51 protein-coding genes (2 of these 51 cut by a window edge) are annotated in these 57671 nt (G+C 32.1%); 18 read left to right on the top strand and 33 right to left on the bottom strand.

The features are described 5' to 3' along the window. The 3 genes from ASE40_RS00275 to argS all read right to left on the bottom strand — a co-directional run. A protein-coding gene (locus tag ASE40_RS00275) for a SusC/RagA family TonB-linked outer membrane protein (protein WP_057114822.1) crosses the window boundary here: on the bottom strand, window positions 1-1593 show its 5' portion. Its footprint begins 1473 nt before the window's first position; only the first 1593 of its 3066 coding nucleotides appear in the window; it begins with the start codon at window positions 1591-1593; its stop codon lies off the left edge, out of view. 460 nt (window positions 1594-2053) lie between these two features. Further along, complete coding sequence (locus ASE40_RS00280) at window positions 2054-2764, bottom strand: hypothetical protein (protein ID WP_057114823.1); 711 nt, start codon at window positions 2762-2764, stop codon at window positions 2054-2056. 311 nt (window positions 2765-3075) lie between these two features. After that, window positions 3076-4854, bottom strand: coding sequence for an arginine--tRNA ligase (gene argS / locus ASE40_RS00290; RefSeq protein WP_057114825.1), 1779 nt, complete (start codon window positions 4852-4854; stop codon window positions 3076-3078). A gap of 332 nt (window positions 4855-5186) precedes the next feature. Here argS and ASE40_RS00295 point away from each other — a divergent pair, with 332 nt between their 5' ends. Beyond that, window positions 5187-7604, top strand: coding sequence for a TonB-dependent receptor domain-containing protein (locus ASE40_RS00295; RefSeq protein WP_057114979.1), 2418 nt, complete (start codon window positions 5187-5189; stop codon window positions 7602-7604). A gap of 111 nt (window positions 7605-7715) precedes the next feature. Here ASE40_RS00295 and ASE40_RS00300 read toward each other — a convergent pair whose 3' ends face one another. From ASE40_RS00300 to ASE40_RS00315, 3 genes are all read right to left on the bottom strand, one after another. Continuing rightward, entirely contained in the window at window positions 7716-8387 is a 672-nt protein-coding gene (locus ASE40_RS00300) for a copper homeostasis protein CutC (RefSeq protein WP_057114826.1), read from the bottom strand. A gap of 105 nt (window positions 8388-8492) precedes the next feature. Beyond that, complete coding sequence (locus ASE40_RS00305; protein WP_057114827.1) at window positions 8493-8816, bottom strand: GIY-YIG nuclease family protein; 324 nt, start codon at window positions 8814-8816, stop codon at window positions 8493-8495. Window positions 8817-9286: 470 nt separating this feature from the next. Then, window positions 9287-10294, bottom strand: coding sequence for a 3-oxoacyl-ACP synthase III family protein (locus ASE40_RS00315; protein WP_057114829.1), 1008 nt, complete (start codon window positions 10292-10294; stop codon window positions 9287-9289). A 263-nt stretch (window positions 10295-10557) separates the two neighbouring features. Here ASE40_RS00315 and ASE40_RS00320 point away from each other — a divergent pair, with 263 nt between their 5' ends. Further along, entirely contained in the window at window positions 10558-12969 is a 2412-nt protein-coding gene (locus tag ASE40_RS00320; protein WP_057114830.1) for an alpha/beta hydrolase family protein, read from the top strand. 274 nt (window positions 12970-13243) lie between these two features. Here the strand turns inward: ASE40_RS00320 and ASE40_RS00325 are convergent, their stop codons facing one another. The 3 genes from ASE40_RS00325 to ASE40_RS00335 form a co-directional block, all read right to left on the bottom strand. Next, a complete protein-coding gene (locus ASE40_RS00325) occupies window positions 13244-14194 on the bottom strand; it encodes an ABC transporter ATP-binding protein (protein WP_057114831.1) in 951 nt (316 codons plus the stop codon). Between the two features lie 106 nt (window positions 14195-14300). After that, window positions 14301-14996: an OmpA family protein gene (locus ASE40_RS00330; protein WP_057114832.1), complete on the bottom strand. Its 696-nt coding sequence runs from the start codon at window positions 14994-14996 to the stop codon at window positions 14301-14303. A gap of 19 nt (window positions 14997-15015) precedes the next feature. Beyond that, entirely contained in the window at window positions 15016-15519 is a 504-nt protein-coding gene (locus ASE40_RS00335; protein ID WP_057114980.1) for a lipocalin family protein, read from the bottom strand. Between the two features lie 202 nt (window positions 15520-15721). Here ASE40_RS00335 and htpG point away from each other — a divergent pair, with 202 nt between their 5' ends. The 4 genes from htpG (at window position 15722) to ASE40_RS00355 (ending at window position 20883) form a co-directional block, all read left to right on the top strand. After that, a complete protein-coding gene (gene htpG / locus ASE40_RS00340) occupies window positions 15722-17605 on the top strand; it encodes a molecular chaperone HtpG (protein ID WP_057114833.1) in 1884 nt (627 codons plus the stop codon). 167 nt (window positions 17606-17772) lie between these two features. Then, window positions 17773-19032 carry a patatin-like phospholipase family protein gene (locus tag ASE40_RS00345; RefSeq protein ID WP_057114834.1) on the top strand — a complete coding sequence of 420 codons (1260 nt, stop codon included), beginning with the start codon at window positions 17773-17775 and terminating at the stop codon, window positions 19030-19032. 153 nt (window positions 19033-19185) lie between these two features. After that, a complete protein-coding gene (locus tag ASE40_RS00350) occupies window positions 19186-20019 on the top strand; it encodes a hypothetical protein (protein ID WP_057114835.1) in 834 nt (277 codons plus the stop codon). 135 nt (window positions 20020-20154) lie between these two features. Next, complete coding sequence (locus ASE40_RS00355) at window positions 20155-20883, top strand: DUF4369 domain-containing protein (protein ID WP_057114981.1); 729 nt, start codon at window positions 20155-20157, stop codon at window positions 20881-20883. Between the two features lie 81 nt (window positions 20884-20964). On the opposite strand, the gene ASE40_RS00360 is transcribed toward ASE40_RS00355, so the two are convergent. The 6 genes from ASE40_RS00360 to idi all read right to left on the bottom strand — a co-directional run bounded on the left by ASE40_RS00360 (window position 20965) and on the right by idi (window position 24697). Continuing rightward, window positions 20965-21423 (bottom strand): DUF5362 family protein, encoded by a 459-nt coding sequence (locus ASE40_RS00360; protein ID WP_057114836.1) that lies wholly within the window; start codon window positions 21421-21423, stop codon window positions 20965-20967. A 501-nt stretch (window positions 21424-21924) separates the two neighbouring features. Next, window positions 21925-22191, bottom strand: coding sequence for a hypothetical protein (locus tag ASE40_RS00365; RefSeq protein WP_012022371.1), 267 nt, complete (start codon window positions 22189-22191; stop codon window positions 21925-21927). Window positions 22192-22248: 57 nt separating this feature from the next. After that, window positions 22249-23217 (bottom strand): type I phosphomannose isomerase catalytic subunit, encoded by a 969-nt coding sequence (locus ASE40_RS00370; protein WP_057114837.1) that lies wholly within the window; start codon window positions 23215-23217, stop codon window positions 22249-22251. 56 nt (window positions 23218-23273) lie between these two features. Then, complete coding sequence (locus ASE40_RS00375; RefSeq protein WP_057114838.1) at window positions 23274-23732, bottom strand: peroxiredoxin; 459 nt, start codon at window positions 23730-23732, stop codon at window positions 23274-23276. 3 nt (window positions 23733-23735) lie between these two features. Next, the gene (locus tag ASE40_RS00380; RefSeq protein WP_057114839.1) at window positions 23736-24146 is read right to left on the bottom strand and encodes a 6-carboxytetrahydropterin synthase; all 411 of its coding nucleotides are present in this window, start codon (window positions 24144-24146) and stop codon (window positions 23736-23738) included. 23 nt (window positions 24147-24169) lie between these two features. Next, window positions 24170-24697, bottom strand: coding sequence for an isopentenyl-diphosphate Delta-isomerase (gene idi / locus ASE40_RS00385; RefSeq protein WP_057114840.1), 528 nt, complete (start codon window positions 24695-24697; stop codon window positions 24170-24172). Window positions 24698-25025: 328 nt separating this feature from the next. Here idi and msrB point away from each other — a divergent pair, with 328 nt between their 5' ends. Together msrB and msrA are read left to right on the top strand one after the other, a co-directional pair. After that, window positions 25026-25577 carry a peptide-methionine (R)-S-oxide reductase MsrB gene (gene msrB, locus ASE40_RS00390; RefSeq protein WP_057114841.1) on the top strand — a complete coding sequence of 184 codons (552 nt, stop codon included), beginning with the start codon at window positions 25026-25028 and terminating at the stop codon, window positions 25575-25577. Between the two features lie 6 nt (window positions 25578-25583). Then, window positions 25584-26192: a peptide-methionine (S)-S-oxide reductase MsrA gene (msrA, locus tag ASE40_RS00395; protein ID WP_057114842.1), complete on the top strand. Its 609-nt coding sequence runs from the start codon at window positions 25584-25586 to the stop codon at window positions 26190-26192. Window positions 26193-26255: 63 nt separating this feature from the next. On the opposite strand, the gene ASE40_RS00400 is transcribed toward msrA, so the two are convergent. Continuing rightward, entirely contained in the window at window positions 26256-26690 is a 435-nt protein-coding gene (locus ASE40_RS00400) for an META domain-containing protein (protein WP_057114843.1), read from the bottom strand. 260 nt (window positions 26691-26950) lie between these two features. On the opposite strand from ASE40_RS00400, the gene ASE40_RS00405 reads away from it, so the two are divergent. Together ASE40_RS00405 and ASE40_RS00410 are read left to right on the top strand one after the other, a co-directional pair. Further along, the gene (locus ASE40_RS00405) at window positions 26951-28357 is read left to right on the top strand and encodes an aminopeptidase P N-terminal domain-containing protein (RefSeq protein WP_057114982.1); all 1407 of its coding nucleotides are present in this window, start codon (window positions 26951-26953) and stop codon (window positions 28355-28357) included. A 142-nt stretch (window positions 28358-28499) separates the two neighbouring features. Continuing rightward, entirely contained in the window at window positions 28500-29459 is a 960-nt protein-coding gene (locus ASE40_RS00410; protein ID WP_057114844.1) for a quinone oxidoreductase family protein, read from the top strand. A 77-nt stretch (window positions 29460-29536) separates the two neighbouring features. On the opposite strand, the gene ASE40_RS00415 is transcribed toward ASE40_RS00410, so the two are convergent. The 3 genes from ASE40_RS00415 to ASE40_RS00425 all read right to left on the bottom strand — a co-directional run bounded on the left by ASE40_RS00415 (window position 29537) and on the right by ASE40_RS00425 (window position 32992). Beyond that, window positions 29537-30625: a hypothetical protein gene (locus tag ASE40_RS00415; RefSeq protein ID WP_057114845.1), complete on the bottom strand. Its 1089-nt coding sequence runs from the start codon at window positions 30623-30625 to the stop codon at window positions 29537-29539. A gap of 30 nt (window positions 30626-30655) precedes the next feature. Next, window positions 30656-31357: an SMI1/KNR4 family protein gene (locus ASE40_RS00420; protein WP_057114846.1), complete on the bottom strand. Its 702-nt coding sequence runs from the start codon at window positions 31355-31357 to the stop codon at window positions 30656-30658. Window positions 31358-31432: 75 nt separating this feature from the next. Then, window positions 31433-32992, bottom strand: a complete 1560-nt coding sequence (locus ASE40_RS00425) for an NAD(P)/FAD-dependent oxidoreductase (RefSeq protein ID WP_057114847.1) — start codon at window positions 32990-32992, stop codon at window positions 31433-31435. A 100-nt stretch (window positions 32993-33092) separates the two neighbouring features. Here ASE40_RS00425 and ASE40_RS00430 point away from each other — a divergent pair, with 100 nt between their 5' ends. Both ASE40_RS00430 and ASE40_RS00435 read left to right on the top strand, forming a co-directional pair. After that, the gene (locus ASE40_RS00430) at window positions 33093-34325 is read left to right on the top strand and encodes a PD-(D/E)XK nuclease family protein (protein ID WP_057114848.1); all 1233 of its coding nucleotides are present in this window, start codon (window positions 33093-33095) and stop codon (window positions 34323-34325) included. A gap of 71 nt (window positions 34326-34396) precedes the next feature. Next, on the top strand, window positions 34397-34636 hold the full coding sequence (locus ASE40_RS00435) for a hypothetical protein (protein WP_057114849.1): 240 nt from the start codon (window positions 34397-34399) through the stop codon (window positions 34634-34636). A 76-nt stretch (window positions 34637-34712) separates the two neighbouring features. Here the strand turns inward: ASE40_RS00435 and recQ are convergent, their stop codons facing one another. Beyond that, window positions 34713-36908: a DNA helicase RecQ gene (recQ, locus tag ASE40_RS00440; protein WP_057114850.1), complete on the bottom strand. Its 2196-nt coding sequence runs from the start codon at window positions 36906-36908 to the stop codon at window positions 34713-34715. 86 nt (window positions 36909-36994) lie between these two features. Here recQ and ASE40_RS00445 point away from each other — a divergent pair, with 86 nt between their 5' ends. The 4 genes from ASE40_RS00445 (at window position 36995) to lptB (ending at window position 40090) form a co-directional block, all read left to right on the top strand. Next, window positions 36995-37960: an SIS domain-containing protein gene (locus ASE40_RS00445; protein WP_057114983.1), complete on the top strand. Its 966-nt coding sequence runs from the start codon at window positions 36995-36997 to the stop codon at window positions 37958-37960. Then, complete coding sequence (gene tatC / locus ASE40_RS00450) at window positions 37960-38778, top strand: twin-arginine translocase subunit TatC (RefSeq protein WP_057114851.1); 819 nt, start codon at window positions 37960-37962, stop codon at window positions 38776-38778. Before ASE40_RS00445 ends, tatC begins: the two co-directional genes overlap by 1 nt. Continuing rightward, the gene (locus ASE40_RS00455; protein WP_057114852.1) at window positions 38771-39121 is read left to right on the top strand and encodes a carboxymuconolactone decarboxylase family protein; all 351 of its coding nucleotides are present in this window, start codon (window positions 38771-38773) and stop codon (window positions 39119-39121) included. Before tatC ends, ASE40_RS00455 begins: the two co-directional genes overlap by 8 nt. A gap of 228 nt (window positions 39122-39349) precedes the next feature. Next, window positions 39350-40090, top strand: a complete 741-nt coding sequence (gene lptB, locus ASE40_RS00460; protein WP_029272155.1) for an LPS export ABC transporter ATP-binding protein — start codon at window positions 39350-39352, stop codon at window positions 40088-40090. 72 nt (window positions 40091-40162) lie between these two features. On the opposite strand, the gene ASE40_RS00465 is transcribed toward lptB, so the two are convergent. Beyond that, a complete protein-coding gene (locus ASE40_RS00465) occupies window positions 40163-41017 on the bottom strand; it encodes a glycoside hydrolase family 25 protein (RefSeq protein ID WP_057114853.1) in 855 nt (284 codons plus the stop codon). Window positions 41018-41027: 10 nt separating this feature from the next. Further along, window positions 41028-41738: a CDP-alcohol phosphatidyltransferase family protein gene (locus tag ASE40_RS00470; RefSeq protein ID WP_057114854.1), complete on the bottom strand. Its 711-nt coding sequence runs from the start codon at window positions 41736-41738 to the stop codon at window positions 41028-41030. Window positions 41739-42012: 274 nt separating this feature from the next. Here ASE40_RS00470 and ASE40_RS00475 point away from each other — a divergent pair, with 274 nt between their 5' ends. Together ASE40_RS00475 and ASE40_RS00480 are read left to right on the top strand one after the other, a co-directional pair. After that, window positions 42013-42996, top strand: coding sequence for a PorV/PorQ family protein (locus ASE40_RS00475; protein ID WP_057114855.1), 984 nt, complete (start codon window positions 42013-42015; stop codon window positions 42994-42996). A 34-nt stretch (window positions 42997-43030) separates the two neighbouring features. After that, on the top strand, window positions 43031-44167 hold the full coding sequence (locus ASE40_RS00480; protein ID WP_057114856.1) for a DUF4105 domain-containing protein: 1137 nt from the start codon (window positions 43031-43033) through the stop codon (window positions 44165-44167). Window positions 44168-44170: 3 nt separating this feature from the next. On the opposite strand, the gene ASE40_RS00485 is transcribed toward ASE40_RS00480, so the two are convergent. The 11 genes in view from ASE40_RS00485 to ASE40_RS00535 are tightly spaced (at most 59 nt apart) and all read right to left on the bottom strand, a layout consistent with a single transcriptional unit that may run on beyond the window. Continuing rightward, complete coding sequence (locus tag ASE40_RS00485) at window positions 44171-45565, bottom strand: sugar transferase (RefSeq protein WP_057114857.1); 1395 nt, start codon at window positions 45563-45565, stop codon at window positions 44171-44173. Window positions 45566-45624: 59 nt separating this feature from the next. Continuing rightward, complete coding sequence (locus ASE40_RS00490) at window positions 45625-46974, bottom strand: O-antigen ligase family protein (RefSeq protein WP_057114858.1); 1350 nt, start codon at window positions 46972-46974, stop codon at window positions 45625-45627. Window positions 46975-46991: 17 nt separating this feature from the next. Further along, window positions 46992-48080 (bottom strand): glycosyltransferase family 4 protein, encoded by a 1089-nt coding sequence (locus tag ASE40_RS00495; protein ID WP_057114859.1) that lies wholly within the window; start codon window positions 48078-48080, stop codon window positions 46992-46994. Continuing rightward, on the bottom strand, window positions 48077-49198 hold the full coding sequence (locus tag ASE40_RS00500) for a glycosyltransferase family 4 protein (RefSeq protein ID WP_057114860.1): 1122 nt from the start codon (window positions 49196-49198) through the stop codon (window positions 48077-48079). The genes ASE40_RS00495 and ASE40_RS00500 overlap by 4 nt, the downstream gene beginning before the upstream one ends. A gap of 9 nt (window positions 49199-49207) precedes the next feature. Continuing rightward, entirely contained in the window at window positions 49208-50203 is a 996-nt protein-coding gene (locus ASE40_RS00505; protein WP_057114861.1) for a glycosyltransferase family 2 protein, read from the bottom strand. Next, window positions 50200-51744, bottom strand: a complete 1545-nt coding sequence (locus tag ASE40_RS00510; protein WP_057114862.1) for a glycosyltransferase family 2 protein — start codon at window positions 51742-51744, stop codon at window positions 50200-50202. The genes ASE40_RS00505 and ASE40_RS00510 overlap by 4 nt, the downstream gene beginning before the upstream one ends. Window positions 51745-51748: 4 nt before the next feature. Then, a complete protein-coding gene (locus tag ASE40_RS00515) occupies window positions 51749-52915 on the bottom strand; it encodes a glycosyltransferase family 4 protein (protein ID WP_057114863.1) in 1167 nt (388 codons plus the stop codon). Next, window positions 52912-54234 carry an alpha-1,2-fucosyltransferase gene (locus tag ASE40_RS00520; RefSeq protein WP_057114864.1) on the bottom strand — a complete coding sequence of 441 codons (1323 nt, stop codon included), beginning with the start codon at window positions 54232-54234 and terminating at the stop codon, window positions 52912-52914. The genes ASE40_RS00515 and ASE40_RS00520 overlap by 4 nt, the downstream gene beginning before the upstream one ends. 27 nt (window positions 54235-54261) lie before the next feature. Next, the gene (locus ASE40_RS00525; RefSeq protein WP_057114865.1) at window positions 54262-55143 is read right to left on the bottom strand and encodes a hypothetical protein; all 882 of its coding nucleotides are present in this window, start codon (window positions 55141-55143) and stop codon (window positions 54262-54264) included. Then, a complete protein-coding gene (locus ASE40_RS00530; protein ID WP_057114866.1) occupies window positions 55143-56576 on the bottom strand; it encodes an MBOAT family O-acyltransferase in 1434 nt (477 codons plus the stop codon). The genes ASE40_RS00525 and ASE40_RS00530 overlap by 1 nt, the downstream gene beginning before the upstream one ends. Window positions 56577-56582: 6 nt before the next feature. Next, window positions 56583-57671, bottom strand: the 3' portion of a protein-coding gene (locus ASE40_RS00535) for a hypothetical protein (protein ID WP_057114867.1). The gene runs 309 nt beyond the window's last position; 1089 of the gene's 1398 nt are visible here — the last part of the coding sequence; its start codon lies off the right edge, out of view; the stop codon is at window positions 56583-56585.

The raw sequence follows: 57671 nt of genomic DNA on the forward strand, positions 1-57671 counted from the left end.
GGCAGTATAATTTATCTTTAGCCATTCTGATTTTAAAGGCAATAATCCTGTTGCTATAAAATCACCATAAAATTGTTTGTTATTAATATTATTGAAAGCAACTTCTCCCATACCAGCAAGATTATCTCCATTAGATGAAATAGCATAAACTTGTTTTCGATAATCAGAATAAGTATCTATACCTCCTTTTGCAGTAAGGGACAACCAAGCTGCTGGCGAATAAGTAAGGTACATATTTCCAAAAACACGATTTACATCACTTGTCGCGGGATTTTCATTAACTGTAAAATATGGATTATCATACGAGTTATAATAGTTCATATTATTACCCTCTCCATCTTTATAGTTTCTTAGATCATAATTTGAAGGAGAACGAAGCAAACTTAACATTACACCAGAAGAGTTACTTCCATTTTGGGCTAATGTATTGGTTGTATGAGTATATTGCAAGCTACCACCTGTTTTCCATTTTTCATTTAATTTTAGATCTCCAACAACTCTTAAAGTATTTCTTTTTAATCCTGTTTCAGGAATCATACCTGTTTGTGTAACATTACCATATGATGCTCTATAAGTGGCTTTTTCATTACCACCATAAAAAGATATATTGTTTGTAAAGGTTAATCCTTCCTGAAAGAAATTCTTAACATTGTTATACATCGGAATATTTAATGACTCTGCTGAAGGTCCCCAGCTTTGAGGAGTGTTTGGATTTACAGCAGTCGCTGTGGCACTTGTACCTTGAACATATTTATTTTGTCTAGCAGGCAATTGACTAACATGATCAATCGCCAATGCAGTTGAGTAATCGATTCCTAAACTTTTTCCGCTTTTACCTTTTTTTGTTGTATAGATAATAACTCCGTTACCTGCTCTCTCACCGTATAATGCAGCAGCCGCTGGACCTTTAAGTACTGATACACTTTCGATATCATCAGGATTAATATCCAGTGCACGATTAGAGTTATTAATACCAGACAAGTTTGCATTAAATGGATTATCACCAGCACTAGTTTGACTTGTTGTATTGTCAATAGGAATACCATCAACAACAATCAGAGGATCTGAATTTCCTTTAATGGTATTTACTCCTCTAATGATTATTTTACTAGAAGCACCTGGCGTTCCACCAGTACCTATAACCTGAACACCAGCAGCTTTTCCAGCCAGCGCCTGCAAAACATTTTGTTCTCCAGACTTAGTTATTTCATCCGAAGTAATTTTTGAAACTGCATAACCCAATTTTTTTTCTTCTTTTTTAACTCCCAGTGCAGTTACAACAACCTCTTCTAATTGTTCTCCACCATCCTGCATTTTGACATTTACAGTAGACGAATTGCCAACTGTAATAGATTGGTCTTTCATACCCATGTACGAAAACACAATAACATCTCCTGTCTTGGCTTTAATTTTATACTTTCCATCAAAATCGGTTTGAACTCCATTGCTAGTTCCTTTTACAACAACATTCGCACCTGGAATTGGTCCGCTTCCATCCGATACAATTCCTGAAACTGCTTTTTCCTGTGCAAAAAATAATTGAACAGTGAACAAGAATACAAGAATTGCAAATCCTTTAATCTTTCTTTTCATTATAGTTAATTTGAATTAAGGGGCGCAACTTATAAAATTAATTTAATTTTAACAAGAATTTATTTCTTTTTAACAAGTAAAAATTAAAAGTTATTCTTACAATTAATCAGATAAGAATAAAAAAACCGTCTAAAATTAATTAGACGGTAATCCTTATTATTTCTCACTAAAAGGGTTACTAATTCAAAATAGTTAAAAATGAATATAAGGAGGTATTGTAATTTATTGTCTGTAAAAATTGAAAGCAGTTGAGTGAAAGCTTCAAAAATTATCTTTTTTTCGAGCGCAAAATTAACACGAAAAATCATTAATTCATATACCTAATCTTTATTGAGATAGAAAAATGTCTTATTCTGATACTTTTGATTTTTTAGGGGTTGTTTTAAAAACAAAAAGCCGATAGTTTTAACTATCGGCTTTTTTTGAATTTTAAATTTAAAGATGAATCTTTCAAACAATATTATTTTGCTTCTGCACACTCAGAATATGAGATGGCATGCTTTGTCAAGTCTGTCCATTTTGGCTCAGGATTTGCAGCAATTACTTTCTCACAACCTCCCCATAATGGCACAAATTCTTTTTTATATTCTTTTTTCTTAAGCAAAAATGCCGGTGAATCTTTTTTGGCAACATAATAAGATTTAGCATCTCCTCCAATAAACTTTACACCGCCAACTCCTAAAGAAGCAGTCTCTTTTGCGTGCGGATCACAGTAGATTTTAAATTCTTTACTAAATCCAGGGTTTAAAAGCTGCATTAATAATTTTGAATTTTTCTTTTTGATTTTTACATCAGCAGTTTCAAAATATGCATAACCTTCTTTTATATATTCTTGGTTCAATTTATCATCGCTCCACTTTTGATAATCTGAAATAAAGTCTAGTTTTTTAGTCAGGTTATCCAATCCGCTTGGCGGCAAATACATAAACTTAATATCTTCTGGTTTTAGTTTGTGTTTTTTTCCTGCTGCGTCTTGCAATTTAATGTATTCAATTAATCCTTTGTCTCTGTCGATATCACGAATAGTTCCGCTAATTTCAGTTCCGTCAGCCAAAGTAATGTAAGCTGTTTTGTTGTGTGAAAATCCATAAGATGGAGCAATTAAATCTTGTGCGTTCATTGCTGTAAAAGCAAAAAAGAGCATCATTAATAGTAAAGGTTTTTTAATCATGTTTTTGGGTTTAAAATTTTGCCTACTCTTACGATTTTCAGCTTCCTCGATTATTTTTTTTAACAGTAAAAATGAAAAAAAGCTTATATTCGTTAGCTTTATCAACTATAATTATCAATAAATTTCTTACTGTAAACATAATTATAAAAACCATATATCCAAATGATATTTTCTGTTTTTTACACGAAAATTCATTCACCAAAATTCTTAACCTTTTGGTAATAATAACTTTGATTTTCTCTAAACTTTACCGCAAAAAAAAAGAGCCGATAACTGAATAGTTATCGGCTCTTTTAAATATTTATAAATAATTACATTCTCTCCGGCACTTCGATTCCTAATAAATGGAATGCAGATTTTATTACCTCAGCTACCTTTTGAGAAAGCTGAACTCTGAATATTTTTTTAGTTAAATCTACTTCTCCTAAAATATGAACAGATTGATAGAACGAATTATATTCTTTTACTAAATCGTAAGTATAATTAGCAATCAAAGCTGGACTATGATTTTGAGCCGCATTTTGAATTACTTCTGGGAAAAGTTCGATTTGTTTTACCAATTCTTTTTCTTTTTCATGAAGTTCTTCTATTTCAGTTTTAGCTGTAAAATCAAAATCTGCTTTACGAATTATTGACTGAATTCTCGCGTATGTATATTGAATAAACGGCCCTGTATTTCCAGCAAAATCAACAGACTCTTCTGGATTAAACAAAATACGTTTTTTAGGATCTACTTTTAAAATGTAATATTTCAAAGCACCTAAACCAATTGTTTTGTACAATTTCGCTTTTTCTTCGTCAGAATAGCTGTCTAGTTTTCCTAAATCTTCAGAAATTTGTTTTGCTGTATCTGTCATGTCCTGCATTAAATCATCTGCATCTACAACAGTTCCTTCACGGCTTTTCATTTTTCCAGAAGGTAAATCAACCATTCCGTATGATAAATGATATAAGCTTGAAGCCCAGTCAAAACCTAATTTTTTCAAGATTAAGAACAATACTTTAAAATGGTAATCTTGTTCGTTACCAACGGTATAAACCATTCCGCCAACATCTGGCATATCTTTTACACGCTGAATTGCCGTTCCAATATCCTGTGTCATATAAACAGCAGTTCCGTCAGAACGTAATACAATTTTACGGTCAAGACCTTCATCTGTCAAATCAATCCAAACTGAACCATCTGGATCTTTTTCGAAAACACCTTTATCTAAACCAACTTGAACAACATCTTTTCCTAATAAATAAGTGTTGCTTTCGTAGTAATATTTATCAAAATTAACTCCAAGATTGGTATAAGTAGTTGCAAAACCTTCATAAACCCATTCGTTCATTTTTTTCCAAAGCGCAATAACTTCTTCATCTCCAGCTTCCCATTTCTTAAGCATATCTTGCGCTTCTATAATAATCGGCGCTTGTTTTTTAGCTTCTTCTTCTGTTTTACCAGTTTCAATTAAACCGTTAATTTCAGATTTATATGCTTTATCAAATTCTACGTAATATTTACCAACCAATTTATCTCCTTTTAAACCAGAAGATCCTGGAGTTTCTCCGTTTCCGAATTTTTCCCAAGCCAGCATTGACTTACAAATATGAATTCCCCTATCGTTGATAATTTGAGTTTTGTATACTTTTTTGCCAGATGCTTTTAAAATTTCGGCAACAGAATATCCTAACAAGTTGTTACGAACATGACCTAAGTGCAGTGGTTTATTGGTATTTGGTGAAGAATATTCTACCATCACGGCTTTCTCTGCAGGGTTTGGAGTTACATACCCAAATTGCTTGTTATCTTTTATTCCGTTAAAGAAATTTAGATAATAACTATCTGAAATTACAATATTCAAAAAACCTGAAACTACGTTAAAGCGCGCCACTTCAGAAACATTTTCAACTAAATAATTTCCAATTTTATTTCCTAATTCGGCTGGATTACTTTTAATCACTTTTAGCAGCGGAAAAATCACCATTGTAATATCGCCTTCAAACTCTTTTCTAGTAGTTTGAAACTCAATTTTATCAATCGTAACATCAAATAATGCTTGTATTGCTTTTTGTATAGAAGGTGTAAGAATTTGTGGTAATGACATGTAAACTTATTTTAAAGTGAGCAAAGATACTGCTTATTCATCAATTAGAGAAAATCAAAAACATATAAAATTCAGGAAAAGAGTTTGAATTTGATAAAAAACCTGCATTTTCAATTGTTAAAATTATCAAAAAATCAAAAGCATAATCTCCTACAAAACAGGGCATGAGATTTTTTTTGTGTTTTTTTTCACAATTTCTTGTAACATATCCAACACAAAAGAGTCTTAATAGAGACTTCAAATTTATTTTGAAACATCAAAAAGAAAAAAAAAGAAAAAAACTAACAAACAAAATCATCATCAATCAAATCAAAATAATCAACAAGGAAATCATGAAATTAAAATTCTTTCTGTTTGCGTTATTGGGGGTAATCGCAACAGCACAAGCTCAGAATACGGGAAGTATTTCTGGAAAAATTACCGAAAAGTCAAACAGTGCACCAATTTCTTATGCAACTGTTTCAATTAAAGAAAATGGAAAAGTAGTGTCTGGAGTTAATACAGATGACAATGGGGACTTTGCATTTAAAAATGTTGCTTTGAAAAGCTATACAATCGAAATTCAATACATCGGATTTAGAAAATATATTGGATCTGTTATTTTAAGCGAAAACAAAAAAGCTGCGACTGTAAATGTTTCTCTTGAAGAAGAGGCAACACAGCTTAAAGGCGTAAATATTGTTGCTGAACGTTCTACAATCGAACAAAAAATCGATAGAAAAGTGGTTAATGTTGGTAAAGATTTAACAACAGCAGGAGCTTCTGCTTCTGACATTATGAATAATATTCCTTCTGTGAATGTGGATCAGGATGGAAAACTTTCGCTTCGCGGAAATGATAATGTTCGTGTATTAATTGACGGACGTCCTTCTAATATTGATCCTGCTCAGTTATTAAAGCAAATTCCGTCAACTTCTATCAAAAAAATTGAGTTGATTACCAATCCAAGTGCAAAATACAATCCGGAAGGAATGTCTGGAATTATCAATATTATTTTGCATAAAAATGCCAATACTGGTTTTAACGGAAGTTACAGCGGAGGAATCACTTTTGGACAAACTGCAAAATACAATCAGTCTTTAGATTTGAACTACAAAACAGGAAAGGTAAATTTCTTTGGTAATGTGGGACAAAATTTTGGAACGTATTATAATGATGGATTAATTAGAAGATTTGATCAAGATATTGTTCAAAAAATTGACGTGATCAATGATAATGATTCTTATTTATACAAAATAGGAATGGATTATTTAATTGATGATCATAACACATTGTCTATTTACACTAACCAAAATAAAAATACAGGAAAAGGTTTTGTAGATACTGACATCGACTATAACAATGTAACGAATTCAGACATTTCGAATATTTTTCAAAAATCAAGATATTGGGGACCAGACCAAGTTGGAACTTACAATTTAGCATACAAACATATCTTTAAAAAAGAAGGTCATACTTTAGATTTTGAAGCAAATTACAGCGATAATAAAGAAACTCAAAACGCTTCTTTTGATACTCAAACAACTAATACTGATAATACAAGTTCAAATGTTGTGTACAATGATTTCTTGAAAGGAACTCGTAAACTAAGCACTGTAAATATTGACTATGTTAATCCGTTAAACGAAAAAACAACTCTTGAAGCTGGAGCAGAAGCAAGAATTACAAGAACTGGGAATGATTATATTACGGGCAATCCTCTGCTTCCTGTAGAAGCTCAGACTTCGAATTACACTTATGATACTGATATTTATTCTGCTTATGTAACGTTTGGTCAGAAATTTAAAAAATTAAGCTATCAGGTAGGTGCTCGTTTTGAGAGTTATAAAGTTGAAACTAACTTAAATCATGGCAAGGATAAATTTGATGACGATTACATTACATTGTATCCTTCTGCATATTTAACTTATAATTTAAACGAAAAGAATACTTTACAATTCAGCTACAGCCGTCGTGTTGACCGTCCAAGTTTAGAACAGACAAAGCCAATTCGTGAGTTTGCTACTCCATTAGTTACTTCATTAGGAAACCCTGAATTAAGACCTCAGTTTACAAATTCTGTAGAAGTAAATTATACTAAAACATTCGAAAAAGGAAGTTTTACTGCTGGTGTTTTTGTGAGAAGCATTAATGACCAGATCAGCAGAATTTTATATCCAGATCCTGCAGACGCAAGTAAAGAAAAGCAAATTATGTCTTATACAAATTTTGATCATAATACGTCTTATGGATTTGAAGCTTCTTTCAATTATAAAATTACAAAATGGTGGGACATTCAACCATCGATTGATTTTTCTAGCATTAATCAAGAAGGAATTGTTTATAAATACGTAGCAGGCGGCCAAAGTGAGCCAGAGCAGAAAACGGTTACTGTTGCCGCTTTTAATGGGCGTATGAATTCAAATTTTAAAGTAAACAAACGTTTAAGCTTTTTACTATTTGGTTTTTACAGAGGTGCCGTTGATGGATTGCAAAACAACAGCCACGAAATGTATAAAATGGATATTGGATCACGTTACACTTTGTTAGACAACAAAATGAATATTAGTGTACGTTTTAATGACGTTTTCAACACCATGAAATATGCTTTTGATACTATGTCTCCTTATCCGCAGGCAGGTCAGTTTAAATGGGAAAGCCAAACTGTTTATGTAGGTTTGACATACAACTTTGGAGGTGCTAAAATCAAAAACCTTCAACGTAAACAAAGAGAAGACAATACTAATAAAGATGGAGGCGGAATGTTCTAACAGCCCTTCCAAAAAAGATTTTTTAAATAATTTTTGAATAATTTTTGAATAATTTTTTGTAGAGAAAAAGTCTGGAGATGCCACTCCAGACTTTTTTTGTTTATTAAAATACTATAAAAAGTTACGAAGTTCCTTTATCTCTTCAGGGTTTGCGATCTCAGAATCATCTGTTATTGCTGATGAATGATAAAAAGTGATGTCTAGTTTTTCTTGTAATAATTTTATATTTGAAGATCTTAAGCCGCCGCCAGGCATGATTTCTATTCTATCTCCAGCAAGTTTTTGAAGTTTCTCTAAAGTCCAGATTCCTTCTGTAACATTTATTCCCTGACCAGAAGTTAAGATTGTTTTGAAACCGCAATCGATCACATCTTCAAGTGATTTCTCTACATCTTTTACAACATCAAAAGCACGGTGAAATGTACAAGAAAGCGGATGTGCTAAATGCACTAATTCTTTATTTTGTTTTTTATTTACTTTTCCGTTTTCTTTCAAAATTCCGAAAACAAAACCATCAACTCCCAATTTTTTAAATTGTTTTATATCTTGTTTCATTTCTATAAGTTCATCATCAGAATAAACAAAATTGCCGCCTCGAGGTCTAATAATTACATGCATTTTAATATTTAAGCCCTCACGGACTTTTACCACCAATATAGAATTTGGCGTTGTTCCTCCAAGTTTCATGTTTTCACACAGTTCAATTCTGTCCGCGCCATTTTCTTGTGCAATTAGTGCAGATTCGTAATTAAAACAAGCTATTTCGAGTTGATTTTTTTTCATTGGATTTGATTATTAAAAGGGCTTCAATTCAGTTGGTCAGCAAAAATATTTTTACAACTTGTAACCCGACTGTCATCCTGAGCGAAGTCGAAGGCTAATTTACTACTAAACGTCCTTTTTATAAAAATTTTTATGACTTGTTTTATTTAAACATTGTGAAAATTTTTTCAAATCTTCCCACTTATCATTTATGATTGCTTCTTTCTTTTTTCTGCTCCAGCCTTTTACTTGTTTCTCAAATGCAATGGCTTGATTTACATCATTAAACTCTGTACAAAAAACCAACTCCAAAGGTCTTTTATTGAAAGTGTAACATTCTTTATTCAATCCGTAATTATGTTCATCAAATCTTCGTTCAATATTATTTGTAAATCCCGTATAATAACTATTATCAGAACATTTTAATATGTAGACGTAATATCTTTTCATTTTATTTAAATTATATCAATTAACCAAACTTTAAAAGTAGGAAAATATTTCTTTTTTTTAATGTTAGCCGCCAATTGTCAGGCTGAGCGGAGTCGAAGCCCACTCCTATTAGTGTACCTTGAACTCAAGCAACAATATTTAGGAAAGAAGTTAAAAGTTGCCAATAAAAAACTGGGCTTCGACTCCGCTCAGCCTGACAAACTGTTCAAACTTTTCTTTTGTAATGCTATTCGAATGTCACCTTGAGCGAAGTCGAAGGGCGTTTCTATTGGGATGAAGCTTCGACTTCGCTCAGCCTGACAAACTGTTCGAACTTTTCTTTTGTAATGCTATTCGAATGTCACCCTGAGCGAAGTCGAGGGGCTTTTATATTGGGATGAGGCTTCGACCTCGCTCAGCCTGACAAATGGGTATAAAAAAAACCTGCTCCAAAAAGAGCAGGTTTTAAATATAATGTAAGATGAATTAAATTACCACTTAATAATAGCACTTGCCCAAGTAAATCCACTTCCGAAAGCCGCTAAAACTACAGTATCTCCAGATTTGATTTTACCTTCTTCCCAAGCTTCTGTCAAAGCAATAGGAATAGACGCCGCCGTTGTATTTCCGTATTTTTGAATGTTATTATGAACTTGATCATCTGTCAATTTGAATTTGTTTTGAATGAATTGTGAAATTCTCAAATTCGCCTGATGTGGAATCAACATATCAATATCTGAAACCTGAAGACCATTTGCTTCTAATCCTTCATTGATTACTTCTGCGAAACGAACTACAGCATTTTTAAACACAAATTGTCCATTCATGTACGGATAATAACTTTCGTCGTTTGGATCATTATCAGCCAAAATATCCGTTACCCAGCGTGCGCCCATTCCGGGAGCCTGCAAAGCCAATTCTTCGGCATGCTGTCCTTCAGAATGTAAATGAGTAGAAAGAATTCCTTTTGTTAAATCTTCTTCACGGCTTAAAACTGCTGCTCCTGCTCCATCTCCAAAAATCACCGAAACACCACGTCCGCGAGTTGTCATATCTAATCCTGTTGAATGAACCTCTGAACCAATAACTAAAATGTTTTTATACATTCCAGTTTTAATATATTGATCTGCAACAGAAATTGCATAAACAAAACCAGAACATTGATTTCTAACATCTAAAGCACCTACAGTTCTTAAACCTAAATCTCTTTGCACCAAAACTCCTGGTCCTGGAAAATAATAATCTGGACTTAGTGTAGCAAAAACTACAAAATCAATATCTTCTTTGGCAACGCCAGAACGCTCGATTGCAATTTTAGCTGCTTTAACTCCCATCGAAGTTGTGGTGTCTTCTCCACGAATAATGTGCCTTCTTTCCTGAATTCCTGTTCTTTCCTGAATCCATTCATCATTGGTATCCATTATCTTAGACAAATCATCGTTAGTCACCACATTTGAAGGAACATAGTATCCTAAGCCTGCTATTTTTGAATGATACATATTGTATTGTTATTTGTTTGAAAATTTAGAATGCAAATTTACGTATACTTTAAAATATAAGAGTACAAATTACTCTTTTTTTCGTTATTAGCAATTTTATATACTTTAATTATAAGACTGCTTAAATACAATTACTTCTCAAAAAGATAAGCTTTAGACTGAATTTTTGAATAAAATGAAAAATACTATCCAAAATGTAACAGGATATAAATATCTTAGACAAACATTTTGAATACTATTTTTAAACCCATAAAATTCAAATTATGAAATTAAAGGTTACTTTGTTCTTACTTTTCAGCTTTGGTTTTTCCTCTTTTGCCCAAGAGAATTTAACCTACCAAAAGCCTTCTAAATCTATTTTAGATCTAGCCGATTATCAAAGAGCTCCAACAGTATCTATGGATACCAAAAAAGAAAACATGCTCTTGATGTATCGAAACACTTATAAAACACTTGATGATTTAAATCAGGAAGAGGTTCGTTTAGCCGGTTTAAGAATTAATCCTATTACTAATATTTCGAGTACTGTAACTTATCTCAACAATCTTAAGCTGCGAAAAGTAAGCGGTAAAGAGGAAGTTCAGGTTGCAGGTCTTCCAGAAAATCCGAAAATTACAAATATACTTTGGTCGCCAAATGACAAAAAGATTTTATTCTCTCACACTGCAAATTCTGGTGTAGAACTTTGGGTTTTAGACGTTGCTTCGGCTCAAGCCAAAAAACTTACAGCAGCAACTGTAAATGCAAATCCTGGAAATCCTTTCAGCTGGTTTTCAGACAATGAAACGATTTTGGTAAAAATGCTTCCTAAAAACAGACCTGCTCTTTTAGATTCTAAAAAAGATTTACCAACGGGCCCAATAGTTTCCACTACTTCTGGAGAAAAATCTCAAAACAGAACGTATCCTGATATGTTGAAAAACAAAAATGATGAAGCTAATTTTGAAAACAGTATTACATCTGAATTGTATAAGGTGAAATTAAACGGAGAAGCTGTCTTGTTTAAAGAGGCTGCCATGTTTGCGGGAGAGAGAATTTCGCCAGATGGTAACTACATTATGCTGACTACAATTCAGAAACCATTTTCTTATGTTGTGCCTTTAAACAGATTTCCCTCTACAACTACTGTTTATGATATAAGTGGAAAAGAGCTTAAAGTCGTAAACGAAGTTCCTTTAAACGAAATTATGCCAAAAGGTTTTATGGCTGTTAGAAAAGGTAAAAGAGAAATGGCTTGGAGAAATGATAAACCATCGACTTTAATGTATGTAACTGCTTTAGACCAAGGAGATCCTGCCAATAAAGTTGACTTTAGAGATGAAGTTTTTCTGTGGGATGCACCTTTCGAAAAGCAACCTACTTCATTAGTAAAAACACCACAGCGTTTTAATGATATTACTTGGGGGAATGATAATCTTGCTGTTGTTTCTGATGAATGGTATGATACTAGAAACACGAAAACTTATTTAATAAATCCATCAAATCCAAGTCAGCAGCCAAAAGTAATTACAGATCGAAATTCACAAGATGTATATTCAGATCCAGGTGTTTTTGAAACTAGAAAAAATGAATACAATAAATATGTTCTGGCACTTGAAAAAGATAATCTTTACAGAATTGGAGAAGGATATACAAAAGAAGGACAATTCCCTTTTATAGACGAATTTAATACAAAGACTTTACAAAAAAAGCGTATCTATACGTCGACTTACAAAGATAAAAAAGAGGAGATTTTAGAAATTGAAGATTATAAAACTGGAAAAGTTTTAGTTCAAATTCAATCAAAAACTGAATATCCAAATTATTATTTTAGAAATATTAAAAAACAGAATAGTTTAACCCCAATTACTGCTTTTAAAAATCCGTTTGAAAGCATTAAAAATGTTAGTAAGGAAGTAATAAAATACAAACGTAAAGATGGATTGGAACTTTCTGGAACTTTATATCTTCCTGCTGGTTATGATAAAACCAAAAAGGAAAAACTTCCATTATTAATTTGGGCTTATCCGGCTGAATATAAAGACCGAAACAGTGCTTCGCAGTCTACTCAAAATTCAAATGAATTTACATTCCCGTATTATGGATCGTTTGTTTATTGGGTAACTAAAGGATATGTTGTTTTAGATGATGCGGCTTTTCCTATCATTGGAGAAGGAAATACAGAACCAAATGATAATTTTATTTCGCAATTAGTAGATAATGCCGCGGCCGCAATTGATGCAGTTGATGCTTTAGGTTATATAAATCGTAAAAAAGTTGCTGTGGGCGGACATTCGTATGGTGCCTTTATGACTGCAAATTTATTAACTCATTCTAATTTATTTGCATGCGGAATTGCAAGAAGCGGTGCTTACAACAGAACATTGACTCCATTTGGTTTTCAAAGTGAACAGCGTAATTATTGGGAAGTACCTGAAGTTTACAATACAATGTCTCCTTTTATGAATGCAGAAAAAATGAAAACTCCAATTTTATTGGTTCATGGTGAAGCCGACAATAATCCAGGAACATTTACATTGCAGACGGAACGTTATTTTCAAGCTTTAAAAGGCTTGGGAGCGCCAGCAAGAATGGTTATTCTGCCAAAAGAATCACATAGTTATGTTGCAAAAGAAAATATTTTACACCTGCTTTGGGAACAAGATCAGTTTTTAGAAAAATATTTAAAAAATTAATACCTCATTAATTCCAAAAAATAAACCCGACAGGTTTTAAAAACCTGTCGGGTTTAATCTAAATTATTTTCTATTAAAAACATTCCATAGGAATGTCTGATTGGTAGAACCGATTATGAATCGAAAAATATTACGTTCCGCAGGAACGTTTGATTAATTATACAAACATTTATTCCGACAAAAACAGGTGTCCCTACAGGACACAATATATAATAACCTTTTTTTTGCTACCGATGAGATATTCCTACGGAATATTAAATATTCTTGTTTTATTTTATAGATAATTTAAAGCTAAAAACACTTCCTGTTCAAGGGGTAAATCTATTTCACTTTCAAAGAAAATTAATTGTCTCTTATAAACAGTTTCAATTAAATAATGACTTCCTCTAAAATAAGTTCTTCTGATTTTTACCATCAACTTAGATTCTGAAACCATTTTAAATTGATGTGGGTACACAAGAGTTTTATGCGTCTCGTCTTCGTATGATAGTAATAAGTGAGTAGGAATCTCGTTCACTTCTCCAAAAAGAGAAGCTACATATTTTATTTTTGGGTCTTCGTAAATTTTTGCTGGATCATCTTTTACAATTACTTCTCCGTTTCGCATTACAATTGCTTGATCTGCAAATGACAAAGCATCTGTACTATCGTGTGTTGCAATGATACACGTAATTCCTTTTTGTTTCAAATATCGAAACAAATTACGGCGAAGTGCATTTTTCCTAAAAGCATCAATCTGACTGAACGGCTCGTCTAATAAAATTACTTCTGGCTCTAAAGCCAAAACTCTAACCAATGCTACACGCTGCTGTTGTCCTCCACTCAGAAATTTTGTTTTTACATTAGAAAATTGTTCCATTTCTACCATCTCCAATAATTCCTGAACACGAAGTTTTTTCATATTGGCAAATCCATTAGAAAGAAATTTTCCAACATTTTCGGCCACTGTTTCATATGGAGACAAATCGAAATCCTGCGCCAAATATTTCATATAAGGCATTCCAGGAATCAAATTAAATTTTGGCCCTAAAACAGGTTTATCACCATAAAAAATCTTTCCCTCATCTAAATCATATAAACCATAAATCAGTTTAAGAAGCGTACTTTTTCCGCAGCCACTTTCGCCGATAATAGAAATATTCTGCCCTTTCTCAATAGTAAATGAAATGTCTTTTATAACGGGTTTATCTGTATACGAAAAAGATATATTTTGAATGTCAAGCATGAGTTGTAATATGAGATGTCAAATTTACAATGTTTAATTTCTAAAGTCAAAAAAAAGCTGCTTCAATTATGAAACAGCTTTTTTTATATTTTATTTTGTTTTGAAATTATTTTCCAGCTTCCGCTTTAGCGTCATTTACCATTTTGTCATTTGCTGTAATAGAGAATTCAACACGACGGTTTTGAGCTCTACCTTCTGGAGTATCATTTGTTGCAATTGGATCTGCAATTCCTAAACCTGAAGTTTTGAAACGGCTAGATTTTAATCCTTTAGCAACTAAATAAGCCTGCACAGAAGCCGCTCTTTGTCCTGAAAGTGTTAAGTTATATTCTGGTTTACCTGTATTATCAGTATATCCAAAAATCTGAATATCTGTATCTCCATATTCATTGAATACTGGAACTAATTTATCTAAGTTAGCTTTTGCCTGAGATGTTAGAGTTGATTTATTTGTATCAAAACGAACAGAATTTTCATTCAAAGTTAAGTGAATTCCTTCTCCAACTCTTTCTACAGAAGCTCCTGGTAAAGCTTGATCGATTTCACGAGCTTGTTTATCCATTTTGTTTCCAATAAGTGCACCAGTTCCACCACCAACAGCAGCTCCAATTGCAGCACCTAAAGCAGCGTTTCCGCCTTTTCCTAAATTGTTACCTAAAACAGCACCGATTACACCTCCGGCAACAGCACCAATTCCAGCACCTTTTTGTGTATTATTTGCATTTTTTACTGAATCGCAACTAGTAAAAAAACTAGTTAGAACAAGTAAACTACATAAACTTAAAACAGTTATCTTTCTCATATTTTTATATCTTTAAATATTAATTGGCTCTTTGAAATTGGTAAGTCACATCCTTAACTTGACCTCCAACATTGATGTTATCGATTAATTGAAATGAAGTTTCGGTAACACCTCCTACTTTAAGTAAATAACCATCTCTTACTTTTTTAGCTTTTTCGCCAGCATCAAGAATTTTAAGTACAAACATACCTTGATTGTTGATACTCCATACAATTGGAGAAGAAAATCCAGTACAACTTGGCGATGTTAAAGCCATTGTTCCTTTATTATTATTAGAAATAAAACTCCAAGTACTACCAATAAAACATTTTGAATCTGCAAGATCAAATGAATTTACTTTGATATAATCTGAACCTGGATAAGACACATTGGTAAGAACCCAATTCCCTTTTAAAGCTACTTGCGTTTTCTTGTCAAGTTTAGTTGAAAGCGTTGTTGATTCAGACGAAGCTGTTGTTGACGAAGCTGATTTACACGCAAAAAACATCGTGGCAATCAAGCAAATGAATATTACTTTCTTCATTTTATACATTTTGTTTAAGTTAATACTTACAAGTTTAACAATTATTATACCACAAATATACGATTCGTAGAGATATTTAATGTTCTAAAATCTAATTATTTTCTTTCAAAATTAACATTTCCGACATTTTGTCACCCAAAAAACAATTGGTATTCTATTTGAATAAGTGAAAATCATCACATTAAAATAAAAATTAAAAAATATGGCAACAGGTAAAATTAATGTTTCAGTAGAAAACATTTTTCCATTAATTAAAAAGTTCTTATACAGCGACCATGAAATCTTCTTACGTGAGCTTGTTTCTAACGGTACCGATGCTACGTTAAAATTAAAACATCTTATCAGCATTGGCGAAGCTAAAGTAGAATACGGCAATCCTATCATTGAAGTTAAAGTGGACAAAGAAGGTAAAAAAATCCACATTATCGATCAAGGTCTGGGTATGACAGCTGATGAAGTTGAAAAATACATCAATCAAGTTGCTTTTTCAGGAGCTGAAGAGTTCTTAGACAAATACAAAGATTCTGCTAAAGATTCTGGAATTATCGGACATTTTGGTCTTGGTTTCTACTCTGCATTTATGGTGGCTGAAAAAGTTGAGATTTTTACAAAATCATACAAAGACGAACCAGCTGCACATTGGACATGTGACGGAAGCCCTGAATTTACTTTGGAACCAGCTGACAAAACTTCACGCGGAACTGAAATCATTCTTCACATCGCAGAAGATTCTCTTGAATTTTTAGACGATTCAAAAATCAGTGGTTTATTGAATAAGTATAACAAGTTTATGCCTATTCCAATTAAATTCGGAACTAGAACAGAAACGCTTCCAAAACCAGAAGATGCTCCTGAAGATTATGTTAATGAAACTATCGAAGTTGATAATATCATTAATAACCCTAATCCAGCTTGGACAAAACAGCCTTCTGAATTATCTGATGAAGATTACAAAAACTTCTACAGAGAATTATACCCAATGCAGTTCGAAGAACCATTGTTCAACATTCACTTAAATGTAGATTATCCGTTTAACTTAACTGGTATTTTGTATTTCCCGAAATTAGGAAATGATATGCAAATCCAGAAAGATAAAATTCAATTGTACCAAAACCAAGTTTACGTTACCGATAACGTAGAAGGAATTGTACCTGAATTCTTGACAATGTTAAAAGGTGTAATCGATTCTCCAGATATCCCATTAAACGTTTCTCGTTCTGGCTTACAAGCAGATGGAGCTGTTAAGAAAATTTCAAACTACATTACTCGTAAAGTAGCTGATAAATTGAAAGCTTTATTTAATGAAAACCGTGCTGATTTTGAAGCTAAATGGAACGATATTAAAATCGTTTTAGAATACGGAATGCTTTCTGAAGATAAATTCTACGAAAAAGCGGGTGCATTTGTTTTATACCCAACGGTAGATGATACTTACTTTACTTTAGATGAATTAAAAGAAAAACTGAAAGAAAACCAAACGGATAAAGATGGTAAACTAGTAATTCTTTATGCAGGAAATAAAGATGCTCAGCACTCTTACATTCAAGCAGCAAAAGATAAAGGTTACGAAGTATTGCTTTTAGATTCTCCAATTATTTCGCATTTAATTCAAAAAATTGAAGGCGATAACAGCGGATTAACTTTTGTTCGTGTTGACTCTGACCATATTGATAATTTAATCAAGAAAGACGAAAACACAATTTCAAAATTATCTGATGAAGAAAAAGAAACTTTAAAAACTTCATTAGAAGCTTATATTCCAAAAGCTTACAGCGTACAATTGGAAGCTATGGACAGCCAGGCGGCTCCATTTATCATCACGCAGCCAGAATTTATGCGTAGAATGAAAGAAATGAGCCAGACAGGCGGAGGCGGAATGTTCGGAATGGGAAATATGCCAGAAATGTACAATTTGGTTGTAAACACTAATTCTGATTTGGCTTCAAGCATTTTAAATACTGAAGATAAAACACATCAAGAGCACTTGGTAAAACAAGCTTTAGATTTGGCTAAATTATCGCAAAACCTATTGAAAGGAGAAGCTCTTACAGCTTTCGTAAAAAGAAGTTTTGAGATGATTAAATAATCATTCGAAAAGAATATTTTTGAAAATCCTGCAAATTAATTTTTGCGGGATTTTTTTTGCTCCAAAATCACTTTTAAAAAAGGGTGATTCTCCCCTTTTCGAACAGAGTCCGTTTATATAAATTTGAAAATCAATGGATTAATTATAATTTATAAATTCTAGAAATCATGGATAAAAGAAAATTTACGGAGAATGGAGCAATTCTAGCAATTATTAAAGATTTAAAAGAACAAATTAAAGGCAAAAAATTCTCGGATATTACAGACAATAATAATTACCAATATGTTGATCTTGTACAGGAAGGCGGAGGCGTACTTGGAATTGCTTTAATTGGCTATGTTTATGTTCTGGAAAAAATGGGAATACGTTTCCTTAGTTTAGCGGGAACTTCTGCAGGAAGCATTAACACTATGCTGATGGCGGCCGCAGGAACTTGTGACTTAGAAAAATCGGAATGGATTTTAGAATGTTTATGTAATAAAAATTTATATGATTTTGTAGATGGAGATCATGATGCCCGCGAGTTTATCGACGCTTTATTGAGCGATGCAGGAAACTTAAAACTTATCTTAAAAGGTTATCAAGTGGTTGACAATTTTAAAGATGATTTAGGATTGAATCCAGGAAACAATTTTCACCAATGGATGACCAATTTACTATCGCAAAAAGGCATAAAAAATTATGGTGATTTAAAAACTCTAAGAGAAAAAGGAGTTTCAGACGAAAACAAGTTATTTCGATTAGGTCATAATGGAACCAAAGAAGAATACAAACGTGTAGATCATTGGAGTGAAATGGCAATAATAGCTGCTGATATTACCACAGAAAGCAAAATAATCTTCCCAAAAATGATCGATTTATTTTATTCGAATCCAGAAGTTCAAAATCCCGCAGACTTTGTTCGGGCATCAATGTCGATTCCGTTATTTTTTACTCCTTTTAAAATTAAAAATATTCCAACCGGAGTTGATGCTTGGAACAAATGGAACGAAGCGACCTGCCTGCGCACTTCTGTTCCTTCTGAAGTGATGTTTATGGATGGAGGAATTATATCCAATTTTCCCATTGATATTTTCCACGAAAATTTAAATGTCCCCGCGTCGCCTACTTTTGGCATTAAACTGGGTTATGACAAAAATGAAATTAATAAAAATGAAAAATTCCCAAATCTTATAAGTTCAATGTTTGACACAGCACGATACGGTTACGATGCTGAGTTTTTAAGAAAAAATCCAGATTTCAAAAACCTGATTGGCTACATTGACACTGGAACCCATAACTGGTTAAATTTTAACCTGACAGATGATGCCAAAATTGATCTTTTTATTCGCGGGGCGCAGCATGCCGCTGATTTTTTAAACCGCTTTAATTGGGAGGAATATAAGAAAATCAGAAAAGCAAAAAGTGATTATTATAAATCAGTTTGAAACAATTCGTTCACTCTTAATTTGTTAACTATAATTTTTCTTTTACAAAATCGTTATAATATCCTGTAATTCTCTTTACAGGATTTTTTATTGCAATTCATTTTTTATTACATTTGACTGCCTTTTATCTAACACAAAAACAAAAAAACTATTATGAAAAAAACAGCTATCCTACTAACAACAATTTGTGCGTCAGCACTTTTATATGTTTCTTGCTCAAGCAATGATACAGATAATACACCGCCCTCGACAGATTTAACCAATGTCGGAGCATCAATTGCAGTTGACACTTCTAACGAAATGGACCTTAATACAGGACTTTTAGTTACTTCATCATCTACTACCGGAAAAACAACTGAAACTCCTGCAGGCATTTGCGCCGCGATTTCTGTAACTACACCAAACGGAGGAGAATATCCTAAAGTTTTTACAGTAGACTTCGGAACTACTGGATGTAAAGACGAGAATAACTTAACAAGAAAAGGAAAACTTAAAATAACACTTTCTGGATCTGTAATTACAACTGGAAGCAAAATGACAATTGAAAGAATAGATTATTCTATCAATAACATCAAATTAGAAGGAACAATCGAATACACCAATACAACAACTGTTGCTACTATACCACAATGGACTAGAAAAGTAACTAATGGTAAACTTACAGATCTAAAAGGAGGAGTTTACACAAATTCGGGAACTTACACTACTAGACAAATTGCTGGTGTTGACACTCCTTTTGTTTTATCTGACAATGTTTATGAAATAACAGACGGAAGTCACACAGTAACTGCTTCAAACGGAACAACACTAACCTTGACGGTAAAAGAAACATTAGTTAAAAAATACTCTTGTCTTTTTATTTCTAAAGGACAATTAAAAATTCAAGGCGGCATCTTAAACGGCGTAATAGATTATGGAAATAATGACTGTGATGCCCTTTACACTTATACACACGAAAACGGCACTTCATATAGTTTATCGATGTAAAACCTTTTCACACTATACTGTAAATCCCAATTTAGAAATAGATTGGGATTTATTTTTTTTCTAAAAAATAAAACAGCACTCTCTTTACATTTAAACTATTTTCTTTATTTTGCACCCAAATCTAATAAACCACCAATGAAAAAAACATTAATTGCTTTTGTTACTCTTGCCCTACTTGCAGCTTGCAGCAAAAAAGAATCTACTGGTAACGTACATATTACCGGAAACATAAAAGGATTAAAAAACGGAACTTTATATATCCAAAGAATCGTTGACACTTCTCTTGTTGCTATTGACAGTATTAAAATTGACGGGAATTCTGCTTTTGAAAGCAATATTACATTAGATTCACCAGAAATGTTATACCTATTTTTAGATCGCGGTGTAACTAATTCTTTAGATAACAATATTTTATTTTTTGCTGAGCCTGGAAATATCAATATCGAAACTAACTTAGATAACTATATCTCTGGTGCTAAAATTACAGGATCTAAAAATCAAGAGTTATACGAGCAGTATTCTAAAATAAACAGCCGTTTTATAGATGAGAATCTTTCTTTGGTAGAACCTCGTTTTAAAGCAATTAAAAGACAAGATTTAAAAGCAGTAGACAGTATAACTAAATTACAAGAAAACAATATTAAAAGAAAATACTTGTATGCTACAAACTTTGCCTTAAACAATAAAGATCATGAAGTTTCTCCTTATATTGCTTTAGCAGAGATTTATGATATTAATTTAAGATTTTTAGATACAATTCAAAAATCAATGACTCCAAAAGTAGCAAAATCACTTTACGGAAAGAAGTTAACAAAGTATGTTGGAGACTTAAAAAAACAACAGCAAGCTGAAACACCAAAATAATTTCTGATTACAGTATTCATAGAAAAGCCCTGAAAATATTCAGGGCTTTTTTTATGACTTCAAAATAAGCTTTATTTAGCACTATCTCCCCATTATACCTCCAAGGATTGCAAAAACAAAGAAAAGCGCATATATCGCCAAAAGGATGATCATTAAAATACCAAAAAACTTGTAATGTGATTTTAGATAACCAAATGATTCTGTCAATGCCACTGAATCATTATCTCTAAAAGCCTTTTTAGCATTTGAGCTAAATTTAAAAAGATAATATACCGGAAAGAAATACAGAGCTGCCATTACGAAATAAACAGCGCCTATTGCTGCTCCAAAAGAACTGCCGTAAGCTCCCATTCCTGGCATCGAACTTCCCATAGTAGAAAATATAGTCCCAGCAAAAATGGCAAATAAAAGTAAAAATCCGATTCCGATAAAACCGATAATCGATAAGAAATAAGCCCATTTGGCTGTTTCCTTTAAAAAGTCTTTTGCAGTAGAGTCTAACTGCAATTCAAATTTTTCAAATGCTGAAATTTCTTCCATTAGTAAATGTTTTTAGGTTATCTAACAAACATAGGAAAAATATTCTTAAATAGAAATTCCAAATTCCAAATTCCAAATTCCAAATTCCAAATTCCAAATTCCAACCTGAAACTTGAAACCTGAAACTTGAAACTTGGAATTTGGAATTTGGAATTTGGAATTTCCGTAAATAAAAAAACCATTCACAAAGTGAATGGTTTTTTGAGCCGATAGAGGGACTCGAACCCACGACCTGCTGATTACAAATCAGCTGCTCTAGCNATTTTCCGGGTGCAAAGATAAAATTGTTTTTTAATAATCCAAAAAAATTTCACACCTCTCTCTATAATTAAAAAAACCATCACATTTCTGTGATGGTTTCCGTTGAGCCGATAGAGGGACTCGAACCCACGACCTGCTGATTACAAATCAGCTGCTCTAGCCAGCNCATTACGGGTGCAAATATAAAGCGGTTTTTCGTTTTCCCAAAATAAATTTGCACTTTTTTACACTTTTTTTTGCTTATAAAGCGTTGATTTTTTCAATCAATTGATTAGCAGTTTGTTCTAATTCAACATTGATTTGTTTGAAGTGTGCTTTTTTATTTTCAACGTTCTTTGCGTTCACTTTTGTAATCAAAGTATCGAATGCAGCAATAGCCTCATCGATCAAAGCATTCGTTTCTGGAGTTGGATTTCCTGTTGTTGACATCTCAAACAAGTAAACTGCCTCAATAATATCTCCTAATACGAAGTTGATGTCTTTCTTTAAATTCTTAACGTTTGCCATTTTTAATATAATTTTAATTTGCGTCTGCAAAAGTACACATAATCCTGAAATTACGTGCTATGAAATGTAAATTTCTAAAATTGAAGCTTTTCCGCTTAAATTAAATGCATTTATCGCAGCTGGAACCAACACAGTATCTCCTTTAATGTAAGTATGTTTAAATCCGTCATATTCGATTTCGAAGCTTCCTTCAATACACATATATACTGTAAATGTTTCTCCATTTTTAGACACATTTACTTTATCTTCTAACGGAATAAAATTGGTTGTAAAGTACGGGCAGTCAACAACTGTATTAGATGTATTTGCTTTAGAATCGTATTTCTTTTGAGTATCTACTTTATTATAGTTGATTGCATCTAGTGCTAAATCTACGTGAAGTTCTCTTTTATTTCCGTTGGCATCTACCCTGTCAAAATCGTATAAGCGATAAGTGATATCAGATGTCTGCTGAATTTCGGCAACAACCAAACCTGCTCCAATTGCGTGAACAGTTCCTGTTTCTAAAAAGAAAACATCACCAGATTTTGCTTTCACATCGTCTAAGATCGAAACCAAAGTATTGTCATGTAAATGTTTTAAGTATTCTTCTTTACTTGAATTTTCTTTAAAACCAACAATAATTCTTGCATCTGCATCTGCCTGCATTACGTACCACATTTCTGTTTTTCCAAATGAATTGTGACGTTCCTTCGCTAATTTATCGTTTGGATGCACTTGAATAGAAAGATCTTCTCTTGCATCAAGATATTTAAAAAGCAGCGGAAATTGTTTTCCAAAACGCTCGTAAACTTTAGTTCCTAAAATTGCATCTGGAGTTTCGTCAATGAGGTCCATCAAAGATTTTCCTTTTAGATCTCCGTTTGCAACCACACTTACATCTCCTTCTACAGTAGATAATTCCCAGCTTTCGCCAGTAATTGTAGAAACGATTGGTTTATTCAGAATTGTTTTTAGTTTTTCTCCTCCCCAGATTCTTTCTTTCAAAATCGGTTCAAATTGTAATGGGTATAAATTTTGGCTCATTTTTTTTTAAGGTTTTAGGCTAATATCTAAGTTTAATTAATTCTATTTTTTCTAATTTATGATACTAATTCTTTAACGGTTTCTAAGGCTTTCGGTATATGTTTCGCAGCATTAACGCTGTCAAATATCGAAATTACCAAACCATTTCTATCAATAATATATGTGACACGTCCCGGCAGCAGTCCGAACAAATTGTTTCGAACACCAAAAAGCTTTCTTAATCTTTTATCTTGATCTGACAGTAAAATAAAAGGCAATTGATGCTTAGCAGCAAATTTGTGATGTGATTTTACACTATCACTGCTAATCCCGATTACCTCAGCACCCAAATCTTTGAAGTCTTCATATTGATCCCGAAAACTGCAGGCTTCTGTTGTACAGCCAGGCGTATTATCTTTTGGATAAAAATAAATCACCAGTGGTTTTCTACCTAAAACACTCTGGCTTTCAAAAATTTCTCCATGATTGTTTTTCGCAGTAAAATTCGGAACTATATCTCCTATTTTTAATGACATTTTTTATTCTCCTTTATAAGTTACAAAATTGCGGTCGGTTTCATTCAGCACGATTTCTAAATCAAATTCTGGCTGAATTCTTTTTCTAATTTTATTCCATATCACAACCGCTATATTTTCTGCAGTTGGATTTAAATCTAAAAATTCTGGAACGTCCAGATTTAGATTTTTGTGATCAAACGGAATTTCTACTTCTTCGCGTATAATATCCGCTAATACTTTCACATCTAAAACAAAACCAGTTTCCGGGTCAATTTTTCCTGTAACACTTACTGTTAAACCATAATTGTGACCATGAAAATTAGCATTGTTGCATTTTCCAAAAATAGCATCGTTTTTTTCAAATGACCAATCTTTTCGATGTAGTCGATGTGCAGCATTAAAATGTGCTTTTCTTGATATGGTTACTCTCATTCTAGGTTTTTGGTTAGTTTGGATTAAAGTTTATGATCTTCTAAATAATGATAAAATTCATCAAAAATTATTTTAAACCAAACGGTATATATTTCGGGCTGTTTCTGAATATCGGTTTTTACATCCTCAATTTTCATCCATTTCCAATCCTCTACTTCTTCTGTATTGATATTCGGATCTTCATTGTAATATCCAATCATTACGTGATCCAGCTCATGTTCTGTTAATCCATTGTCAAAAGGCGCTTTGTAAATAAAATGGAACAGCTCTTTCAAATCTGTTTTAAATCCCATTTCTTCAAACAGCCTTCTGCTTCCTGCCTCAATATTAGTTTCGCCTTCACGCTGGTGGCTGCAGCAAGTGTTTGTCCACAGCAAAGGAGAATGATATTTTTGATGCGCGCGCTGCTGCAGCATTATTTCATTCTGCTCATTTAAAACAAAAACTGAAAATGCACGGTGCAAAAGCGCCTTTTCGTGTGCCTCTAATTTTGGCATTAAACCAATCTGCTCATCATTTTGATTGACTAGTATTACGTTTTCTTCTGTCATAGTGCTTCTTAATCAAACAAAAATACGAAAAAAGAAATGGCTTAAAAATCCTAATTAAGATTGTAAAAAATCTAAATTCAGAATACATTTCTATTTTTCTGATTTACAACCTAATAAATTGTATTCAAAAATTAAAAGCTGTTAAAATTAAGACATAAAAACTAGATAGTATTATTTTACGTAACTAATAAAAAGTTAAAACACACTTAAAAAAATCTGAATTATTTCAAAGTCAGCTTTTTGAGGCAAATCACATCGTATCTTTGAATAGAAATTTTAAGCCTCACAAAAAATCTGATTGAATACCTTAAACTTTATTAATTTGTTTATGAAATCAAAAACTCAATTTATCAGCCTTTGCTTTTTATTACCGCTTTTTATTTTGCAGGCGTGCGGACAAAATACTAAAAAGCAGACAAAATCTACTTCTATGGAAAATGTAATTAATAAATCTGGAAATCCTTATTACTCTAATACCGACACTACTAAATTGAATGTTAGTGATGCGGAATGGAAAAAAGTTTTGCCAGCAGATGTTTATGCGGTAATGCGTGAAGCAGATACCGAAAGACCTTTTACAGGAAAATATTGGAACACAGACGAAAAGGGAACGTACTACTGCGCTTCTTGCGGTAATAAACTTTTTAGATCTACGGCGAAATTCTCCAGCAGCTGCGGATGGCCGAGCTTCTTTGAACAAGACGATAAAAAGAGTATTGTTTTTAAAGAAGATAACTCTATTGGAATGGAAAGAATTGAAGCGCTTTGCGGACGCTGCGGCGGACATTTAGGTCATTTGTTTGATGATGGCCCCGCTCCTACAGGAAAACGCTACTGTATGAATTCGATCGCTCTTGATTTTGTTCCAGACCCTAAATAATTGATCATGAAAAATATACTTTTAATATGTTTTTTAGCGCTTTCGCTGAATGGTTTTTCGCAAAATAAAAAAGCTTCTAATCTCGAAACGATTACACTTGGCGGAGGCTGCTATTGGTGTGTCGAAGCAGTTTATGAAGATTTAAACGGAGTAAAATCTGTTGTCTCTGGATTTTCTGGCGGAAATGTTGCCAACCCGACTTATGAGGAAGTTTGCACTGGAAAAACTGGTCATGCAGAAGTAGTTCAGATTACTTATGATAAAAACGTGACTGATATTAATGAAATCTTCAAAGTCTTTTTTACTGTTCACGATCCAACGACTTTAAATCGTCAAGGTGCAGATGTTGGAACTCAATATCGTTCTGTAATTTTTTATAAAAATGCCGAACAGAAAAAAGCCGCCGAAAGCATTATTGCAGAATTGAATAAAGCAAAAGTGTATAAAAACCCGATTGTGACTAAAGTGGAACCTTTTAAAGCTTTCTACAAAGCCGAAGATTATCACCAAAATTACTATGCAAACAACAAAAACCAGCCGTATTGCAAAATGGTGATTCAGCCTAAATTAGAAAAGTTTGAAAAAGTCTTTAAATACAAACTCAAAAAGAAATAAAAACCCATAAAAAAAGGGAAATGAATTAACTCATTTCCCTTTTCTTTTAGATTTATTTTAAAACTATTTTTTAGCTACTTTTTTAAATCGCATCATCGGCACGTCGCCCTGAATTAAATTTAGTTTTCCATCTTCAATAGAATAACTAGTGATTTTTTTCATTTGCTGTAAAAACTGCTGTTCTCCGCCGCCTTCACAAAACATCATAGTAGTTGGTCCAGGCTCTCCAAAAGTTAATGATTTTCCGTTTAATGTATAAGGTGCGCTATATCCGTTGCATCCATTATTACCATACACTTTTGTTTCTTTTTGGTCAAAAGTAATCTGCGGTTTTTTATTTGGATACAATCCTTCAAAAGCAATTCTTGGTCCCGAAATATATTCTAATTCCCAAGTTGTATCATATAAATTTGCTGCGCCTTTAGTGTCTTTCGATGCCATACAAGAAGTCAATAATAAGGTTAAAACAGAAACGACTGCGAGTGTGTATTTTTTCATAAATGTGTTTTTAAAGATTATTGTAATTTGTTTTTTAAAGATTAAAATTATTCTCTACATATTCTTTTCTCAATATTCGTGCCCAGTTATCAGATTTATTAGGTTTAAATTGGACTATAAAATGTAATTTTCTGACTCTAAGTTATATTATTTTATTTAAAATTCTCTTAGCCAAATATTTAAATTCCAATTTAGGATTGCATTTTTTTTGTAATTTGCAGAAATCAAAAAACCAAAAACATCAATCAAAAACCAAAAACATGAAACAATTTCTCGTATTGTTTGCCTTATTATTTAGTTTGTCTCGAGTACAATCACAGGAAAATCTCCCAACAGATTATCTCTCAAAAGAATTTCACAAAGAACGCCGCGATGCTTTTAGGGCTTTAATGCCGGCCAATTCTGCTGCAGTAATTTTTTCGTATCCCGAAAGAGTTTTTTCAAGAGACATCAATTACAATTTTCATCAAAATCCTGATATGTATTATTTAACAGGATATAAAGAACCAGATGCTGTTTTATTACTTTTTAAAGAACCGCAAGGAACTGAAAAATATAGCGAAGTTCTTTTTGTGAGAGAAAGAAATGCGCAAAAGGAAACATGGACTGGAAGACGCTTAGGAGTTGAAGGCGCAAAATCTAAATTAGGATTTGAAAAAGTTTACAACGGAAAAGATTTCAAAGACTTTGAACTTGATTTCAAAAAATTCGATAAAATTATTTATGACGAATCTTCTCCTGGAATTCACGATAACACGTACGATCCAGCAGATTTATTTAACTTAATTCAAGTTTTTAAAACAAAGGCAGGCATTGTAAATGATGATAAAACTTCAACAGAAACTTATGCCAACATCACTAATTCTTTAAGAGAAATAAAAACTCCAGAAGAAATAGAATTAATGCGAAAATCGGTTAAACTTTCCTGCATTGCCCACAATGAAGTTATGAAAGCAGTTGGTCCAGATATGAGTGAAAATGAAGCTGACGGAATTCATGCTTATATTCACAGACATTATGGCGCCGAAGGCGAAGGTTATCCGCCAATTGTAGGCGCTGGAGCAAACGGATGTATTTTGCATTATGGAGAAAACAACGCTCTAAAAATTGACAATCAATTGTTATTAATGGATGTTGGCTCTGAATATCACGGTTATTCTGCCGATGTGACCAGAACAGTTCCGGCAAACGGAAAATTCACTCCAGAACAAAAAGCAATTTATGATTTGGTTTATGAAGCGCAGGAAGCCGTTTTTAAAATTTGCAAGCCAGGAACTCCGTTTCAGGATTTAAACAAAATATCCAGAGAAGTTATTGCAAACGGTCTTATCAAATTGGGCATTATTACAGATCCAAAAGATGCGAGAATTTATTATCCGCACAGCTGTTCGCACTTTCTTGGCTTAGATGTTCATGACAAAGGAAATTATATGAGCGCTCTGAAAGAAAATATGATTTTTACTGTTGAACCTGGAATTTATATTCCTGCAAATAGTAAATGTGATAAGAAATGGTGGAACATCGGCGTTCGTATCGAAGATGATATTTTGATCACAAAAGATTCATACGAAAATCTTTCTGCCGAATCTCCAAGAAAATGGCAGGATGTTGAAGCTTTAGCCAAACAGAAAAGCAATTTTAATGATATGAAGTTTCCTAAAATATAATTTAATATTTTGCCACAGATTAAAATGATGACAATGATTTTTCTAAAGATTAATCTGTGAGAATCTTTTTAATCTGTGGCTAAAAAACATTTCAAACTAAAAACTAATTTTCCCGTACTTTGCATTCTTAAATTAGTTTAAAATGAAAGCACTTACCTTCTCTTCTTTCGGAGATTCGGATGTTTTAGAATACATCGAAATCCCAAATCCGCAGTTAAAAAACGATGAGATTTTAGTCGAAATGAAAGCCATCGGCTTAAATTTTGCCGATGTTTATAGACGAAAAGGAAATTATCACTTAAAAGGGAACCCGCCTTTTATTGCCGGCTATGAAGGTGCCGGAATTGTTGTAGACGCCAATAACCATCCGGAATATAAAATTGGTGATCGTGTGGCTTTCGCCGATGTTCCTTTTGCCAATGCAGAGTTGGTTGCAGTCAATATCAATCATGTACTTCCTCTTCCAGAAGCTATTTCTTTTGAAACCGCAGCTTCTGTTTTATTACAAGGCTTAACGGCACATTATTTAGCAACGGACAGTCATAAAACTAAAGAAGGCGAAACAGTATTAATTCATGCAGCTGCTGGCGGCGTTGGCCAGATTCTAACACAAATCAGCAAACTTCTAGGAGCCAATGTTGTCGGATTAACCTCATCTGCAGATAAAGCCAAAATTGCTCTTCAACAAGGTGCAGATCAAGTTTTTCTTTATGGTGAAGATTGGAAATCGGAGATTTTTAAAGTAATCCCAAAAGGCGTTGACGTTGTTTATGACAGCATCGGAAGCACTTTAACTGACAGCTTTGAAGTCACTAAAGAATGCGGTCAAGTTGTTTTCTTCGGAATGGCGGGCGGCGATCCAGAACCTGTAAACCCGAGAATGTTAATGGATACTTCGAAAACTTTAACTGGCGGCGATTTATGGAGTTATTTAAATTCTAAAGAAGAAAGAATCAAAAGATCCAATCAATTATTCAATTGGATTATTGATGGGAAAATCAAACTTTCTGAACCCACCTCTTTTAAATTATCAGAAGGAAAATTGGCACACGATTATTTAGAAAGCAGAAAAAGTACAGGAAAGATTATTTTGATTCCTTGATATTTAGTTTTCAGTTTTCGGTCTCAGTTTTCAGTACAATCTTGTCATCCTGAAGAAGGAAGGATGACAAATATTAACTACAATTGATTAACTTCAATCTTCGTCAATTCAGATAATTCTAAAATTCTTTCTACATCATTTTTATTGGCAACAAAAAACAAATAATTATCGCCAAAAGTTTCATACGTCAATAATTCGAGATTTGACTTTTCTAGTTCCGATTGAATGTAAGGAAACAAATCATGACTATAGGTTTCTTCTGGATATTCGAAAGTAAAATCTTCACCAATTAAATTAGAAATAAAATATTCAGCATCTTCGGGATCAAATTTCCAGTCGCTGTTCCAGGCATCAATACTTTCAAAAAAGGCAAAATGATCTTCTACCATACTGTGATATTCTTTTGCTTCTTTTTTATAATTTTTGAAAAGCTTTTTAGATTGCTTTTTTAGTTCTTTTTCTTCGATATTTCCTCTTGAAACCAATTGTATAAACTCTTCAAAATCTGATTCTGTTGCGGGTTCATTTGCTAACAGATTTTCAGAGGAAGGAAGTTCTACAGTTTCTGGAATTTCAAGATTTAAATATTGGCAGATTCCCTGCAGCACTTTTTTAAAATCCCTAATTCCTATTTCCTGTGTTTCATTTTTAGGATTATCAATATCCAGTTTTTCTGTATCTAACAATCCTTTCGTATAATCTAAAAAGTGCGTACTGGAATATAAAATTTTGAAATCGTTTGTTTCCAAACTATTGGTACAACAGAAGAAAATGATAAAATTATTAATAACACGTTTCAAATATTTTTTCACTTCTGGACCTGGTTCAGAATAAAACTGAATATGAATAAAATCGTATTCTAATCCTTGCTGGATTGTTTCTTCTGAAAGTGCTCCAATGTCAATCTTTTTGTAAAGTTCATTTAAAACTTCATAAGCATTATTGAAACCAGCTTTTTGAATTTCTGCCTTGGCTTCTTCATGATCTAATGAATACGGAAATGAATAAAGATTTACATAAACAGGATCGTAAATTCCTTTCATTTTGAATTCAACACTATTTGATTCGTGATACAAATAACCGTAAATAGAATTAATAACATCAAAAGAAATTATAGATTTTGGATCGTTATTTCTATTAAATAAATTGGAAAAGATATTTATCATGGAAGGCGCTTATAAATTTATAGGTAAATCTTAGTCGTTTGAGTATTTAAAACTTTGATTCATTTTATCAAAAGGAATAACATCATTCACAATTGATTCTAATTCTACATCCGTTAATAATCCTCTTGCTGATTCTTTTATTTTTGGAGAGACATTTATTTCGTAATCTATAATTTCACGCTTTAAAATATCTTCTAAAATAAATCTTTGACGAGTACTTAAATATCTTTTATGCGATTTAAAAACAGATTCCAGATCACTTCTAAATTCTTCATCGCTGAGTTCGTTGTAAACATCCTGCTGCGACATGTCTATCAATAAAACTTTAAAGATAAAATCCTGTAGATTTTTTGCCAAATAATTAACTTCGTTCATGTCATGCCAGACAAAAACAATTGGCACTTCTCCGTTGTCTTCTTCATTTAGAAAAAAACAATAATGATCTCCACCTCCGCTTTTTGCAAAAGGAATAAATTTAAAATCAGAATTTATATTTCGATAATTATCCGGATCTCTAAGTTCTTCGATTTCTTCGGCTACAGATTTCAAATTCAGCGATTCGAAATCATAAGAATGCAAAAGTAATGGCGGATTATCTTTTAAAGTTGGATAAACTTCCGCATACCAATTTGGCCCATATTCTCCAATATTGAGCATGCCGTCGGCTTCTAATTGTTTGTATAAAAGCGGGAATTCAAATCCGTGTTTTGTTTCAATTTCTTGTATCGTCATCTTTGGGGGCTATTCGATTAAAATCAAATCACTAAGATAACAATCTTTTTACTACACAAGAAATCTGAAGGTCAATTATTTCAAGGATTCCGCAATCATTAAAGCACATTTTTCACCGTCGATTGCTGCAGAAATGATTCCTCCGGCATAACCTGCACCTTCTCCACACGGGTATAATCCTTTTATTTGTAAATGCTCATAAGTTATAGGATCTCTCGGAATTCTAACTGGCGATGAAGTTCTGCTTTCGGGCGCGTGTAAAATTGCTTCGTTGGTTAAATAACCGCGCATTGATTTTCCAAAATCCTGAAAACCCTGACGCATAATTTGCGTTAAAAATCCCGGAAAAACCTGCCCCATTTCTACCGAAGTAGTTCCTGGAACATAAGATGTTTTCGGAATATCTGATGAAACTTTACTTTGCGTAAAATCAATCATTCGTTGTGCTGGAACTTTTTGAGTTTGTCCCGCTAAATGCCATGCTTTTTGTTCGATACTTTTTTGAAATTCCATTCCGGCCAAAGCGCCGAATTTTGCAAAAGGTTTAAAATCTTCCAATTTTAATTCAACTACAATTCCAGAATTTGCCGTTGATTGGTCACGCTTAGATGGTGACCAGCCGTTTGTAACCACTTCACCCGGACTTGTTGCACAAGGAGCGATTACACCTCCTGGACACATACAGAAAGAATACATGCCGCGGCCGTTTACTTGTTTTACGATAGAATATGGCGCTGGTGGCAAATGCTCTCCACGATAATCACAGCTGTACTGAATACTGTCGATTAATTCTTGCGAATGTTCTGCACGCACTCCTAAAGCAAATGGTTTGGCTTCTATTAAAATTTTCTTTTTATCTAATAATTCAAAAATATCTCGTGCCGAATGTCCTGTTGCCAAGATCAATTTATTGGCGTGAATTTTATCTCCATTTTGAGTTACAATTCCTTCAACTTCGTTGTTTTTTACCAGAATATCACTTACTCGGGTTTCAAACAAAACCTGACCGCCAAACTCGATAATTTTTTCACGAATATCTTCAATAATTTTAGGAAGTTTATTGGTTCCAATATGCGGATGCGCCTCTACCAAAATATCTTCTGAAGCTCCAAAAGCCACTAAAAGTTCTAAAATTCTAGTTACATCGCCGCGCTTTTTAGATCGAGTATATAATTTTCCGTCAGAATATGTTCCTGCTCCTCCTTCACCAAAACAATAATTTGAGTCTTCGTTTACGATATGTTCCCTGTTAATTGCTTTTAAATCGCGTCGACGTCCGCGAACGTCTTTTCCGCGTTCCAGTACAATTGGCTTTAAACCTAACTCAACTAATTGCAATGCTGCAAAAAGTCCAGCCGGACCAGCGCCGACAACAATAACTTCTTGAGCATTTGAAACATCTTTATATTTAGGAAGTTCGATTTTAGTTTCCTGAAAAGGTTCGCCTTTTAAATAAATAAGAACTTTTAAATTGATTTTAATTGCCTTTTGACGTGCATCAATCGAGCGTTTCAAAATAGAGACATGCTGAATTTCTGTTGTAGAAACCTTAATTTGTCTAGACAAATGGTCTTTCAGCAATGATTCGTTTGCAGCAATTTCTGGCGATACTTGAAGTAAAAGTTCTTTAGGCATTTTTTCTTTTTTATTCTATTAGCTTTTCTTTCTATGAAAAGAACATGCAAAAGTAGTATTTTGAAATGAGAATATTTGTACGTTTGAAAAAACTAAAATAATGGAAATAAAAAACATTGAACACCTTCTACATAATGTATCAATTATTGAACAAAAATATAACTCACTAGCTGAAACAACAGGTGAACATTATAATGTGTTTGATATTTTAGGAAAAAGAAGTGATGAATTATCGCATTCATTGATAATTTCAAATTTATTAAATGCTAAAGGTAAGCATGGGCAAAAAGACTTATTCTTAAAATTGTTTATTGATATTATACAACTTAAATTTTTTCCAAACATTGTTAAACAAAATTTTTTCCATAATTTCAACACCTTAGCAAGTAAGGCAATAACTGAAAAATTTGCAGGAGAAATTAATGATGATGAAGGAGGAAGAATTGATATCATCATTAATCAAGGAAACACTAATATCATTATTGAAAACAAAATTTACGCTAAAGATCAAAAGTCACAGCTGTTAAGATATTATAATTATGACAAAAATGCGCCCATAATATATTTAACATTAGACGGAAAAGATGCAAGTCAAAATTCAAAAAAAAGTATAGAAAACGGCCAAGAATATATTTGCATTTCATATGAAAATGAGATAATTCTTTGGATCGAAAAATGTATTGAAAAAGTTGCTAACAAACCAATTATACGAGAAACATTAATTCAATATCTAAATTTAATTAACAGCATTACAAATCAATCAACAAACAACATTATGAGTGAAGAAATAAAAGAATTAATTAAAAGAGATTTTGGATCAGCAAGTGAAATCGTAAAAAATTATAATGAAGCTAAAAATGATATTTGTAACAAAATTCGAGATACAATAAAAAGTATACTAAAATCAAAACTAGACCACAAATATGAAATAACATATGCAGGAAGTCCAATTTCTGAAAAAAATTCAAAGATATTTCTTGAATTAAAAGAATATAAAGATAACGGAATTTTTTTTGGAATAGAGCCCTTCAGTGGTAATGGAAACAAAAGAAACGAATTGTTTCTTGGAATTCTTGATATTCAGAAAAACAACAAAGCGTATTTTGACAAATATTTTTCTAAAGGCAGTTGGTGGGTTGAAAAAATAAATTTCAGACCTTTTGAAGATTATCAAATTGATTTTAGCAATCTTGATTTTCTAAGTCTGCTTGCCAAAAATGAAGACAAACAAATCCAATTGGCTAAAGAATTGGCCGATCAAATTATTACATATGTTCATTCACAAGAAGAATATATTCTAAAAATATGTAAAGAAATTAAACAGAATACCTAATCATCAAAGAATTATTTTCAACAGAGACTTTGTACCTTTGCACCTTAGAACCTAAGTACCTTTAGAAAAAAATGTCTAGAAAAATAAAATTAATTTGGGATTTTCGCGGTCCGGCTTCTGCGAAAACTGCAGAACATCACGAAATTCATTTAAAAGAATATATTGTTATCGAAAAACTACCTTTAAATATCACTGGTTTTAACATCATAAACGATATGCACGCCACAGCATTTATGGTGGTTGAAGAACCAAATATGATTCAGGTGAGAGATGCTTTGAAACCGCATCGAGGGGAAGTTTATTCTGAGTAAGATGTGAAATGAAAAATGTGAGATGTTTGTATCTAAAAATACATTTTACATCTCACATCTCACATTTAACTTATAACTAGTTAGCAACTTCACTAATAAATTTAATACGCATTAAACGCAATTCATCAATATCGTAGTCCCCGTCAAATTCTTTTAGAGCGTCTTCGATTTTATCCGATTCTGATTCCATGAAATAATCGTGAATTTCTTCCTGCTGATCATCATCAAGCATATCATCAATCCAATATTTGATATTCAGTTTTGTTCCCGAATAAACAATCTGCTCCATTTCTTTAATTAAAGCATCCATCGACAAACCTTTTGCAGAAGCGATATCGCTTAGCGGTAATTTTCGATCGATATTTTGAATGATATATAATTTATTGGCAGAATTTACTCCTGTAGATTTTACAACTAAATCGTCTGGACGAATAATATCGTTGTCATCAACATATCTGCTGATTAAAGCAACAAACTCGCTTCCGTATTTTTTTGCTTTTCCTTCTCCAACTCCATGAATGTTGTATAATTCAGTTAGTGAAATTGGATATTTTAAAGCCATGTCTTCAAGTGAAGGATCTTGAAAAACAACAAAAGGAGGAACACCTAATTTTTTAGCTACTTTTTTACGCAGTTCGCGCAGCATACCCATTAAAACTTCATCGGCTGTTCCAGTTGATTTTGATGACGCAACAATTGCTTCGTCATCGGCTTCACTGTATTCGTGGTCTTCCGACATCATAAACGAAACTGGACTTTGGATAAAATCCAAACCTTCCTGCGTAATTTTAATTACACCGTAAGTTTCAATATCTTTAGACAAATAACCTGAAACCAGAACTTGTCTTAATAATGCCATCCAATATTTTTCGTCGTGGTCTGAGCCAGAACCAAAATATGGCTGTGTATCTGTTTTGTGCGCTTTAATAACGGCGTTTATGCGTCCTATTAAAGTAAACACAATTTCTTTTGATTTGTAAATATGTTTGGTGTCGCGAACAATCTCCAGCAATTTAACCACTTGTTCTTTGGCTTCGATTTTGTTTTTAGGATTACGAACGTTATCATCCATATCTGCGCCTTCTCCTGTTTCGCTGTCGAATTCTTCACCAAAATAATGAAGCAGGAATTTTCTACGCGACATTGAGGTTTCGGCGTAAGCCACAACTTCCTGTAAAAGTGCAAAACCAATTTCTTGTTCGGCAACTGGTTTTCCAGACATAAATTTCTCTAACTTTTCTACATCTTTATAGGAGTAGTAAGCCAAACAATGTCCTTCTCCGCCATCACGTCCGGCACGACCTGTTTCTTGATAATAGCTTTCTAATGATTTTGGAATATCGTGGTGAATTACAAAACGAACGTCTGGTTTGTCGATTCCCATTCCGAAAGCAATCGTTGCAACTACCACATCTACGTCTTCCATCAAAAACATATCTTGATGTTTGGCGCGGGTTTTTGCATCTAAACCTGCATGATAAGGAACAGCACTAATTCCGTTCACTTGTAAAACTTCGGCAATAGATTCTACTTTTTTACGGCTCAAGCAGTAAATAATTCCAGATTTGCCTTTATGTTGTTTGATAAATCGAATAATATCCGACTCAATGTTTTTAGTTTTTGTTCGAACTTCATAATATAAGTTCGGTCTGTTGAATGATGCTTTAAAAGTATTAGCATCAGACATGTCCAAATTCTTTAGAATATCTTCTTGAACTTTTGGAGTTGCAGTAGCAGTAAGTCCAATAATTGGCACTTTACCTAATTGCTTAATAATATGTCGCAGATTTCTATATTCTGGCCTAAAATCATGTCCCCATTCTGATATACAATGCGCTTCATCAATGGCAACAAAAGAAATTGGCACGCTTTGTAAAAAAGACACATATTCTTCTTTTGTTAAAGATTCTGGGGCTACATATAAAAGTTTGGTTAATCCCGAAGTAATATCTTTTTTAACCTGAGCTATTTCTGTTTTGGTAAGAGAGGAATTTAATACGTGCGCTATTCCATTTTCTGACGAAAGACTTCGAATAGCATCGACCTGATTTTTCATCAAAGCAATCAGTGGAGAAACAACGATAGCTGTTCCTTCCTGAATTAAAGCGGGTAATTGATAACAAAGAGACTTTCCACCGCCTGTCGGCATAATTACGAAAGTATTATTCTTACCTAAAATACTCGTAATGACTTGCTCCTGCAAGCCTTTAAATTGGCTAAAGCCGAAATACTTCTTTAATTCTTTATGTATTTCAATTTCGTTTGAATTCATTCTCTATATTAACTGTATTTTGTATAAATTTGCAACACATAAAGATACAACTTTCTTTTATACATACAAATTTTAAATATTCTGATTTGATCACAAAAGAAAATATATTGGCGATAGCCAAAAAAACAATACTCTCTGAAAGTGAAGCAATTACAAAACTAATTGATTTTCTAGACGAAAATTTCTACGAAGCAGTACAGCGCATCTACGAAACTAAAGGTCGTCTAATCGTTACAGGAATCGGAAAAAGCGCGATCATTGCTCAAAAAATGGTTGCCACTTTTAACTCTACAGGAACTCCTTCTATGTTTTTGCACGCTGCCGAAGCGATTCACGGTGATCTAGGAATGATACAAAATGAAGATGTTATTATTTGCATTTCTAAAAGCGGTAACAGTCCAGAAATCAAAGTCTTGGTTCCATTATTAAAAAGATTTGGAAATACCTTGATTGCGATTACAGGTAATATAACTTCATTCTTAGCAAAAGGTTCTGATTATATTTTAAATACTACAGTTAACACAGAAGCCTGCCCTATTAATTTAGCTCCAACAAACAGTACTACAGCACAACTCGTAATGGGCGATGCCTTAGCGGTTTGTTTAATGGAAATGCGAGATTTTAAACCTGAGGATTTTGCAGTTTATCACCCAGGCGGTGCTTTAGGAAAAAAACTTTTGCTTCGTGTAAAAGACATGATAGAACATTCGTTAAAACCAGCAGTTACACCAGATACTTCGATCAAAAAAGCTATTTTCGAAATTTCAGAAAAGAGATTAGGTGTAACGGCAGTAATTGAAGACAATAAAATTATTGGAATTATTACTGATGGAGACATCCGACGAATGCTAAATGACGTAGATACTATTGCGGACTTAACTGCAAGGGATATTATGTCTAAAAACCCTAAAGTAGTTTCTTCAGAGACTATGGCAGTTGATGCATTAAATATTTTAGAAGATTTCTCTATAACACAACTGATTGTTGCTGACAATGGAGAATACAAAGGAGTTTTACATTTACATGACATTTTAAAAGAAGGAATCGTATAATGGCAAAGAAAAATCTTGGCGAGATGTCATTTTTGGATCATCTTGAAGAACTTAGATGGTTATTAGTTAGAAGTACAATTGCAATATGCATTATGGCATTTGTTACTTATTTTATAAGTGATTATTTATTTGATCAAATTATTTTAGGCCCAATTCGACCTACATTTTTTACTTACGTATGGTTCTGCGATTTATCCCATCAATTGAATTTCGCAGAAAGTATTTGTATTACAGAGCTGAATTTTATTATTCAGAATACCGAAATGGAAGGTCAGGTCAATATTTTTGTATGGATGTGCCTTTTAGCGGGTTTCATCTTGAGTTTTCCTTACATCTTGTGGGAAATTTGGAAATTTATCAGCCCTGCCCTGTATGAGAAAGAAAGAAAAAATGCAAAAGTATTCATCTTCGTTTCTTCTTTACTTTTCTTTTTAGGAGTATTGTTTGGATACTTTGTCGTAATTCCGATGTCGGTAAATTTCGTTGCCACTTTCTCTGTAAGTGATGTTGTAAAAAACCAATTTACACTTGAATCTTATATGGGAATGGTAAAAACAAGTATTCTTGGAAGTGCCATATTTTTTGAATTACCAATCGCCATTTATTTCTTAACTAAATTAGGCTTGGTAACTCCTGAATTTTTAAGAAAGTACTGGAAATACGCCGTAATACTTATTTTAATTATTGCTGCTATTGTTACACCGCCAGACGTCGTAAGCCAGACAATTGTGGCAATTCCAATGTTAATTATTTACGAGGTTAGTATCCTAATTTCGAAGGTTGTATATAGAAATAAATTAAAAGAAAACAATGTCTGATATCATTCAAGAATTTAACGACTATCGTTCTAAAATGAACGAAAAACTGCTTGCTGACAATAACAAAATTGTAAAGCGAATTTTTAATCTTGATACCAATGCTTATGCGCCAGGAGCTCTAGATGTAAAAACAAAGGAACTTTTAGGTTTAGTTGCATCTGCTGTTTTAAGATGTGATGACTGTGTAAAATATCACTTAGAAACAAGTTATAAAGAAGGTGTTTCTAAAGAAGAAATGATGGAAGCGATGGGAATTGCAACTCTTGTGGGAGGAACTATCGTTATTCCTCACTTAAGAAGAGCTTACGAATTTTGGGAAGCTTTAGAAGAAGCAGGGAAATAATTAGAAAATGTGCCAATTTGATAATTAGATAATTTCTCCTGAAATACGTTAATTATTTAATTTTGAAGCACAAATTCTAAATTTGAAAAACGCAATAATTTGTTAATTGATTTATCAAATCGATTATTTTAAATTTATTTTGTCTTTCAAATCAAATTATAAAATTGAATTTGAGATCGTTTTTTCATTATCTCATTATCTAATTTTCAAATTATCTAATTAAAAAAAATGAAGCTAAGAGCCGATAATTTAATCAAAACCTATAAAGGAAGAAGTGTTGTAAAAGGAATTTCTGTTGAAGTAAATCAAGGGGAAATTGTGGGGCTTTTGGGTCCAAATGGTGCGGGAAAAACAACGTCTTTTTACATGATTGTTGGATTAGTAAAACCAAATCAGGGAAACATTTACCTTGATGATTTGAATATTACCGATTATCCGATGTACAAACGTGCTCAGCAAGGAATTGGTTATCTGGCACAAGAAGCTTCTGTTTTTAGAAAATTAAGTATTGAAGATAACATCTTGAGTGTTTTACAATTGACTAAACTTTCTAAAGAAGAGCAGATTGCTAAAATGGAAAGTTTAATTGAAGAATTTAGTTTAGAACATATCCGTACCAACCGAGGCGATTTACTTTCTGGAGGTGAGCGTCGTCGTACTGAAATTGCACGTGCATTGGCAACCGATCCAAAATTTATTTTATTGGATGAACCTTTTGCAGGTGTTGACCCAGTTGCGGTTGAAGATATTCAGAGAATTGTAGCGCAGTTAAAAAACAAAAATATCGGAATCTTAATTACCGATCACAACGTTCAGGAAACTTTAGCTATTACGGATAAAACATATTTAATGTTCGAAGGAGGAATTCTAAAAGCAGGAGTTCCAGAAGAATTGGTAGAAGACGAAATGGTTCGCCGCGTTTATCTAGGACAAAACTTTGAGCTTCGTAAGAAAAAATTAGAGTTTTAAGAACATTATATGTGAAAGGTGAAAGGTAAAAAGTGAAATGTAAATTACTTTTTACCTTTCACTTTTCACCTTTTACTCGACAGTAATAAACTGCAATTGCTCTAAATCGCCGTTGTAAATATTAACATCCACTCTGTGTTTTATTCCCGGTAAAGACGCTTTTTCTGTAAACTGCCAAAACAGCCAGTCATCTTCAATCTTTTCTCTGTAGAAATTATAATTGGCAATCCAGAAAAGATATTCACTGAATTCTTCTTTTAGAAAATCAGAATAATAGCGTTCTCCCGAATAAATTATTGGACGAACCTGATAGTGTTTTTCAACCTTAGTCAGCCAGCGTTTTAAACCCACTTTTAAACTGTCCAAAGACTGATTTTTAGGTAATTTTTCAATATCCAAAACTGGCGGAAGATCTCCTTTTTGAAGCTTAACAGTTTTTATAAAAAGATCGGCCTGTTCGATAGAATTTTCGTTTGGGCGGTAATAATGATAGGCACCGCGCATAATTTTGTTTTCTTTTGCGCCTTCCCAATTCTTGTTGAATTGTCTGTCTACACGATCATTTCCTGCTGTTGCTCGAATAAAAACAAATTGAACTGGATATTTTTCGTCTAAAATTTCAACTTCTTCCCAATCTACTTTTCCTTGAAATTCAGAAACATCAATTCCAATAACTTTTCCCTTATGATTTTCAAGAACGCGAATATTTCGCACATCAGAAAGATGTTTGTCAACCGCGTCTTCATCTAAAACTTTTTCAGATTTAAACCCTAAATAATAGGCCAATCCGTTACGATAATGATAAATGATTCCAATGAATAAAAGCGCGGAGAAAATTAATAAAAGTCCTCGAAAAAGCCTGCTTAAAAATGATTTTCCAGCTGGTTTCCTTGAATATGTTTTACGATAAGTCGTTTTTCTGGCCATGAAAATTGAACTACTTCTTCAAAAACAGATTATTAATAATTGACAATACAACGTAGAAAACAATAATCAACGGAATTGCAATGTAATGCAGCAAAACAACTAATAACACTGAAATTGTCAAAAACACAATTTGAAGTGCGTTTTCTTTTAAGCGGAATTTTTTAATTTTTAAAGAGAACAACGGAATCTCAGCATTTAAAATATAAGCACTGCATAATGTTATAAGCAATAAAACCCATTGATTAGTTAAAATTTCTAATATCATCAGAGAATCTGAAAATGATATTACCAAAGGAAGACTTAAAATAAACAATGCATTTGCCGGCGTTGGCAGACCAATAAAAGAATCTGTCTGGCGTGTATCGATATTAAAATTTGCCAGACGATAGCAAGATCCCAAAGTCACGATAAATCCTAAAAAAGGAATCGCTGGGCTTGTTCCTAATTCATGACCACTATTGGCAAACATGCTGTACATTACATATCCTGGAGTTACACCGCTTGTAACCATATCTGCCAAAGAATCCAACTGTAATCCAAGCGGACTAGAAACTTTGAATAATCTAGCAAAAAAACCATCAAAGAAATCAAAAAAGATTCCTAAACAAACCATGTAAAAAGCCATTAAATAATCTCCTTGAGAGACAAAAACAATTGCGACACAACCGCAGAAAAGATTAATTAATGTAATTAGATTTGGAATGTGCTTTTTGATATTCATAGTTTGAAATTTTGATAATGGCAGAGAACAAATTTAGCATAATAACTGGATGCAAAACGAGTTTTTCTCATAGTTTTTTATTTCTCAGCTCGACTTTTAGAATATTTAAGAGAACGAACTTAATAGATGAGTAAAATATTATATTTTTGATAAAAATTAAAACAGACCTAAGTCTGCAAAAAAAGAACTTTTGAAAAAACTTTTAGCATTTATATTCTTTTGGAGTTTTACTTCACCATATGCTCAAACTATTCGAAAATATTCGAATGAGTTTATGAATATTGGAGTAGACGCAGCAGCTCTTGGAATGTCAAGTACGGTAACGGCTTCTACAAATGATGTTAATGCAGTTTACTGGAATCCAGCAGGTTTAACTCATCTTGAAGATCATCAAGTCGCATTGATGCATGCGAGTTATTTTGCCAATATTGCGCAATATGATTATATCGGTTATGCAAGTCCCATTGATGAACGAAGTGCCTGGGGAATTTCGATGATTCGTTTTGGAGTTGATGATATTATGGATACCACACAATTAATCGACAATCAAGGAAATATCGATTATAACAGAATCAGCTTATTTTCTACTGCTGATTATGGTTTCACCTTTTCTTATGCCAGAAAACTTCCTGTGGAGGGATTTCAATATGGGGTTAACGCAAAAGTTATTCGAAGAATAATTGGAAAATTTGCCAATTCGTGGGGATTTGGATTTGATATTGGACTTCAGTTTGAAAGAAATGACTGGAAATTCGGTTTAATGCTTCGCGACATTACCACAACTTATAATGTTTGGAATATTGACGAAGAAGAATATGCAAAAATCGCAAATGCTATTCCAGGAGAAAACAACACATTACCAGAGAGTACGGAGATTACTTTGCCAAAAGCACAATTAGGAGTTTCAAAAAGATTTGATTTTCATAATGAATGCAGTTTGGTTACTTCTGCAAATTTAAATATGAGATTTGAACAAACGAATGATATCATTTCATCAAAAGTAGTAAGTATAGATCCCGCAATTGGATTTGAATTTGGCTACACCGATTTGGTTTTCGTAAGAGCCGGTGCTGGAAATTTTCAAAATGTAACACAGTTGGACAATACTGAAAAAGTAAATTTTCAACCTAATATCGGTCTTGGTTTTAGATACAGAGGTATTCAGATAGATTATGCCTTAACAGATTTAGGAAACCAGAGTACCGCATTATATTCTAATATTTTTTCGTTGAAAGTAGATTTAGGAATCTTTAGATAGTTATAAAACCATAAAATCTTTTAAAAAATTAATCATGAAAACTGTCATTTTCAAAAAAACACTTTTTATTTTATTATTCTTATCAAGTTTTATTGGTTTTAGCCAGAGTTTATCTTTATCTCCAAATGCTAAAATAAGTGTTCTTACTTGCGGTCTTGGAAACGAAACTTACTCTTATTTTGGTCATACAGCTATTCGTGTTGCTGATCCTGCGAATAATATTGATATTGTTTACAACTATGGTGCTTTTGATTTTAGAACACCAAATTTTGTTGCCAAGTTTGCTAAAGGTGATTTACAATATTTTATTATCACACACCCTTATGCTGATTTTATAAACGAATACAGTTCTGATAAAAGAAGTGTTTACGAACAAGATCTTCAAATTTCACTGCCTTTAAAACAAAAATTATTTGACAATTTAAATAAGGCTTTATTCTCTGAAGAAAGATATTACACTTATAAATTTATTGATAAAAATTGCACTTCGATGGTTGTTGATGTAATCAATAAATCATTAAACCAAAATGTTATCACCAAAAAAGAAGATACTGATAAAACATATCGTTCTATTCTTTTCCCTTATTTTGATGGACATTTTTACGATCAATTGGGAACAAGTATAATTTTTGGAACGAAGGTGGACCAAATGGGAACGAGAATTTTTCTTCCTTTTGAATTAAAAAACAGCTTAGAAAAAACTACATTTCAAAATCAGCCATTAGTTAGCAAAAGTAAAACATTATTGGAATTTACAAAAGAAACTCCAAAATCATGGTGGAATAACATTTATACTTATCTGTTTATTTTGCTTTTTGTGATTTTGGGAAGAAATAAAACAGTAGACAAAATCTATTTTTTGATTTTATCTTTAATGGGAATTTTCTTTGTTGTGATGGGATTTTATTCTTTTCACCAAGAACTGGCGATGAATTATAACGTTTTACTTTTTAGTCCGCTTTTATTGGTTTTAGTTCTGTTTTCTATTTTCAAAAACAAAAAATGGACATATAGATTTTCACTTATAAATTTCGTTCTTTTAGTAGTCTACTTTTTGTTTTTGATTAATAAGGCTCATTTCTTTATTACTCTGCCATTGATTATTACCAGCGCTGTAGTTTTAGTAAGAACTGCAATCAGAAACAAAAAGCCAATTCCGATTATAATTTAAAAATTATTGGCCTCGGTAAAACAAAACTGTTGTAATGGTTTTGAAAGTGATGCTTAAATCGAGAAAAACGCTCCTGTGTTTGATATAATATAAATCGTATTGAAGTTTAATTAAACTTTCATCGATAGATTCTCCATAAGAATAATTTACCTGAGCCCAGCCTGTAAGTCCTGGTTTAATAACATGTCGTGTCTCATAAAAAGGCATAACGCTGGCAATTTCTTCGACAAAGAACGGACGCTCGGGTCTTGGCCCAATGACTGCCATATCGCCTTTTAAAACATTTATAAACTGCGGCAGTTCATCTATCCTTGACTTTCGCATAAATTTACCAAAAGGAGTAACTCTTTTATCATTATGGGCTGCAAAAACTGCTCCACCTACTTCAGAATTCTCGGTCATTGTCCTAAACTTGTAAATCTTAAAAACAACACCGTTTTTACCGACTCTTTCCTGCGTATAAAAAAGACTTCCTTTGTTTCCTAAAAGATTGCAAAACCAAATAATCGGAATAAAAACCACACAAAATAAAAGTCCTATAAAAGAGAAAAAGAATTCCATAATACGAATCAACAACAGATATAGTCTATTATTATTACTTCGGCTGAAGGGGAAAAAACGGTAGAAATCACGCCCAATATAATGCACTGGGATTCTCTGCGTTTTGCTTTCATATACTTGAGTATATTCACGAATAACATTGCCGTTTTCTAACAAATGAAGCAACTGCTGGTATAAATCGGCTGTGATACCATCGGTTTTTTGTGATGCAATTATAATTTCAGAAACATCATGCTGCGTTACAAATGCTTCTAAATCTTCTTTTTTTATTTCTTTTACATAATGAAAATCTGATACTTCATTTAAACTAGAATCTGAATTTACAAAACCAATAATTTTATAATGTGGATCGACATTTTCAAGTCCAAGAACTAATTCGTCGACTTCATTTTGATCGCAAATTAAAACTACATTTTGTCCAAACCGATGTGATGCCAAGAAATACACATAGAAAAATCGCCATAAAAGTAATGAGCTTAGAACAGCAAAATAAAAGATTACGATCACTACTCGCTGCTTTGGAAGTTCTGGCGATAAAACCGGTGTAAGTAAATATACAGTAACAGCGGTAAGAGAAGTTAAAATTACACTTCGCAAAATCTGAAATTGATTACTTGCTGTCTGGAGATTATACATTTCAAAAATAGCTCCAAAAACATACACGTAACCAACAAGTAAAAAAGATTTATAAAATCTTTTTTCATTTAAAGTGTAATACTGATAATCGAAAAGCACACTAAGTAAAAAGAGTGCTGTAAATATAAACGCTGCATCAAAAAGACAAAGCAGAACCTTTCTTTCTGAAATTTCAAAATGCATTTTTCTTTTTGAAAACATTTTTTTAAAGTTTGTTAGGGGCTTAAACTTGAGGCAAATGTATTGTAAAAAATTTTAAACTAATCTACTAAATTTTCTGCTTTTTCGGGAATTTTAATCTTTACCGATAGAAGACTCAGCGCATATATAAATGCTGGCGCAGCAATTCTCATTGCAGCATGATTGATAGTTAACAGCCAAAAAACAACACAGGATAAAAAATAAAGGTGCTGTCGATTATTTATGTAAAGTACAAAAGGAGTTATAAATAGTATTAGTAAACCAAAAATTCCAAATATACCATGTTCAGAAAGCATTCTTGTAATTTCATTATGAGACGCAGCTTCTTCTTTTAAATACTCTAACCTTCTGGACTTACTTAATCCAGCCCCAACACCTAGAATTGGATCATCTAGAAACAGCTTTATTTCTGCATCCATAATTTCTTCTCGCCCGCCTAACCTGTCCTTTTTTTCTCTTCCTCGAGCATCTTTGTTAGCATATCGTTTTTCAATCAATCCAGAAGTTTGAATAGAAGAATAAGTCCAAATACCTAATCCCATTAAAGCGGTTACGACGAAAATCAAAATAAATTTACCTCTGCCTCTTGCATTTGAGTTTCTGTATAGTAAAAATAACAAGCAAACAATCATACCTACAGCAGTAATAATACCGCCTCTTGAAAATGTAACTATTCCTCTATAAGTTATGAAAACCAATAAAAATCCATTTAATAGTATTGCTCTTTTTGATTTCGAAAACAATATGAATTGGGTAAAAAAGACAAACATTCCTAATCCTAAAATGGTTGAAACTTGGTTCGGACCAAATCCTCCTGAAGTTTCAAAATTTGACTGTGTTCCTGTTATCACATCTTTAACACTTGGATTGTATAAAAACAAATAGACGGTTGTGGTTACAACTGGCAATCCCAGTGCAACCATGATATTTTGCAAATCAGAAAAAAGCATCCCTCTTTTCATTGTATATATTGCAGATATTGCCAGACATACAGGACCTGATAAATTAAAAAACAAAGCTTTTTTAATATCTATCGAAGGATCTGAAGCTGCAACAGTAAATAAAATACCTGGTATTAATAGAATTAGGAAAAAACAATAGATAAATCCATTCCGAGAAAAATTACTGTAAAACATCCCCATCAACATGAAGAAAATCACACTAAACTTTACATACTCATTGTTAAAGTTTCCACCTGTCATTCTTAAAAAAACCTCAGCACCAACTAAATAAGCTGTAACTAATAAAACTTCATTATTCTTGTTTTTTGTTTTATAAACTATATAAAATCCAACAATAGGAATTATTAAACTGTATATTTTGGATAAAAAAGGCACAGCAAAAACAGCTATCGCAATTGCGGCATGAATTATTAGAAGAAATTCATAAGACCATTTTTTGTTTTTCATTTATTCCCTGGATTATTTTAAACAGCTAAAATAGTTAAAGATTTCAACCATAAAAGATACTCTGCAATGATATTTTTTTCACTAAAATTCAATTGGACTTTATGATTTAAGGTTTCTCCTAGTTGCTTTCTTAAATTTTCATTAAGAATAAGTTTTTCAACTGCTTCTACAAATTGAATCACGTCATTTGATTCTACTATTAAACCTTCTTTCTGTGACATTATTACTTTTGAGATCTCTCCAACATTCGTTGCTATTACAGGAAGAGCATGACGTCCATATTCTAAAATAGCCAAAGGAAGTCCTTCAGATAGAGAAGGCAAAACTCCAATTTGACATTGCTGAATTGCTGAATCAACATTATCTGTTGAACTATATAAAAAAACAACTTCATCAAGTTTTAACAAGTTGATCTTTTTTTTGAGTTCTTCTGAATATGTATCGTGAAAATCCTTTCCAAATAAATGAAAGGTCCAATCGGGAAATTTATTTCTAATTATATTGGCAGCGTTAACAAGTAAGTGGTGATTTTTTTGCGGTCGTAGATTCGCCACACAAATAATTCTTTTTTCATCCTTACCTTTTAACAAAACTCGCTCTTTAGTCGCAAAAGAATCAATAATAAAATTAGGTAAATAAATAAAATTTGAACACCATAAATAAGATTGCGCCCAATCTCTCAAATCTGAATTTACTGAAATAACACCTCTAAAAAATATAGAACCAATTTTTAAACTTAAATTTTTCCTTGAAGACAAATCCTGCGAAATTCCGTAATGATCATGCCATATAATTTTGATTCTTGGCAAAGTTAATTTTACTAAAACTGCAATAAAAAAAGAAGAACTATGCGCATGAATGAATGTAACTTTATTCCTTTTTAAATAATTATGAAGTCTAAAAACTGCCTTGTAATCAATCTTTTTCCTTTTCTTTAAAAAGAGATATGAAACTTTTTCATTTATTTCACTTTTAAGTAAACCTTCTTTTCTAGATACGATTAGTCCGGAGAATTCTATTTCTTTAGCTAATCCGTTTGCATAATTGACCGCCATTCTTTCAGCTCCTCCTGCTTCCAAAGAATCAATAATTTGAACAATTCTCATCTAAACAAAAGTTTTTTAATTTCGGATTCAAAAAGTTCTAAAGTATAATACTGTGACCAATCCTGCGACAATGTACTTTTTGACTTATAATTATTTTCGACAGCGATTAAATTCTCAATCTGCTTTACATCTTGATTTAAATCCATTTCTAGCAAAATACCTCTATTTCCAAAATCAAGCATAGAAGGAACGCATGAAACTTTACTTGCCACTGGAATACATCCCCAAAACATGGCTTCTGCAATAGCTTTTGGCCAGCCTTCACTTTTTGATGGCAATATTACAAAATGACTTTTCTGGTATGCTTCTTTGATAGTTTCTTTACTTTCATTTCCATGAAAAACAATAAAATCTTGAAGATGATTTTGTTGAACATAGTTTTGTAAATTTTCTTTTTCTGAACCTTCACCGTAAATATTCAAAATAACCTTTCTTTCTTTTTCAAGTAGCTTTTCAATTAGTTTTATTGCATACAATGGATTTTTTCCTGAAACTAAACTTCCAACAAACATAAAATCTATTGATGATTTTAAACCTGTTTTGGTAATAATTTCTTTTTCCGACTCTGAGTAAGTTGCTGTAAAAAATGATTTTATATTTTTAGACTGCTTTTCCCAATCGCCATAAACCAATACCTGCATGTTTCGGGTTAAAAATGTATTATTAAGAATCCATTTCTGAAGACGATATGAAAATGGCTGTTTACTTCTAGGATCCCAGTTACCAGCATATTTGGCTGTTTTTATTTTTTTTGGAAAAAATATTTGAGCCAGACAACCTATAAGCCCGACATTTCCCGGACAACGTAAATGAATATGATCTGATTCTTTCATTGCCCAAAAAATTTTCCAAAAAATAATCGGCAGTTTAAGTAAAGAAATCAAAGCATCAGATAACTTCTTAAAATTAAAGCTGGGAATCTCCCTAAAATCAATATTTTGAAAATTATAAAAAGTATCAACTTCCGTTAAGTTTCTCTTCGAGCTTAAAGGAGCGACAATAATTAATTCATCAATATATTTAAGCCAAATATTCATTTCACGAACATAAGGAGCATAGCCATATAGATTATTGGCTTTCTCAATATGATCAACGTGAGTTATTATTAAAAACTTCATTTATAAATCTTAAACGTTGGGTTTATTAAACAATAAACCTATTAGTCCAATAGTTCTTCCAAAAGATTCAGTAAATGCACTTTTTTTATTCTTTTCTGTTAGAGTGTTACTGAGACGAATTATTGTGAGTAAAATGGTAATGGCATTCCATTTATATCGTGCCAGTAAATTTGGTTTCGGATTCTTAATTCTCCAAACATACCATCCGTTTCTAACTACCATTTTCCCATATTTAAATAGATTTGGCCTACCTTCTGGAGCATGAAAATGACTTAATTTTACATTGGTATTAATTACATTTTTACCAAACTGTAAAGCTCTTAAACTAAAATCTGCATCTTCGTATAAACCATATCCTTCAAAGAATTTTGAAAATTTAATTTTTTCAAAGACACTTTTTTTAAAAGCCATAGACATTCCAATTAGCAAGTCAACCTCATATGTTTTTCCTGTTAAAGGGAATCCACAAGTTCTTCCATGAGAGTATAAAGGCATTTTACCTGGTCCAAGGTTAGAAGCAAGACCAAGATAATTTCTAACAACATTTCTTAAGCCTTCCTTATAAAAATATCCTTCAAACAAATAAAACTTTTTACGGCTATAAGAATGATTTCTCTCTTGAATCTTCCATTTATTTTCATTAACTGCAACTCCTCCTACTCCAACAATTTCGTCATCACTTTGAAATGTTTTAATAATTTCTTCAAAATACTTAGGCTCTAAAATCGTATCATCATCTAGAAAACAAACAATTTCAGATTGTGGATCAACTTTTGAAATTCCAAAATTACGTTGTTTAGTTAACCCTCTATCTTCATCTTTTACTCTAAAATATTTCAGGTTTTTAAAGTCATGTCCCTTCAGAATAAATTCTGTTTTATCATTTAATGATCCGTCAATTACTAAAATTTCATCTGGATATTTATATTGAATACTTACCGATTCGAGTAATTTAAATAAGGATTCAGCTCGCATGTAAGTACAGACAATTAACGAAACTTTCATTTTTGACTATTTAGTTTGTTGGCCCAATATAAACTTTTATTCCATTGCCTTTGATAATTAGCATAATATCTAAATGGGGTTTTAATTTTTTGAACACTGTAAAATTTAAAAAACAAAGTCGTTTTATAGCTGTTTAACTGCTCCTTTGTTAAATTTAAAAGATTATATAACATTACAGTCGGAGAAGGTTTTGGCTGTATTTTATCTTCTTGCCAAGGAAGAGTAAGTTTTCCTCTAAAACCGCCAATCGGTGCTTTAAGATGAATTATTTCTGGCTTAGGCAAATAGGTAATGTCAAATCCTAAATTTCTGAGCTGCATTCCATAATCACTATCTTCACCATAACCAAATTCAAAATTAGTGTTATAAGAGATGTTTTCAATATTTTTCGTTTTTAAAATACTACATCCTGAGCCAAAACTAGTGAACTGAGATTTTTGTTTGTTTTTTTTACTTTGCGGGTAGTCAGACGCATAACATCCAAAAGTTACCTGTTCAAGACCTTCTTTTTTGATTAGTTCAAAAGCTTGCTTTAAAAAACCATAATCAATTCTAATGTCATCATCAGCCATAAAAACCCATTCGCTAGTTACGTTTTTGAGAGCTAGATTTCGTGCATTACATGCACCTGTTTTGTGAGTAAAAATATGCTTGATAAAAAAAGGCCAACTTTCTTTTTCTACATAAGATAGATCCGAAACAGATTCATTAACAGGATTTTGTTCTACGATGATTACATTTTGCGGCAAAAAACTTTGTAATGATAAATCTTTTAAAAAATCATACAAATATTTTTTACGTCCGATTGTTGGAATTATAATATCTAAAGTTCCTTTTTCTATTACTTTTTTGCTTGATTGTATTTCAATTTGTTCTAATATACTGCTATCTAGATTTCTTTTTTTATAGAACAAACTAAATAAGAGAGGGAAAACTGTAAATTTTCGCTCATAAAGAAATAAATTCAAAAACAATAAAAAAACCCAGCTTGTTTTATAATGCTGTTTGACAAATCGAAATAAAAGAAATTTACTTTCACTTTGTTTTGATAATGACTCTGAAAACTCTTTTATTAACATTGGCTCTGAATAACAAAACAGCCCCAGAGGCATTGCTAATTTTGCAATTGAGTTTAAAAAATAATCAAAGTTTTTATCTTTTTGCACTTCATTTTTTAGCATCAATAAAATAGAAGCATGAACTCCCCCAACATGACTGCTCATTTGCCAAGTTGGATAATTTACCTTTTTATTGATGTTTAAAAAAGGTGATGTTTCAACATATCCAATCTCCTTTGATATAAAATAATTTGAAGACAAATTATACGATGCCATTATTTTTTCATGATGAAAAATATTCTTAAATTCAAGAATATTAAGATTTGATCTGAATGAAATATGGCACCAAATAATCAAAGTTTGCGGAAATTTTTCTGCAAGCTCAATTAGATTTTCAGTAATACTATTCTTCTCAAAAGGTACTTTGGCGTCATTTGTTTCAACCTCAACAACCTTATTTTTTTGATGATAAACAATTATCACTTTTTTATTTTTTTAAGTTTAATCTTTTTTGATAAAAGTTGATATTTTCAATCACAATATTATTTATATCAAATTTTTCTTCAACGTGTAATCTTGCTGACTTACCAAGTTGTTGAGCAAAGAGATTATCACTCAAAACTTTCTTTATTTTTTCTGCGTATAAATCATGGTTAGAAGGATGAACTAAAAAACCGCTTTCTTCGTTTACAATAAGTTCTTGCGACCATCCAATATCACTATTAACAACTGCTTTTTGCATTGCCATAGATTCGATAGTTACCATTCCTAAAGTTTCAGCAAAGGTTGGAAACACACATACATTTGCTTTCTTAATATAATTTTGAATTTCACTGTATGGAATTTTACCTAAATAGGTTACATTTCTCAGATCCTCTTCAGTAAATAAGCTTTTCATCAAATCCCAAGTTGATTTTGAATTTGTTTTTAAGTCGAAAGAATCTCCGCCAATTAAAACTAATTTGGCATTTGGAAAATCTTCACGCACTTTATTAAAAATATGTGGAAGTTCTAGAACTCCTTTTTTCCTAATTAGAGTACCAGCATATAAAATCAAATCTTTTTCAAACTCTTCTGGTGTTTCATTTTCAAAATTTTGAAGATCCAAACCATAGTGAATCATCTTAATTTCTTTTCCTTTTATATTAAAAAGATCTTTCGAAACTTCTCCTGCAAATTTAGTTGGAGCAATAAATGCTTCTGCCCTATTTATCGCCAGTTTTTCAAACCAGAAATTCTTGCGTTTTTGTTTTCTGTTTTCTAAATGACAGAAATAGGCATCACTTCCATGAAACCGAATTATCAAAGGAATTTTAAAATTCATAAAAGCTGTAATTCCTGTCCAATCAGGAGCTTCAATTATATTTATATTCTTTTCTTCAATAATTTTATTAATAAAATTTTCTATCTTTTTTCTATTGAAATAAAAATTAAAAAACCTGCCTTTTTTATTATCTAAACTGTAAATGGTAACATTTTCTTCTTCTATAATAAATTTTTCTTTTTGCCCATATACAAAAACAGAAACTTGCACATTGGATTTTCTCAGTTTTTCAACTAAAGTATAAACGCTTGTACCTATTCCGCCATCATGTCCGAAAGCTTTATGAGGATAGTGAGATACAATATAGGCAACATGTAAATTTGATTTCATTTTTTTATATTCAATATTTTCTTTACGCTTCGTTTCAACTGATTTTCTTTTCTTTTTAGAAACCTTTTAAAACTAAATTCGTAGCCTCCTATGTTAAGAAATCTAAGCGCGGAGCAATATAGTAAAAGTTCATTTTTAACTAAACTTTCATTTGAATCTATAAGTTTAGTTTGTTTTAAATAAATCCCGCTATTATAATTTTCCTTTTCTTTATTATATTGAGGAAATGAAAAAATTCTTGAGAAAAAACCAAAATCTTTCTGTACTGAATATTCGCTATAATTTAAAGCTTTCGAAACTTTAAAAGTTTTGATTATGTTAATAGTCACCAAAGTGATATTTGATTTTTTAATTTTTAGCCACGAAAAGTAAATTAAAACAGGAGATATAAAATAATCCTTATTTATTGCAAAAGTAATTTTTGGAGATTGAATATTATCATCCGAGACAAACTCTGCGTCAAAATAATTGGATAAATATATTTTCAGCTCTTCCTTATTCCTAGCAGCATTAATAATGACTGCTAAATCTTTCAATTGAATTTTTTGATCCAAATGATTGTATTTTATCCATCTTTCAGGATAATAGTCTTTGTCGTTTAGTTTTAGGCGTTTCTGTCCGTCAAAATTTTTTAAAGGTCGAATAATTTTTGAATCACTTTTCTCTCCCAGCCAGGCAGTCCACCACGAAAAAGTAGAATTACTAATTATAAAATCATTACACATAGTACCTAAACAAAGTTGTTCTACTTCATTTAATCCATCTCCAAAAAAAGCATTCTCCAAAAATGAAAAATGATATTTGCAATAATTTATGTCATCACTCAAAATAATAAGATTGTAAGAATCCCATTCTGAAAAAAATTCAACTAAGCTATTTAGGTAATATTTTATTGGAGTTTGAAAATAATCTTTATGATCGACAAAGTCTCCTCTGCGTATAGATATCAAGATTGTACGTTTTTCAAAAGCTTTGTGATACAGTGAACTTATTTTTTCTACCAAAGAATCTGAAAACTCAAAATAATGTTTGGTTAGTTCTCTATCAAAATATTTTTCGGTTTGAAGCCATCCACTTAAATCATAGTTCTTAGCTTCAAAATTCCACTCATAATGATTGTATTCTTCTTCTTCAAAATTTACAAAATCTGTCAGATCAGATGCTAAAACAGGTAATTTATTTTTAAATGAGCTTTGATATTTCCAAAGTAAAAAAGAGAATTCGCGATTGTTTTTATTCGCTAATCCAATTGTGGATGCAATTTGAAAAAGCTGATTCCCTAAATTTCCTTTTTTCCCTATTTTACTAAATGTTATCATTTACAGTAGTTTTCTAAAAAAGGAATTTTACTTCTTGAAAAAATCGTTAATTATTCTACCAGTAAATAATCTAGCGCCTTCACTTGTCATATGTCCACATGAAGAAAAGTATTTATTTTCGACCACTACATTTTCATAATTGTGAATTTCAGGATAGGCTTTTTTTACTTTATCAAAATAATTCATTCCAACCAAATTTTCGCACATTGGTGTCATAACTGCGATAAAATTGATGTTGTTTTTTTTACAAATATGCTTAATCTCCTCATAGTATTTATTATGAGGCAACGGATTTAGATTGACGATATTGTTCTTCATATTTCCGTTTTTGTGCTTCTCTAACGGATAAAATCCTAAATTATCTAAAGCATTTGTTTTCTCATTTTCAGCGATTTTATAAACTTCACGGAAACCAATTTTAGAATCGAATTTTATATATCTGTAAAAAGGGATATAGTATAACTCATTAAAATTTTCTTCTGTCAAAAAATGTTCTTTTATTGCATTTGAACAATGAATATACGGTAAAAATTTTGCAGCAACTCCTTCAGATTCTTGATCGTTTGAAAGATTAAGATCTGCCTCTAGAATTACATTTTTGATTTCGTATTTTCTTTCAATCATTAATTTTAACATCAATGAAGCTTCAAACAAATGTCCACCACTCATTCCATAATTAAAGGTCTTTAATCCTTTTTCTTCAAACATTTGTGATACGAAATGATTATTAGCCCTTGAAGAGCCTAAAATAACGACATCATATTTTTCTTTTTTCGAATTTACTACGGCTTCGATTTTTCCTCTATTTTTTGACTGCATAAATACATAAGTATATAATCCGTCTAAAAGAACAGCAACCAAAATCGTTACAATTAAAATTTTGAATATATAGAGTAAAAACTTCTTCATTAGAATTGAAAATAAATAAATTCTTTATAATCAGAATAAGTTCCAAAAGCGATAATGGCTAAAATTGCTAATGCCATTTTTAACAAGCTTCTTTTTCCTGAAATGGGTTCCACTTTCATTCTGTTATTCCATTCAACCAAAACAAATACACCAATCATTAATAATAATTCATAATTATAGCGCTCATTATCTAAATACTGAAAAGCAAAATCTCGACTGGTGAATATTCGTTTTAAATATAAAACAGCATCCGTAATTGTTTTTGCTCTAAAAAAGACCCAAGCAACGCAAGTCAATAAAAAAGTAGTAAGTATGCTGAATAATACTCTTATAGAATCTAGATTCCATTTTAAAACAACTGAATCTATATTGTTTCTATTGCTATTAGATAATAATAATGGAAGGAAATAGACAGCATTAATAAATCCCCACACGATATAAGTCCAATTGGCTCCATGCCAAAAACCGCTGACAATAAAAATAATGAAAGTATTTCTTATTTTCATCCAAAGTCCGCCTTTACTTCCGCCCAGAGGAATGTATAAATAATCTCTAAACCAAGATGAAAGTGAAATATGCCAGCGACGCCAAAACTCTGCAATATCTCTTGAAAAATAAGGATAATTGAAGTTTCGCAATAAATCTAAGCCAAATAATTTAGAAACTCCGAGTGCTATATCTGAATATCCTGAAAAGTCTCCGTAAATCTGAAAAGCAAAATAAATAGCTCCTAGAATTAGAGAAAATGAATTCATTGAAGGATAGTTGTCAAAAATAGCATTTGCATAAACTGCGCAAGTATCTGCTATAACCACTTTTTTAACTAAACCCCAAATAATTTGATAAATTCCTTCTTTGGCTGTTTCATAGTTAAACTCTCTTTTAACTTTTACCTGAGGCAGTAAGTGAGTAGCTCTTTCTATAGGTCCTGCTACCAAAAGTGGAAAATAACTCACAAATAAGGAATAATCAACAAAGTTATATTCTGCTTTTATTCTTTTGTAATAAATATCTATAACATAAGATAATCCGTGGAAAGTATAAAATGAAATTCCGACAGGCAAAATTACATTTAATAAAATTGGACTTGCTTTGAAACCAAAAGCGGTAAACATTTCTGCAAAAGAATTTGCAAAGAAATTATAGTATTTAAAAATCCCTAAGAAACCTAAATTCACTAAAATACTAAGCCAAAACCAAAATTTCCGGCTTTTTTCTGAATTACTTTTTTCAATCTGAATTCCAGTGAAATAATCTAAAAAAGTAGAAAATACTAATAAGAAAAGAAATCTCCAGTCCCAGCAAGAATAGAAGTAATAACTCGCAACAATTAATAAAGCATTTTGTGTGCTTTTGTTTTTATTGAATACAAACCAATAAAGAAAAAAAACTATTGGTAAAAATATGGCAAATGCCAAAGAATTAAAAAACATAAAATATTACTTTGTTAAAATGGCATTTAAGCTTTCCCAAATGTTTTGTGAAGCCTGCGTAGGATTTGGTCCAACAATAATTTCAAACCATTTTTTACTTTCTTTTACACTAGAAATATTTCCATCAATTATATCTTTAACAATTGAGGTTAGATCTTTTTTATCTCTCACCCACAAAGCCGCATCTTCTGATGGTTTTGATCTAAAATGAATATACTTGTAATTTTGTCCGATATCTCGAATTCCTTTTTTTAATTGAGGTTGCTCGTAATCAAAAAACAGACATGATTTATCATGAGCAGAAAAATCAAAGACCATTGAAGACGCAATGTTGCCAACGAATTCAGTATATTCACAAATATTAGCCTGCAGTGCAAAATCTTCTTTAGTAGGCATAATTTCATCCCAGCTTTGTCCAACTGGGCTCCATAAAGGATCTATACTCGTAATTACATCTTTATATTTTTTTAAAACCTCATCATAGCGATCTGTAAAATCTACAGGACATTTTCTATAAATAATTCCTAAAGAATATCCGTCCTTATTTAACTCTTTAACAGACAATGCCAAATCTTCAAGATAATATTGATCTAAAGGAGATGTAACAATATCATCGCCAGAATAGCAGATGTATTTTTTATTAGGATCTAGGTTATAAGATTTATAAAAATCTTCTTTTGACTGCAAAAGGCTTTTGTCAAAATGACTTTCAAATTGTGGAGTTCCCGTTACAAAAATTTGATTTTCATTTACATATGGGCAATACATTAAAACCTCTTTTTTCATGTATTCACTCCACACAAAATAGTAATCTGTTTCTACAAGAGTTGTTGCTTTTGGAAGATTGTCCCAAGAAAAAATAAACGTTCCTGTTGGGATTCCTAAATCTTGAGCTGCCAAAATTGATGAAATTGCTTGTGTTGGACGCTGATTGGTACAAAAGACAAAATCTGGCTTATGAGCTTCTAGCTGTTTTTTACTTTCTCTATATTTATTTGTAGTGCGTTCTGCTTTTTTTATTTGATTTCGAACAAAATTTATTCCTTTTTTATTAGATCCAAAAGCTGTTAATGCATCTACCATTAAACTTTTAAC

The organism is Flavobacterium sp. Root935 (assembly GCF_001429295.1).
Classification (GTDB): domain Bacteria; phylum Bacteroidota; class Bacteroidia; order Flavobacteriales; family Flavobacteriaceae; genus Flavobacterium.

What these genes read in the sequence shown, in the direction of transcription:
- ASE40_RS00410 (WP_057114844.1), top strand. Translation starts at nt 28,500, where the DNA reads ATGAAAGCACTTACCTTCTCTTCTTTCGGAGATTCGGATGTTTTAGAA.
- msrB (WP_057114841.1), top strand. Translation starts at nt 25,026, where the DNA reads ATGAAATCAAAAACTCAATTTATCAGCCTTTGCTTTTTATTACCGCTT.
- ASE40_RS00375 (WP_057114838.1), bottom strand. Translation starts at nt 23,732, where the DNA reads ATGTCATTAAAAATAGGAGATATAGTTCCGAATTTTACTGCGAAAAAC.
- ASE40_RS00530 (WP_057114866.1), bottom strand. Translation starts at nt 56,576, where the DNA reads ATGTTTTTTAATTCTTTGGCATTTGCCATATTTTTACCAATAGTTTTT.
- ASE40_RS00455 (WP_057114852.1), top strand. Translation starts at nt 38,771, where the DNA reads ATGTCTGATATCATTCAAGAATTTAACGACTATCGTTCTAAAATGAAC.
- tatC (WP_057114851.1), top strand. Translation starts at nt 37,960, where the DNA reads ATGGCAAAGAAAAATCTTGGCGAGATGTCATTTTTGGATCATCTTGAA.
- ASE40_RS00415 (WP_057114845.1), bottom strand. Translation starts at nt 30,625, where the DNA reads ATGATAAATATCTTTTCCAATTTATTTAATAGAAATAACGATCCAAAA.
- ASE40_RS00355 (WP_057114981.1), top strand. Translation starts at nt 20,155, where the DNA reads ATGAAAAAAACATTAATTGCTTTTGTTACTCTTGCCCTACTTGCAGCT.
- ASE40_RS00300 (WP_057114826.1), bottom strand. Translation starts at nt 8,387, where the DNA reads ATGAAAAAAAATCAACTCGAAATAGCTTGTTTTAATTACGAATCTGCA.
- ASE40_RS00505 (WP_057114861.1), bottom strand. Translation starts at nt 50,203, where the DNA reads ATGAAAGTTTCGTTAATTGTCTGTACTTACATGCGAGCTGAATCCTTA.
- msrA (WP_057114842.1), top strand. Translation starts at nt 25,584, where the DNA reads ATGAAAAATATACTTTTAATATGTTTTTTAGCGCTTTCGCTGAATGGT.
- ASE40_RS00405 (WP_057114982.1), top strand. Translation starts at nt 26,951, where the DNA reads ATGAAACAATTTCTCGTATTGTTTGCCTTATTATTTAGTTTGTCTCGA.
- ASE40_RS00360 (WP_057114836.1), bottom strand. Translation starts at nt 21,423, where the DNA reads ATGGAAGAAATTTCAGCATTTGAAAAATTTGAATTGCAGTTAGACTCT.
- ASE40_RS00380 (WP_057114839.1), bottom strand. Translation starts at nt 24,146, where the DNA reads ATGAGAGTAACCATATCAAGAAAAGCACATTTTAATGCTGCACATCGA.
- ASE40_RS00495 (WP_057114859.1), bottom strand. Translation starts at nt 48,080, where the DNA reads ATGAGAATTGTTCAAATTATTGATTCTTTGGAAGCAGGAGGAGCTGAA.
- ASE40_RS00425 (WP_057114847.1), bottom strand. Translation starts at nt 32,992, where the DNA reads ATGCCTAAAGAACTTTTACTTCAAGTATCGCCAGAAATTGCTGCAAAC.
- ASE40_RS00365 (WP_012022371.1), bottom strand. Translation starts at nt 22,191, where the DNA reads ATGGCAAACGTTAAGAATTTAAAGAAAGACATCAACTTCGTATTAGGA.
- idi (WP_057114840.1), bottom strand. Translation starts at nt 24,697, where the DNA reads ATGACAGAAGAAAACGTAATACTAGTCAATCAAAATGATGAGCAGATT.
- ASE40_RS00325 (WP_057114831.1), bottom strand. Translation starts at nt 14,194, where the DNA reads ATGCTTGACATTCAAAATATATCTTTTTCGTATACAGATAAACCCGTT.
- ASE40_RS00420 (WP_057114846.1), bottom strand. Translation starts at nt 31,357, where the DNA reads ATGACGATACAAGAAATTGAAACAAAACACGGATTTGAATTCCCGCTT.
- ASE40_RS00295 (WP_057114979.1), top strand. Translation starts at nt 5,187, where the DNA reads ATGAAATTAAAATTCTTTCTGTTTGCGTTATTGGGGGTAATCGCAACA.
- ASE40_RS00525 (WP_057114865.1), bottom strand. Translation starts at nt 55,143, where the DNA reads ATGAAGAAGTTTTTACTCTATATATTCAAAATTTTAATTGTAACGATT.
- argS (WP_057114825.1), bottom strand. Translation starts at nt 4,854, where the DNA reads ATGTCATTACCACAAATTCTTACACCTTCTATACAAAAAGCAATACAA.
- ASE40_RS00335 (WP_057114980.1), bottom strand. Translation starts at nt 15,519, where the DNA reads ATGAAGAAAGTAATATTCATTTGCTTGATTGCCACGATGTTTTTTGCG.
- ASE40_RS00305 (WP_057114827.1), bottom strand. Translation starts at nt 8,816, where the DNA reads ATGAAAAGATATTACGTCTACATATTAAAATGTTCTGATAATAGTTAT.
- ASE40_RS00515 (WP_057114863.1), bottom strand. Translation starts at nt 52,915, where the DNA reads ATGAAATCAAATTTACATGTTGCCTATATTGTATCTCACTATCCTCAT.
- ASE40_RS00480 (WP_057114856.1), top strand. Translation starts at nt 43,031, where the DNA reads ATGAAAACTGTCATTTTCAAAAAAACACTTTTTATTTTATTATTCTTA.
- ASE40_RS00350 (WP_057114835.1), top strand. Translation starts at nt 19,186, where the DNA reads ATGAAAAAAACAGCTATCCTACTAACAACAATTTGTGCGTCAGCACTT.
- htpG (WP_057114833.1), top strand. Translation starts at nt 15,722, where the DNA reads ATGGCAACAGGTAAAATTAATGTTTCAGTAGAAAACATTTTTCCATTA.
- ASE40_RS00315 (WP_057114829.1), bottom strand. Translation starts at nt 10,294, where the DNA reads ATGTATCATTCAAAAATAGCAGGCTTAGGATACTATGTTCCTTCAAAT.
- ASE40_RS00490 (WP_057114858.1), bottom strand. Translation starts at nt 46,974, where the DNA reads ATGAAAAACAAAAAATGGTCTTATGAATTTCTTCTAATAATTCATGCC.
- ASE40_RS00520 (WP_057114864.1), bottom strand. Translation starts at nt 54,234, where the DNA reads ATGATAACATTTAGTAAAATAGGGAAAAAAGGAAATTTAGGGAATCAG.
- ASE40_RS00280 (WP_057114823.1), bottom strand. Translation starts at nt 2,764, where the DNA reads ATGATTAAAAAACCTTTACTATTAATGATGCTCTTTTTTGCTTTTACA.
- ASE40_RS00400 (WP_057114843.1), bottom strand. Translation starts at nt 26,690, where the DNA reads ATGAAAAAATACACACTCGCAGTCGTTTCTGTTTTAACCTTATTATTG.
- ASE40_RS00500 (WP_057114860.1), bottom strand. Translation starts at nt 49,198, where the DNA reads ATGAAGTTTTTAATAATAACTCACGTTGATCATATTGAGAAAGCCAAT.
- ASE40_RS00475 (WP_057114855.1), top strand. Translation starts at nt 42,013, where the DNA reads ATGAATATTGGAGTAGACGCAGCAGCTCTTGGAATGTCAAGTACGGTA.
- ASE40_RS00470 (WP_057114854.1), bottom strand. Translation starts at nt 41,738, where the DNA reads ATGAATATCAAAAAGCACATTCCAAATCTAATTACATTAATTAATCTT.
- ASE40_RS00430 (WP_057114848.1), top strand. Translation starts at nt 33,093, where the DNA reads ATGGAAATAAAAAACATTGAACACCTTCTACATAATGTATCAATTATT.
- ASE40_RS00330 (WP_057114832.1), bottom strand. Translation starts at nt 14,996, where the DNA reads ATGAGAAAGATAACTGTTTTAAGTTTATGTAGTTTACTTGTTCTAACT.
- ASE40_RS00435 (WP_057114849.1), top strand. Translation starts at nt 34,397, where the DNA reads ATGTCTAGAAAAATAAAATTAATTTGGGATTTTCGCGGTCCGGCTTCT.
- lptB (WP_029272155.1), top strand. Translation starts at nt 39,350, where the DNA reads ATGAAGCTAAGAGCCGATAATTTAATCAAAACCTATAAAGGAAGAAGT.
- ASE40_RS00345 (WP_057114834.1), top strand. Translation starts at nt 17,773, where the DNA reads ATGGATAAAAGAAAATTTACGGAGAATGGAGCAATTCTAGCAATTATT.
- ASE40_RS00370 (WP_057114837.1), bottom strand. Translation starts at nt 23,217, where the DNA reads ATGAGCCAAAATTTATACCCATTACAATTTGAACCGATTTTGAAAGAA.
- ASE40_RS00485 (WP_057114857.1), bottom strand. Translation starts at nt 45,565, where the DNA reads ATGTTTTCAAAAAGAAAAATGCATTTTGAAATTTCAGAAAGAAAGGTT.
- ASE40_RS00465 (WP_057114853.1), bottom strand. Translation starts at nt 41,017, where the DNA reads ATGGCCAGAAAAACGACTTATCGTAAAACATATTCAAGGAAACCAGCT.
- recQ (WP_057114850.1), bottom strand. Translation starts at nt 36,908, where the DNA reads ATGAATTCAAACGAAATTGAAATACATAAAGAATTAAAGAAGTATTTC.
- ASE40_RS00320 (WP_057114830.1), top strand. Translation starts at nt 10,558, where the DNA reads ATGAAATTAAAGGTTACTTTGTTCTTACTTTTCAGCTTTGGTTTTTCC.